This window comes from Candidatus Omnitrophota bacterium, from assembly GCA_016929445.1.
In the GTDB taxonomy this organism is placed as follows: Bacteria; Omnitrophota; Gorgyraeia; order JAFGIU01; family JAFGIU01; genus JAFGIU01.
The window spans coordinates 1-41,928 of record JAFGIU010000035.1; the positions used below are offsets into that span (position 1 = coordinate 1).

26 protein-coding genes are annotated in these 41,928 nt (G+C 54.6%); 25 read left to right on the plus strand and 1 reads right to left on the minus strand.

Annotation, left to right across the window (positions count from 1 at the left end; genetic code table 11):
• The 19 genes from JW937_02885 to JW937_02975 all read left to right on the plus strand — a co-directional run.
• Positions 1-242 (plus strand): hypothetical protein (locus JW937_02885; protein MBN1586356.1); only part of this gene is annotated, 242 nt, incomplete at its 5' end.
• Between the two features lie 103 nt (positions 243-345).
• The gene (locus JW937_02890; GenBank protein ID MBN1586357.1) at positions 346-1,548 is read left to right on the plus strand and encodes a hypothetical protein; all 1,203 of its coding nucleotides are present in this window, start codon (positions 346-348) and stop codon (positions 1,546-1,548) included.
• Positions 1,542-2,471, plus strand: coding sequence for a sel1 repeat family protein (locus tag JW937_02895; GenBank protein ID MBN1586358.1), 930 nt, complete (start codon positions 1,542-1,544; stop codon positions 2,469-2,471). Before JW937_02890 ends, JW937_02895 begins: the two co-directional genes overlap by 7 nt.
• Positions 2,425-5,484 (plus strand): TonB-dependent receptor, encoded by a 3,060-nt coding sequence (locus tag JW937_02900; GenBank protein MBN1586359.1) that lies wholly within the window; start codon positions 2,425-2,427, stop codon positions 5,482-5,484. Before JW937_02895 ends, JW937_02900 begins: the two co-directional genes overlap by 47 nt.
• A gap of 42 nt (positions 5,485-5,526) precedes the next feature.
• Positions 5,527-6,345, plus strand: coding sequence for a DUF3450 family protein (locus tag JW937_02905; protein ID MBN1586360.1), 819 nt, complete (start codon positions 5,527-5,529; stop codon positions 6,343-6,345).
• A 19-nt stretch (positions 6,346-6,364) separates the two neighbouring features.
• Positions 6,365-7,843 carry a MotA/TolQ/ExbB proton channel family protein gene (locus tag JW937_02910; GenBank protein MBN1586361.1) on the plus strand — a complete coding sequence of 493 codons (1,479 nt, stop codon included), beginning with the start codon at positions 6,365-6,367 and terminating at the stop codon, positions 7,841-7,843.
• Positions 7,844-7,905: 62 nt separating this feature from the next.
• The gene (locus JW937_02915) at positions 7,906-8,475 is read left to right on the plus strand and encodes a MotA/TolQ/ExbB proton channel family protein (GenBank protein MBN1586362.1); all 570 of its coding nucleotides are present in this window, start codon (positions 7,906-7,908) and stop codon (positions 8,473-8,475) included.
• Positions 8,468-8,881: a biopolymer transporter ExbD gene (locus tag JW937_02920; protein ID MBN1586363.1), complete on the plus strand. Its 414-nt coding sequence runs from the start codon at positions 8,468-8,470 to the stop codon at positions 8,879-8,881. Before JW937_02915 ends, JW937_02920 begins: the two co-directional genes overlap by 8 nt.
• Before the next feature lie 23 nt (positions 8,882-8,904).
• Complete coding sequence (locus tag JW937_02925) at positions 8,905-9,558, plus strand: energy transducer TonB (protein MBN1586364.1); 654 nt, start codon at positions 8,905-8,907, stop codon at positions 9,556-9,558.
• A gap of 5 nt (positions 9,559-9,563) precedes the next feature.
• Positions 9,564-10,955 carry a tetratricopeptide repeat protein gene (locus JW937_02930; GenBank protein ID MBN1586365.1) on the plus strand — a complete coding sequence of 464 codons (1,392 nt, stop codon included), beginning with the start codon at positions 9,564-9,566 and terminating at the stop codon, positions 10,953-10,955.
• A gap of 333 nt (positions 10,956-11,288) precedes the next feature.
• Positions 11,289-12,413 carry a radical SAM protein gene (locus JW937_02935; protein MBN1586366.1) on the plus strand — a complete coding sequence of 375 codons (1,125 nt, stop codon included), beginning with the start codon at positions 11,289-11,291 and terminating at the stop codon, positions 12,411-12,413.
• Positions 12,410-13,591, plus strand: a complete 1,182-nt coding sequence (locus tag JW937_02940; GenBank protein MBN1586367.1) for a glycosyltransferase family 4 protein — start codon at positions 12,410-12,412, stop codon at positions 13,589-13,591. Before JW937_02935 ends, JW937_02940 begins: the two co-directional genes overlap by 4 nt.
• Positions 13,592-13,852: 261 nt before the next feature.
• The gene (locus JW937_02945; protein MBN1586368.1) at positions 13,853-14,941 is read left to right on the plus strand and encodes an outer membrane beta-barrel protein; all 1,089 of its coding nucleotides are present in this window, start codon (positions 13,853-13,855) and stop codon (positions 14,939-14,941) included.
• Between the two features lie 3 nt (positions 14,942-14,944).
• Entirely contained in the window at positions 14,945-16,321 is a 1,377-nt protein-coding gene (locus JW937_02950; protein ID MBN1586369.1) for a sugar transferase, read from the plus strand.
• 10 nt (positions 16,322-16,331) lie between these two features.
• Positions 16,332-18,017, plus strand: coding sequence for an SLBB domain-containing protein (locus JW937_02955; protein MBN1586370.1), 1,686 nt, complete (start codon positions 16,332-16,334; stop codon positions 18,015-18,017).
• A gap of 20 nt (positions 18,018-18,037) precedes the next feature.
• Complete coding sequence (locus JW937_02960) at positions 18,038-19,591, plus strand: hypothetical protein (protein ID MBN1586371.1); 1,554 nt, start codon at positions 18,038-18,040, stop codon at positions 19,589-19,591.
• Between the two features lie 12 nt (positions 19,592-19,603).
• Positions 19,604-20,821, plus strand: a complete 1,218-nt coding sequence (locus JW937_02965; GenBank protein MBN1586372.1) for a hypothetical protein — start codon at positions 19,604-19,606, stop codon at positions 20,819-20,821.
• A gap of 120 nt (positions 20,822-20,941) precedes the next feature.
• Positions 20,942-21,472 (plus strand): hypothetical protein, encoded by a 531-nt coding sequence (locus JW937_02970; GenBank protein ID MBN1586373.1) that lies wholly within the window; start codon positions 20,942-20,944, stop codon positions 21,470-21,472.
• Positions 21,473-21,636: 164 nt separating this feature from the next.
• Positions 21,637-30,942, plus strand: a complete 9,306-nt coding sequence (locus JW937_02975) for a helix-hairpin-helix domain-containing protein (protein MBN1586374.1) — start codon at positions 21,637-21,639, stop codon at positions 30,940-30,942.
• A gap of 156 nt (positions 30,943-31,098) precedes the next feature.
• On the opposite strand, the gene JW937_02980 is transcribed toward JW937_02975, so the two are convergent.
• Complete coding sequence (locus tag JW937_02980) at positions 31,099-32,418, minus strand: glycosyltransferase family 4 protein (GenBank protein MBN1586375.1); 1,320 nt, start codon at positions 32,416-32,418, stop codon at positions 31,099-31,101.
• A gap of 231 nt (positions 32,419-32,649) precedes the next feature.
• Between JW937_02980 and nifJ the strand changes: the two genes are divergently transcribed.
• The 6 genes from nifJ to hypE all read left to right on the plus strand — a co-directional run.
• Positions 32,650-36,231 (plus strand): pyruvate:ferredoxin (flavodoxin) oxidoreductase, encoded by a 3,582-nt coding sequence (nifJ, locus tag JW937_02985; protein ID MBN1586376.1) that lies wholly within the window; start codon positions 32,650-32,652, stop codon positions 36,229-36,231.
• Positions 36,224-37,252, plus strand: a complete 1,029-nt coding sequence (locus JW937_02990) for a dihydroorotate dehydrogenase-like protein (GenBank protein ID MBN1586377.1) — start codon at positions 36,224-36,226, stop codon at positions 37,250-37,252. The genes nifJ and JW937_02990 overlap by 8 nt, the downstream gene beginning before the upstream one ends.
• Positions 37,222-39,570, plus strand: a complete 2,349-nt coding sequence (hypF, locus tag JW937_02995; protein MBN1586378.1) for a carbamoyltransferase HypF — start codon at positions 37,222-37,224, stop codon at positions 39,568-39,570. The genes JW937_02990 and hypF overlap by 31 nt, the downstream gene beginning before the upstream one ends.
• Before the next feature lie 17 nt (positions 39,571-39,587).
• Complete coding sequence (locus tag JW937_03000) at positions 39,588-39,833, plus strand: HypC/HybG/HupF family hydrogenase formation chaperone (GenBank protein MBN1586379.1); 246 nt, start codon at positions 39,588-39,590, stop codon at positions 39,831-39,833.
• Positions 39,817-40,914: a hydrogenase formation protein HypD gene (hypD, locus tag JW937_03005; GenBank protein ID MBN1586380.1), complete on the plus strand. Its 1,098-nt coding sequence runs from the start codon at positions 39,817-39,819 to the stop codon at positions 40,912-40,914. Before JW937_03000 ends, hypD begins: the two co-directional genes overlap by 17 nt.
• On the plus strand, positions 40,907-41,928 hold a 1,022-nt coding region (hypE, locus tag JW937_03010; protein ID MBN1586381.1), incomplete at its 3' end, for a hydrogenase expression/formation protein HypE. The genes hypD and hypE, both read left to right, overlap by 8 nt.

A 41,928-nucleotide genomic window follows, 5' to 3' on the forward strand; every position in this document is an offset into this window, starting at 1 on the left:
CGGATGCTTTTGGATTGACTGTGACAACGGGCAATGCCACGGATCCGGCGGGTGTGGATGTGGTTCTTTCCGCCTCGCTGTCCTTCCCGACGGTAGCAGGTGAGGTTTACTCCCTGGAGTCCTCAGAGGATGGTATTAACTGGACCCCTGTGGATACGATCGTGGGTGATGGTAGTCCGATTTCCTTGACGGATGTTGCCGGATTCGATGCCAGCAAGCTGTACAGAATTATTGCCCAGTAAGCATCTTTACGCATCAGGTATCCGGATTGTGCAAGAGACGATTTGATGGCAGCGGCGCTTCGCCGCTGCCATCAAATACGTTACCAGAAAGAATGAGCAAAAAATGAATATGAAAGTCCGGTCCGTTCAACGCGTTATCATTTCCGCCATTTTTCTGCCGCTCGTCTTCTGCGTTCAACAGGCTTGTGCGGCAAAGCAGGAGTCGGCGGAGTTCCAGGCAGAACTCCTGGAAATTGCTTTTGAAACGGCCTCAGCCATTCCCACGAAACCTCACATCAAAGACCGTTCCCGGGCCCAGGAGGCCGTGGCTGCCGCAAGTTTAGCGCTTGACCAGCCTCAGCAGGCGCTCGAGTATATCGAACAAATAGGGAATTGGCGCAAGGGTTTGGGTTACGGCGATTTGGCTCGTTACTTCGCACAACACGGGAGTGGCGATGCAGCGCGGCAGTACCTGGATCTTGCGGAAGAAGTGTCTGAGAGCGCCGAAGACTGGCGACGGGATCGTATCCGCGTCAAGGTCGCTCAGGCACATGCTCTTCTCGGCCAGAGCAGCCAGGCAGAGGAATACGAAGAGGGCGTAGAGTTCGCGGAAATGGGGAAGGTTGCAGGAACCATGGCCAGCATTGCGCAAGAGGAGGACTTTGAACCGCAAATGGATGGACTGCGGGACCTGATTTCCAAAGGGAATTTTGACATTACGCGGAATGCGCTGCATTCTTGCGCTGTTCTTTTCGACCGTTTCTATAAGAACACAGAGCAACGAGGGCAGGCAGAGAAGTTAATAAGGGAGTCTTGGGGAAAAATGCCGCTTTTTGTGCGTATCGAACTCCTAATGGTTTTGACTGATGCAGCGCTTAAGCACTCGGATTTGTCGCAAGCATTCGGGTTTGTCAACGAGGCTCAGCAGTTAGTGGAAGGGGTGGAATGGCCTCCGGAAAAGCGCATGGAGCTGATATCCAGGATTGCTGAGTTGCGCTTCCGGGCGGGCGACACTGAAAATGCCAAGAGCGATATGGATGCCCTCCTGGTTTACTACGATTCCGAAGAACATCGCATTGTGAATATTTATAAAGCCGGGGCGCTCCGGCCGCTTGCAGAGGCCTATCAGGCTATTGGTGAAACATCAGCGGCATTGACGGTTTACAAGAGAGCCCTTGAATCGGGGATTGAAAACCCGAATTCCAGACCGCAAGCAGAGGACTTGTCCGCCACTTGTGTCTCAATGGCCTTGCATGGCGTCGCTCCTGACGAGGAACTGTGGATGCGGATTCGAGAAATTAAGGGAAGCCTTGGAGAGCCGTGGTAATACGTTTTGGTTTTATCCTCTATGCCATCGTTCTGCTACTGACAATTCTTGCTTCGGCACCTGGGTGGAGTGCGGAAAGATCACCTAAAAATCTTGAAGAAGTAGAGAGTTTTGCTAAAGAAGGAGACGCCGAGGCCCAGTTCCTGCTGGGATGGTTGTATTACGGAGGCCAAGGTGTCCCCCAGGATCTGGATGAAGCAGGCGAGTGGTACAAGCGCGCTGCGGAACAAGCCTACGCCTTTGCTCAGAACAACCTGAGCTTGATGTATTACCTGGGTGATGGCCGGCAGCCTGATTTTCTGGAAGCACAGAAGTGGTGCCGGCTTGCGGCGGAACAGGGAGTGGCGGAAGCCCGGTTCCTCCTGGGCTGGATGTACTCCAGAGGGGAAGGTCTCGCTCAGGACTATGAGCAGGCCGCGAAGTGGTTGGGCCTTGCCGCGAACCAGGGGGTAGCCGTGGCGCAAAGCAAGCTGGGCCTTATGTACATCAAGGGAGAGGGAGTTCCGCAGGAGTATGGGGAGGCTTTTAGATGGCTCAAGCTTGCCGCGGACCAGGGGGAAGCAACGGCGCAGCACAACCTCGGACTGATGTACATGAAGGGGCAGGGTGTTTCTCAGGAACCTGAATTGGCGTTTAAGTGGTTGCGGCGTGCCGCTAAGCAGGGGGTGGCCGAAGCGCAGTATCGATTGGGCATGATGTATGAATACGGGCGCGGAACTTCCCAGGATCCGGTGGCTGCCGGCATCTGGTACAGCCTTGGGGCTTCCAACGGCAATGCTGCGGCTCAGGAACGGTATGACATCATTGGAAGAAATCTGACACCTTCTCAGAAAGCTGCGGTTCAAAACAGTGCCATAGAGTTGACGGAGAGCATCGGTGAGAGCGGGATTGGTAATAGAAACGTTGCTGCGGGCGGGGAATAGGGTTGCTTTCTGGGTTGCCTTTACCGGGACGTTGTTTCTTGTTTCTGCTGCTTCCGCCCAAATGATGGGTTCGATTCGCGGAACGGTACTTGATAGAGATTTCGATGTGCCTTTGGCTGCTGTGGAAATTTCCATTGCGGAAACCGGCGAGAAGATTGTCGGGACCGATGAGGGCAACTTCGTATTCAAGGAGGTGCCTCCGGGAAAATACACATTGGTTTTCTCCAAAGATGGCTACACAAGGCAAGTTCAGGCCAATGTCGTGGTATCTCCGGCCCAAATGACAGATGTGGATGCCGCACTATCCGGTGAATTTACGGATATGGAGGAATTCGTTGTTCAGGACCTCCAAATCGGCGGGGGAACTGAAGCAGGTTTGCTCCAACTGCGCATCGAGAGCCCGGCACTGATGGATTCCATTAGTGCGGACCTCATGAGCCAGGCAGGGGCCGGTGATGCGGCAAGCGCCCTGAAGCTCGTGTCGGGCGCCACTGTGCAAGACGGAAAATTTGCCGTGATACGAGGGCTGCCCGATCGGTACGTGAATTCCCAGATGAACTCCGTGCGTCTTCCTACCGCAGATCCGGACAAACGCGCCGTTCAGTTGGATCAGTTTCCCTCGGCAGTGATCGAGAGCATTCAAGTCAGCAAGACCTTTACACCCGATCAACAGGGCGATGCCTCCGGCGGAGCCGTCAATCTCGTACTCAAGTCGATTCCCGAGGAAGACCAGGTCAAGGCTAGGGTTAAAGCCGGTTACAACACTCAGACAACTGGAAATAACGATTACCTCACCTACAAGGGCGGGGGCGTGGGTTTTCTCGGAACGGATGATGGACGGCGGGAGCTGGATGGCAGTTTTCTGGGCGCGGTTGGTGTAAGCCGGGCCGATGCCCCACCAAATTTCGACATGTCTGTGACCGTAGGAGGAAAGCGAGAGATTCCATTTGACGCCAAAGTCGGAGGGTTTGCCAACGCTTATTACAAGCGGATGAATTCCTATTACTCGAACGGAATCGACAATTCTCTTTGGGTGGAGGATCCCAGCATTGGTGAAATGACGCCCCAGAAGAATCAGAATGGGGGAATTGACGATTTCAAGACAGCCCTATTTGATCAGCAGAAAGGTACCGAAGAGGTGCAGTGGGGTACCTTGATCAAGGTGGGGGCGGAGTATGAACAACAATCTGTGGATTTCCTTTACATGGTTACCCGGGTTGCCGAGGACACGGCTTTGCTTTCCGAAGATACCCGGGGCAAGGAGGTGTTCTTTCCCGGCCATGACCCTTCAGACCCTGATTCGCCGGGGCATGATTTTCCCGATGCAGCCCCCTATCTCAGAACGGAAACATTGGAATACACGGAGCGAACGACCACAACCATGCAGCTCAGCGGGGACCATGTCACTCCCTTCTTTCCGGATATCGAATTTCACAGTTACTTTACGATTCTGCCGCCTGAGTTCGATTGGACCCTGGCTCTGAGCTCCTCCGAGCTGTATCAGCCGAACAAGGTTCAGTTCGGCAGCCTGTGGTGGCCGGAAGTGCCGGACGAAATTATCGATATCGGATTTGGGCCCATGATCATACCGGGCAAGCCGGAGCAACATCGTATTCTCAAGCCGGCTGCCAATTTCACCATGGGAAATCTTCAAAGAATCTGGAAAGAAATTGCCGAGGACAGCAATCAATTTATCTTCAATCTGAAAGTGCCGTTTGAGCAGTGGACCGAGGATCCGGGCTACATAAAGCTCGGGATGTTCCAGGACAGGGTGGATCGCAGTTACGACCAGGACTCCTTTAGCAATCTTGAGGACAACGCGGCTAATTATGAGGCAGGCTACGAGGATTTGTGGAGTGCGGTCTTTCCATCCGAAGAACATGAAGTTAAAGCGGCGGATATCGATGTGGACTACAAGGGAGAGCAGGAAATCACGGCCTGGTATTGGATGGCTGATGTGCCCCTGACCTCATTCTTCAAGCTGACCGGGGGGATTCGCTACGAGAGCACCCAGCTGAGTATTGAGAATGAAGCGGAGTCGGAGGTGCGTTGGGTGCCGCCGGGTGAAACCGCGGATACGGTTCTCAATGAAGGGGATGCTGATGTGTCCTTTAAGCAGGTCGACGAACTGCCTTCGATTGGCTTCGAGTTTGCACCGGGCGCTGACTTCCTTCCCTGGATCCGCTTTAAGCCTCTCGAAAACTTCAAATTCAGGGGATCATACACAGAAACCGTAGCGCGCCAAACTTTTAAAGAACTTACCCCGATTCAGCAACAGGAGTTTCTGGGTGCCGATGTCTTTATTGGAAACCCCGAATTGGGCATGAGCTCCTTGGAGAACTACGACTTGCGTCTGGATTATACGCCCTATCCGGGGGGATTGGTTTCCCTGTCATGGTTTAAGAAGGATGTTGTGGATGCGATCGAGTATGTGCAGAAGAGAAACGCTTCCTTTGGTTTTACAACGCCTGTGAACTATCCGAAGGGGAAGTTGAGCGGTTGGGAGTTCGAAGTACGAACTCAGCTTGGGCGTTTCTGGGAATTCCTGGATGGTATATCAATTGGAGGCAATGCCACCTTTATTCAGTCTCAAGTCATTTTGCCTACAGTTGAATCCGGCGATTTGGAAAGAGATTTCGGAGTATCCATGATTAGCCGCGAGATGTCGAATGCTCCGCAACATCTTTACAACCTTTTCCTGACCTATGACTTGGAGCGCTTTGGTACGGAAATCGGCCTGTTTTACACCGTTAGAGGAGATACGTTGATTGCGGGCGCGGGGCAGTCTAGCGGCAAATTCATCCCGAATGTATACGAAAAGGAATACGGCACGCTCAACTTCAATTTGTCACAGAAGATCGGGGAGGATTTTGAGCTTGTCTTCCAGGCCAAGAACCTCTTGGATCCGCTGATTCAGACAATTTACCGTGCCGAAGTCCTGAGTGAGGATAAGGTGAAGACCTCCTATCAAAAGGGTATCGACTACACGTTGAGTCTAAGCGGGAAATGGTAATAGGGTCGAACAGTGAGAATACACAAACAGGATAACTGAAGGATGAAAAAGGTGATTCCGACAAACCAATTGCTGACTTGGGCGGTCTGTGTGCTGTGCTTCGCAAGTGTTCCGGCATTTGCCCTGACAAGCGACGGCGCGGCCAATAACAGCCAAACATCGAATGGCGAGCGCGTTGAGATTGCGCGGACGGCATTAGAAAAATGGGTGGAGACACGGCGTATCCTTTCGCAAGAAAGGAAGGACTTTGAAGTGGGGCGGGAGCTGGTGCAAGAACGGATCGAACTGGTGCAACGGGAAATTGAATCCCTGCGCGAGAAGATCGCGGAGGCTGAAGAGAGCATTACAGAGGCCGACAAGAAGCGCGGTGGTCTGCTGGAGGAGAATGAAAAGCTCAAAGAGGCCGCCGTATCCGTGAGCGCAACGCTGGTGGAGTTGGAAAGTCAAACCAAAGCGCTCCTGAAGAAATTACCGGACCCCATCCGTGAGCGCGTGAAACCTTTAAGCCAGCGTTTTCCGGAGGATCCCAAGGGGACTAAGCTCGGGTTGGGGGAGCGTTTCCAGAATGTGATCGGTGTTCTGAACGAGGTGGGCAAGTTCAACCGGGAAATCACATTGACAAGCGAAGTGAGGGCCTTGCCCGATGGGACTTCTGCCGAGGTCACGGCCTTGTACGTGGGCATAGGCCAGGGCTATTACGCCGGTAACAATGGAGAGGTCGGGGGGACCGGAAAGTCCTCTGCTGAGGGTTGGATATGGACACCTGCAAACGAATTCGCAGCGGAGATCTTCGATACGATTTCGATTCTGAAAAACGAAAAAGTGGCGGACTTTGTGAAACTGCCGGTCGAGATTAAGTAACAGGGGAAAGATAAATACCATGAACAAAAAATACATTCTTCTTCTCCTAATGATGTTTCTGCTGGCAGGGTCCGGTTCCGGCCGTGCCCAGGGATCAACGGGATCTGAGGACAGCTCCTTTACTGAAGCGGCCGTCAAAGTGGACAAGCAGCTGGAGCAGAGTCTGGACGAACTAAGTGAGTTGCGCGCTGTGATCGCGCGCGAAATGATACCCTTGAGTCGTAAGCTCAGCGACCTCGAGAGCGAACTGGTGGAGATACGGCTGGATTACAAGAAGACATCCCGGTTGCTGGATAGCCGCACTTTGGATTTGAGTAATTTGCGTAACGAAATCAAATCGCGCCAGGAAGAATCCACCTATTTGTCAAATCTCTTGAGCGAATACATCCGCAACTTTGAATCGCGGCTTCATATTGCCGAACTTCAACGCTATCAAGATTTCCTAGAGACCGCCAAGCTGGCGCCGGAGAACACCAATCTCTCCGCGGAAGAAGTCTACCAAGCTCAAACCGCTTTGGTTTCGGTTTCGCTCGAACGTTTGCACGATGCGTTGGGGGGAACCCGCTTTGAGGGGACGGCCGTGAACACCAGGGGCCTTGTGAAACAGGGAGCTTTTGTTCTGATCGGGCCTGCGGGACTTTTCCGGTCCCGGGACGGGGAAGATGTCGGAACCGCGGAACAGCGCCTTGGGTCCCTGGAGCCCGCAGTGATAGGGTTCCAAAACCTTGAAGACCGGGAGGCAGCGGCCGGAGTCGTCAAAGACTCCAGGGGTCTATTCCCCCTGGATCCGACTCTGGGGAATGCCCATAAGATTGAGGCCACGAACGAATCGTTTTGGGAGCATATCCAAAAGGGCGGCCCTGTAATGGTCCCGATCTTCTTGCTGGCAGGGGTTGCTTTGTTTGTGGCGTTGTACAAGTGGGTTGTCCTTGCCTTTCTGCGGATCCCATCCCACAAGCAGATCAGCGCTGTTCTTAACGCGGTTGGAGCGCGTGATCGACAAGCCGCGATGGAAGCGGCCGTGGCAATCAAGGGTCCGGCCGGCAAGATGTTAGCGGTGGGTGTGGAGCACCTCAAGGAACCGCACGAACTCATTGAAGAGGTCATGTACGAGACGATCCTGGCCACGCGTTTGAGGCTTCAGAGTTTTTTACCCTTTATCGCGATTAGTGCTTCCTCTGCGCCTCTGCTGGGTTTGTTGGGGACAGTTACCGGAATCATCAATACCTTTAAGCTCATTACGGTTTTCGGTTCGGGAGATGTGAAAATGCTTTCCGGAGGGATTTCAGAAGCCTTGATTACCACGAAATTCGGTCTGATTGTGGCGATTCCCTCTCTCTTGTTGCATGCCTACCTTTCCCGGAGAGCGCGCGGAGTCATCGATGAGATGGAAAAGGCTGCGGTGGCTTTCATCAATCAAGTCAGCAAGACTCCGGATCTTCCAGACCTTGTGCAGGTGAAAACAGATGCCCCGGATTCTCCAAGAGGAACGAAATGACCCAGTACGCTGTTTCCTTGTGGGAGCAAGCAGTTTCTATTTGGATTTCAGGCGGGTGGGGCATGGTGGCACTGGCTGTCAACGCCTTTGTGCTGTTTGGCCTGGGAATGCATGTGTTTCTCAAATTAAATGAAAAGGGTTTCCGGACTGTGCCGGAAAGGGTCTGGAGGCACTGGATCAATCATCCCGAAGCACGCAGAGGGCCGATCGGCGAATTACTCGATTTTGCAAGCGGTGGCAACTCCCTGAAGGAAACAGCAATCTATTTTGAAGAGTTGCGCACCACCGAGATTGTCCCATTCGAAAGAGACCTGCGCGTCATGCATATTTGTGTGACGGCAGCACCTTTGTTGGGTTTACTGGGGACTGTCACCGGCATGCTTGCCACCTTTGGTGCTTTGGCCACGGGTTCCGGCGGGGACAAAACAATGGCGCTTGTCGCCGGAGGAATTTCCGAAGCATTGGTTACTACAGAAACCGGATTGATCATTGCGTTGCCGGGTTTGTTCTTCCAGTATCAACTGGCCCGTCAACACGAAAGGTATAAAAGTTTTTTGACCCACCTGGAAACCATTTGCACTCAGAAGCTTTACAAGAAACTGCGAAAACAGGAGAAGCTCGCTCATGGGTAGATTCCGTCAATACATGGCAGAAGATGGCAACGGAGAAGGAATCGACATCTCTCCCTTGATCGACTGTGTGTTTATTCTGCTCATTTTCTTTATCGTGACGACAACCTTTGTTGAAGAGACCGGGGTCCAGGTGGATAAACCCCAGGCCGCTTCGGCTGTGCGTTTGGAAAAATCGAGCATCCTTGTTGCCTTAACCGATAAGGGGGAGGTTGTTTACGGGGGGCGTGAAATAGGCATTAGTGGTGTCCAGCCGCTTGTGAAGCGGATGCTTCAGAAGGAGGACATCCCGGTGATTATCCAGGCGGATAGTGCTGCCCAGTCCGGGTTGCTGGTGCGCATTATTGATGAAGCTAAGTTGGCCGGGGCAACCAAAGTATCTGTGGCCACGAGCCAACCCAAAGGTTAAATGTTGACGCCATGAGAAGGGGAATGCAGGCTTCGTTATTCAAGCAGGTCCGCCACCATTTATTGGTTATCTCCGGTGCGGTCTGTTTGACCTTGATTTTCTTTCTTGTGCTGCCGTTTATGCAGACCATCAGCAAGCCGCCGGCCACAAATCTGATGGTTCAAGAGGTGAACACTGCCAATGTGCCTCCGCCACCTCCGCCGCCGGAAGAGGAGCCGGAGGAGGAGCCGGAGCCGGAGGAGCAACCCCCGGAGCTGTCGGAGGAAGCCCCTCCTTTGGATCTCAATCAGCTGGAACTGGCTCTGAATCCAGGATTCGGGGACGGATGGATGGCCGGTGATTTCGCGGTAAAGCTTAAGACCGTAGGCGCTGAGGACAGCAGCCTGGATGCCCTTTTTTCGCTTGCCGACTTGGACCAGAAGCCCAGGGTGACGTATCAGCCGGGCCCGATACTGGATGAGAAGGTTCGAAAGAAGGCTCCCGGCACTGTCTATGTAGTGTTTGTGGTCAGTAAGTCCGGGCGCGTGGAGAACCCTATCATTCAGAAATCAACGGACCCTGTATTTGAGAAACCGGCATTAGTCGCTGTCAAGCAGTGGCGCTTTGAGCCGGGCAAGAGGAAGGGGGAGGCAGTGCGGTTCCGTATGCGTGTGCCCATCACCTTTCCGAAAGGATAGCAGGTATGAAACAGTTTTTGTTCCTGATCTTGGTTGCTATTGTTTTGTGTGACTCCGCACAGACTGCAAATGCCGCTTTGGAGTCTTCAGAACGGACACGCTTGAGTCCGTGGGAACTGCAGATATGGAATAGTCCTGCCTTTCAAAAGCAGTTTACCGAGAGCTACATCGCGGAGACCGATATTGAACCACTTGTCACTACCTCGGAGCGCGACCAAATGCAGGAAGTCCTGGAGCTCATTTCTTCAGACAAATTGGATGAAGCTGCCCGGGTTTTAGAGAAGAACCGGGGCGAAGCAGTGAGTGCGGTGTATGACTTTACTCTAGCGAATCTCTATTTCCGGCAAGAGAAGCTCGAGCAGTCCGCCGAAGCCTATGAAGTGGCCGTGGACAAGTATCCGAAATTCCTGCGCGCTTGGCGCAACCTGGGTTTGATCTACGTGCGCCAGAACGAATTTGAGAAGGCTTTGCCGGCACTTACGCGTGTGGTCGAACTGGGTGGCGGCGATGCGCTCACCTATGGCCTTTTGGGTTTTGCGCATTCCTCCGTAGGGAATTACCTTTCTGCCGAGACGGCTTACCGGATGGCGGTTTTGGTGGATCCGGAAACGATGGACTGGAAGATGGGGTTGGCTCGCAGCCTGTTCAAGCAGGAGAGCTATTCGCAGGCTGTTGCTCTCTGTGCTCAGTTAATAGCGGAGGACCCCGATCGCGCGGATCTCTGGCTCTTGCAGGCCAATGCTTATGTTGGACTTGGTCAAGCTCTCAAAGCAGCCGAGAACTACGAGTTCGTGGACCGCTTAGGCAGATCCACCAAAGACAGCCTCAATATGCTCGGGGATATCTACATCAACCAAGAGCTTTACGAAATGGCTGTGGATTCTTACATCCGGGCCATGCAGAAGGACCCGGGCGGCAGCGCGGAACGCGGCATCCGGGCGGCTAAGGTGCTGGCTGCTCGTGGAGCCCTGAGTGAAACCAAACAGTTGGTTGAAAAAATTGAGCAACTTCGCGGGGATCAGATGGACCCCGCTGAAAAAAAAGATGTGCTGAAACTTCGTGCCCGTCTGGCTGTCGCAGAGGGTGCCGGTGAAGAGGAAGCCCGTGTTCTCGAGCAGATTGTCGAGATCGATCCTCTTGACGGGGAAGCCTTGATCTTGCTGGGGCAGCACAGCGGCCGCGCGGGGGAGCCTGAAAAGGCTGCTTTTTATTTTGAGCGGGCCGCCAGCATCGAGGGATATGAAGCGGATGCCAAAGTGCGGCACGCTCAGCTGTTGGTCCGAAACGGCAAATACAGCGAAGCCTTACCGCTACTGCGCAGGGCTCAGTTCCTTGATCCCCGGGATGATGTGCAGGAGTACCTTGAACAGGTTGAGCGAGTGTCCAAAGCCCGGTAGGCTGTTTTGTCCTGCCTTATACCCCGCCACAATTTGCTAAGACAGGGTTTAACTGCTTTTCCTGCGCCAGAGGCCCCCCAGAAGAAGCCCGCCAGCCAGCATCTAGTCCTCCGACGGGTTCTGGCACGAGTTGATGTGAAAGGGGTAGGCGAGACCTGTCCCTAGGTTTGAAGATTCAAGAGCCGGTCCGGAGCAAGGTCGTTTATAACGTGTGAAATATCAGTTACTTACGGATCCATCTTTCCTCATAAATCCCTTACATTAGTCCCACATGGACGTTACAGTCGATTGTTAGGTTATAAGCACTGAAAAAGGGCTTCGGAGAGGGGTATCGTGGACTTAACAGTCATTTCAACCTATCGCTGCAATTCCAAGTGCCAAATGTGCTACATCTGGCAGAATCCATCTCATCCCCAGGAGGAGGTTTCCCTGGCCACGCTTTCCAAGTTGCCGGGCGGCTTTGACAATCTGAATATCTCCGGTGGGGAGCCGACCTTGCGCAAGGACCTTCCGCAGCTTGTTGATCTTCTGCACTCCAAGGCGCGGATCACTGAGATTAGCTCCAATGGACTTTATCCGGAGCGCCTGGCCCCGATCATCAGGAAGTATCCCAACACCAAGGTGCGTTTCTCCCTCGAAGGTGACGAGCTCACAAACAACTGCATTCGCGGGGAATCGGACGGATTTCAGATAAAGGTCAAGGGTCTTCAGATGCTGAAAGAGCTCGGAGGCACTGATCTGGGCTTTGCCCTCGTGATTCAGGACGAAAATGCCCCGCAGCTTACTTGGGTGCACGACCTTGCCGGAAAACTGGGCGTGGAGTTATCCACATCTTCATTGCATAACGCTTGGCAGTTTCACAAGAACGACAATCATTTCTATGACCGGTTAAAAGCCGCGAAAGAAGTTGAGAAATTGATTACAGCCATGCTCAGGACGAATAGCGTCAAGAGCTGGTTCCGCGGCTATTTAAATCTGGGATTGATAAAAAACATTTTAGGGCAGGACCGTTTGATTAAGTGTACTGCCGGCAAGGATTTTGCCTTCATTGATCCCTGGTCCGATGTGTGGGCCTGCAATGTGCGCACTGATTTGCCGATGGGGAATTTGAAGGAGCAGAGCTGGACTGAGATCATTTCGAGCCCCGCAGCCCGGCAAAGCCGCGCCTTGGTTGCTGATTGCCGGCAAAACTGTTGGATGGTGACCACTGCCCGGACTGCGATGCGTTCGAATGCCTTCCCCGCCTTTCCGAAACTCGAGCCATTGAGGTGGGTTCTTGAAAATAAAATCAAAACAGCCTTAGGAATGGATATCGCCTTTGACCGGTACATCAACTATGAAGATGTCAGGAGCGCTCCGCAGGTTCAGAGGCAATCCTTTCTGGATAAGAGCTATAGATCCCGGCTCCAGAAAGCGACGGATCCTCACTATACCCAAAAGGAGTATGTCAACCGATGAAGATAGTCGTTGTGGGAACTCGAGGATTTCCGGATGTCCAGGGCGGGGTAGAAAGACACTGCGAAGAGCTCTATACGCGGCTGGCAGCCCTTGGCTGCGACATTACTGTGATCAGCCGGTCTCCTTACACGGGCGGGACCCCGTATGTGTACCGCGGAGTCCAGGTTTTGCCGGTCGATTGTCCTAAGCATAAGTTTATGGAAGCGCCGATCCACACCCTCCTGGGGGTTTTGAAGGCGAAGCAGCTCAAGGCGAAGATCTTGCATGTACATGCCATCGGCCCGTCGCTTTTTGTTCCCTTGGCGCGACTTCTGGGTATGAAGGTCGTGATGACTCACCACGGCCCTGATTATGAGCGAAAGAAATGGAACTGGTTTGCGAAGACAATACTGAGGCTGGGAGAAAGACTTGGAGTTACCTGCTCTAACCAAGTCATTGCTGTTTCTCAGGCAATCGGCTGCTCCGTTCGCGCAAGATTCGGGCGGGACTTGGCCGTTATTCCAAACGGTGTGGTTGTTTCAGAGCCCGCCCATGAGGAAGAGGTTCTCAAGAAGTACGATCTTGAGCGGGGAGAGTATATTCTTGCGGTCGGACGCCTTGTTCCGGAAAAGGGTTTCGACGAACTCATTGAAAGTTTTGAGCGCTTTGCCACGGCCGGGCAGAGCCGGGTGCTTCGAAAGAAGCTGGTGATCGTGGGTGACGCGGACCATGAGGATGAATACAGCAGGCAGCTCAAGAAGAAAAGCAGCCGCATTTCCGGCGTTGTCATGACCGGGTTTCAGACCGGGAAGCCGCTTCAGGAGCTTTACAGCCATGCAGGCCTTTTTGTGCTGCCGTCCTACCATGAGGGCCTGCCCATCACGCTTCTGGAGGCTCTGAGCTACGGTTCTTCATGTCTGGTCTCCGACATCCCGGCCAATCGCGAGGTGGGTTTGGAAAATGACCGGTACTTCAGACCTGGGGATATTGGTGTGATGACTCGCAAATTGGAGCAGTTTGTCAATGAAGCTCCCGCTGGAGACGGGCCCCGGGCCAAGAGGATTCAGCAGGTCGTCCGCGACTACGATTGGGGCCAGATTGCCGCAAGGACTCTTGAGCTTTATGAAGGAATGCTCGGGTCAAACAATCATTGGCCTATGATCGAGATGAAGGAAAAGGCCCTGGCTTTTGCGGGCTAGCAATACGGGTCTTGGGCGTTTCCCCGAATATGTCGTATAACTAATTGCCATCAAACAAGTTATACTGACACAAAAACTTACACAGCTCTTACTTAATCTCTGACTGAGATTATTCTAAAATATAGTTTTAAAAAACAGCACGGATCATGCGCCCCTCGCAGAGGGGTGCGTGCGTCTCAGGGAACCTGCGGATGCGCTATGAAGCCCGGAGTTAACGCCATGTGGAAAAGAAGAGACTGCTTAACAATACTTTGTTTGCTCGTGACCGCTGCTTCTGCCGGCACCGGAACCCTTTATGCCGGTGAGATCGATGTCAAGGTGAGCGCCTCGGCGAGCCAAGTCTATGACGACAACATCACTTATGCTCAACGGGATGCGCAATCGGATTTTGTTACAAGACTGAGCCCGGAGGTCCGCCTGAGCTACGAGAACGGAAGGACCCAGGCCTCACTCAGTGCCGACTTGTCGCATGAGGTGTATTGGCGGTATTCGGACAACGACCATACCTCGGAGCACGCCAAGGTCGATTTGCTGCACCAGCTATCCAAAAATGATTCAATCCGGGTTACCGATCGCTTCAGCCACAGCTATGAACCCGCAGCCTTTGACGAACAACTCGCAAGAGTCGGAGGGCGCTACAGTTACTACAAGAATAGCTTTGATATTTCATATTTCAAAGAGTTCAGCCGTGATTGGCGCTTCAACTTTGGGTATGGCTATGATGTCGATACCACAAACAGGGCGGATCTGCTTGATTCCGAAGTGCACCGGGTGACCCTCGGAGCGGACTATATCCTTAGCTCGAGAGACAGGGTTTTAGGCAAGTACGACTTTTTGCACAGAACACTGGACCCGGGCGGGGATGCGAACATCCATTCCCTGAGTTTGGGAGAGAGACACAACTTTAGTGAAAAACTGAGTATCGAGGGGTTTGCCGGGGTGGATATGATCGAATCTTATAACGGAGAGTCTATTGTAAAGCCATTGTGGACCGTCATGCTCAGTAACCGTATCACGGATCGAACCTCTGCAAGTTTGTCCTTCACTCAGAGATATTCAACAAATCCCTACACCAGTGATGTCTTTAATTCCTGGAGGGTATCAGGAGAGATAGGCAGCCAGATTTTAAAGAAGTTGAGAGGTTCTGCCTCCCTGTTTTATGCCCGTGGGGAATACGATTCACTGGATCTGAAGGACGAGTTTGTGGGGGCTGGCGTGGCTTTGAACTACGAGCTCAGGAAGGACCTGACCGGTAGTGTCAGCTACAACTATTCCCAGAGCATGTCAAATGTTGAAACGAGAGAATATGAAAAGAATGTTCTCTCTTTTGGGATAAGCTCAGAATTCTAAGAAATGCTAAAAGAGCATTTTGCCTTTTTCCAAAAGCTGGAAATGTTGGGTGATCTGAGCCTTGCGCTGGTCGCCTTCCAATGGATTTATCCCTATGAAGGTTTGTCTCCGGTTCTGCCGGCCTGCCTTTTGATCTGGGCGGTGCTGCTGCATCTCTTGGGCGCTTATGAATCATTCAGGATAAAGCATGTTGGGGACATCCTGCTTGCGATATGGTCTGCGGCATTTATTGCAATTGGGATTTGCGGATTTGCGGCGTATCTTTTGAAATATCAGGATTTGAGCCGGGTCTTTGTCATTTTGGGTTATCTCTCAACCGCCGGGATGGTGTCCTTGGAGAGAATTGCCGTGATGGTGTTCCTGAGGTCTATCCGGAAGAGGGGATACAATTTCAGGCATATCCTTATTGTTGGGACCGGGTTAAGAGCTCAGCAGTTCATGGAGCTGCTTGTGGAGCATTCGGAGTGGGGTCTCAAAATCGTGGGGCTCGTTGACGAGGATAGATCTTTGATCGGAAAAAGGGTTCACGGCTTCGGCGTTATCGGTACTCTCAAGGACGTGCCGGAGATCGTCCACGACAGGGTTGTTGACGAAGTTGTCTTTGTCGCGCCGCGAAGCTGGCATCACAAGATCAAAGAGGTCGTTGCTTTTTGCGAAACCGAGGGAATAAGAGTACACCACGCCTTGGATATGTTTGACCTGAAGTTTGCCAAGGCCAGACCCACGGACCTGGACGGTTTTTTGCTCCTTACGCTGGACAGAACTCCGATGAAGGTTTGGCACCTTTTTGTCAAGGAGGTTTTCGACGTGTTGCTGGCCGGCGTGATGCTGCTTGTGCTCCTGCCGTTGTTCATCTTTGTTGCCGTAGCCGTTAAGATGACATCCAAGGGGCCAGTGTTTCACAAGCAGACACGGTGTGGCCTGAAGGGCAGGCCGTTCACTCTGTATAAGTTCAGGACAATGGTGGAGAACGCAGAAGAATTATTGCCCCGGCTGTCCGAGAATAATGAGATGAGCGGGCCCGTCTTTAAAATGAAAAACGACCCCCGCATTACGCCGCTGGGGAAGATGTTGAGGAAGACCAGTATTGATGAATTGCCGCAGCTTTGGAATGTGCTCAAGCGTGACATGAGTATTGTCGGACCGAGGCCGCCTCTTCCCCAGGAAGTGAAGCGGTATGATAGTTGGCAGAGGCGCCGGCTCAGCATGAGGCCGGGGATCACATGTCTTTGGCAGGTTCAAGGGCGTAATAAAATATGGGATTTCGACGAATGGACTCGTCTGGATCTGCACTACATTGATCATTGGTCGTTTTGGAGCGACTTTAAGATACTGGCACGCACGGTGCCCGCCGTCATCTTTGGTGTCGGCGCAAAATGAGGGAAGTCTGATGAAACAAATTAGAACGCAAGACCGGAGTGCTCGAGCAGCGGTCGGACTAATTTTGGCGGCGGCTTTGGTGGCCGTATCGCCCGGGTATGGGTATGGCCAAACCAGCCCGGATGCCCGTTATTTTGAGCCGATGTCTGCTACACCCATCCAAGATACAGTATCAAGGGCGCGGGAGTATGAGGTCGGTGTCAATGATTTGCTGGACATCAGTATTCTAAAACCGGAGGAGATCCGCAGCACACTGACGGTGGCGGTGGCACCTGACGGAGCTATCACGGTTCCCTATATAGGGAATGTTCAGGCTAACGGACGCACTCTTCCGGTTATTCAGGATGAGGTCCAAAAGCGTTTGGCGGATGGATATGTCGAGTTTCCTGTTGTGTCCGTCTCACTGAGACAAACCCGGAGCAAGAAATTCACGGTTTATGGTCAAGTCGTTCATCCAGGCGCATATCCGGCCGAGGAGCATATGCCGCTTCTCAACGCAATTACAGTTGCCGGCGGTCTCATCGTCCCGGGTTCGAAAGGACAGGTTAAGCTTCTGCGTCCTCATCCCGAAGGAGGTGAGGTTGAGATTCTGGAAACAGATATTTCGGACATTCTGATGGGAGCCCATCAGGACGTGCACGTTCTGTCCGGGGATTCAATAGTAGTGACGGTGGCCAGGTTTTTTGTCTATGGCCAAATCGCCCGGCCCGGCGCTTATCCGGTTGAAGAGAATATGTCCATATTGCATGCGATCACAGTCGCCGGGGGTTTTGTCGAGTCCGGAGCAACCGGCCGGATCAAGCTTTTGCGCCGGCAGGGAGCAAAGGAAGAGTTCGAAGTGCTGGAGTCGGATATTACCGCTATCTTGGAGGGAGCCCATCAGGATATATACGTGTTGCCTTTCGACACCATCGTTGTGAGCGTCGATAAGTTCTTTCTTTATGGCGAAGTCAACCGCCCGGGCATGTATCCGTTGGAGAAAACGACTACCCCCCTTACAGCAATTGCTATGGCGGGAGGTTTTGTTCAGTCGGGGGCGACCGGCCGGATCAAATTGTTGCGGTCGAATACCCAAGGAGAAGAGTTCCACATTCTGGAATCTAATGTTTCAGCCATGCTGGATGGCACCAGCCAAGAGATGGCAATACATCCGGGTGACACGCTGGTGGTTTCGGCCGACAGGTATTTTGTGTCCGGCGATGTGGTGCGCCCGGGCGCTTATCCGGTTGAAGAGAACATGACACTTCTGCACGCTGTCTCTGCCAGCGGCGGCTTTATCGAGTCCGACGCAACCGGTAGTGTAAAACTTTTGCGTCAAGGAGACTCGAATGAAGATTTCCAGATTATTGATTCGGATATTACTGCGATTTTAAGCGGTGCTCACCGGGATGTGAAAGTGCTCCCCGGCGATTCAATCGTTGTGTCTGTGGACAAGTTTTTTGTCTATGGTGAGGTGAACAGACCCGGGATGTATCCCCTGAGTAAGACGACGACGCCTTTGACAGCGATTGCGATGGCTGGTGGGTTTACAAAATTCGGGTCCGCCAGCCATGTCAAGCTGTTGAGGATGAACGAAAAGCTGGGAATGTATGACACGAAGAGCGTGAACATTAAAGATGTCATTTCCGGATACTCAAAAGCCGATTCTTTGCTTCACTCAGGTGATGTTGTTGTAGTTTCGGAAAGTGCGTTTTAGTGGAGAGGAAATACAGTTTCATGGAAGCACACAATGCTGCGATTGAATTGACGGTTCGGGATTATGTGAGGGTGGTGTTCCGCCAGAAGGGCGTTATCTTCGCGACGTTCGTCACTGTGATGGTTATGGCCGTGCTTGGAGCCTTATTGAAGACTCCGGTTTATGAATCCCAGGTCAAAATGCTGATTTCGGGGAGAAAACAGGCGCAGGCAGAGTATTACACGGACATCAGCATAAGCAGCTATCGAAGTGCGCAGATTACCCTGACCCAAACGGAAATCGTGACTTCGGATCCGGTGATCGAAAGAACCGTATCCGTGCTTGGCCTTGCAAAAAAGCCTTTTGATTACGAGAAGAGATTTTGTTCTGTACTGAAGAAGCCGCTTGTGAATCTCCGTAGGATGAGAGTTGAAAAGAAGCTGGACAGCTTGCCGGAAGACCAAAGAAATGCGCTTCTCTTTAGAATGGCTATGGAGGACCTCAGGAGGCGGCTTAACGTGGAGCCTGTGCGGGACACGGATCTTTTCCTTATTGAGGTAAGGGACTTTAATCCATTGGCCGCTGCGATTACAGCAAACGTGTTGAGCCGTTCCTTCGCCATATTTGATTTGGAACAGCAATTTGCGGAAATGAAGCTCAAGTACGGAGAGAAGAATCAGTCGGTCATACAGCTGAAAGAGGCCATCGACAAGATGAGCCAGGGGCTTAACGGGGCTCCACTCTCTCCGATGGACGCAATCGGTCCCGCCTCCGTCAAGGTCATAGAGCAGGGGAAGGTGCCCCTGAAGCCGTCCGGTATCTCGCGGAAATTAATCGTCCTATTAGCCTTTTTCATGGGTCTGTTCTTAAGCTTGATGATGGGGTTTGCCTTTGAATACGCGGACCAGAAGTTCAGGTCGCCCTCCGAGGCAGAAACGACTCTTGGAATGGATTATGTCGGTTCTCTGAGGAGAAAGCCCAAGAAGGATGATTACTATTCCCTCTCGGAAGAGCTATATCTTGTTCTCAGAGAGAAGGGTGCCAAGTCCGTTCTGTTCGCTTCAGCCACGGCATACGAAGGCGCCGTTCAGATTATTTCCCACTTTGGAGAATTCATTGCGGGGAATTTGCATAAGAGGATCCTGCTGATCGATGCCAATTTGCGCAAGCCGGTTTTGCCGCAGTTGCTGAAATTGGCGGAAACGAGAGATTTGTTGAATGTGCTCGAGGGCAAGACTCCGTTGGAAAAGGGAGTAAAGAATCTCAGCAAGAATCTGGATGTGCTGGCGACGGGATCCATGGTGCTAAGCCCTGTTGAACTCCTTGAGTCCAACATGAAGAATCTGATCGACCTGGCGGTCTCGCAGTATGATCTGGTTTTGGTCAACTCGACACCCTTGAAAGAAGCTAAGGACGCCGCCATCATCTCGGGGATGGTGGACGGTGTGGTTGTTGTCGTCAATGAGAGAAGAACCCGGCGCCAGGTCATCAAAAACGCCTTGGAACCTCTGAAGGCGCGGGGTGCCAGCTTCATAGGTGTTGTCTTGAGTAACCGCTGTTATCCTGTCCCGGGAATTATCTATGACCGATTGTAGTACATCCTCCCAATGTCTCTAAAGAAGAAGATCGGACTTGTCTTTGTTGTCTTCACAGCGGCCGCGGTCTGTGAGCTCTTGACGACTATTATCCTGGGTCGGACTCTGCCGGCAGACGAGTTCGGAAGATTCAAGTTTATCCACACAATTGTCATCGTTCTTGCCAGCCTGTTGGTGTTTGGGCAGAATATCGCGATTGTCCGTAATGTCGGAAAGATCAGCCCCGAAAGGTACAACTGGCGAAGGTACGTGGGCCTCTGCCTATTGATTTCGGCAGTGTGCGGGCTCTTCGGAGTCGTTTGGCTCGGGCACTACTACGGCCTTAGTGGCGCAATCCCTTTTGTCTACCTTGCCTGCGTCTCGGCCGTCGGTATTGAATATTATTCATCCGTGCTGCGAGCGCACGAAGAGTACAACACGTCTGTTATCCTTTCAAAAATCGCTCCGGTTGTCTTTTTCCTGGGTGTCCTCATCATCTTCTATGTTCTCCGGAGACCTCAGTTTTCCGTCATTCTATCGGTTTATGCAGCAGTGTTCCTGAGCGCTCTTCTGTTCGGCGTCTTTGCTTCCGGAAAGATCGAATGTGGGGCCGATCCTTTTCCTCCCGGAGGTGTAAAAGACGGTGTATGGCTCTTTCTGATCAGCCTCTGTTTTGTTGTCATGGGCAGGGTGGATCAGTTCTTTATTGCGAAGATGCTTGGATACGAGGCGCTTGCGGGGTATGCGGCCGTAATCGCGGCGGCTCGGGGATTCGAATTGGTCGCAATGGCGCTTTGGTTTGTGCTCATGCCCCATTATTCCAAAGGCCACTCAAGATCCCTGAAGTCCGATACGCTCAAGGCCGGATTGGTTGCCGCCGTGCTTGTGGGAATATACCTGATGGGAGGCAGACTTCTGCTGCATGTCTTTTTCGGCGGTAAGTTTGATCATGTGATGTATCTAATGAATCTGTTTATCATCATTGGCTTCTTTCAGGTCATGCACACGATACCTTCCGGTATTATTGACGGTAGAGCCTCGACACGGTTCTTGCGCATCTTTTTCATGTGTTGCCTGTTTGGAATTCTGATCAGTATCATCGGCAATGCGGTGTTGATTCCGCTCTGGGGCTTAAAAGGTTCTGCATACTCAACCATGGCGGCATGGGCGTTTAGAGTTGTCACGGCCTACATCGTAGTGCTCAAAGAGCGAAACGTCACAGAGCTTACAGATACCTTACCTTCCTGTTAAGTTCCTAATACAGCTCTCCCCTATTCTTTCCTCAACCGGGATAAAACACGAGGCTTAGTCGGCGCAGTATGGCTCGTGAAGTGTCCGGGTGAACTTGGCCACAAGGAAAGAACTGAGTCTGTGATTCATCGTACATTGGTGAGTTTATTTCTTGCAGCAGGGTTGTTTCCGTTCTCCGTCGCCACAACGCTGGCCTTGGGGCCGGGGCCGTCGGTTTCAGTTCATCAGTGGGAATTCGACCAAGACGGCGACACAGAAGGATGGGGAGATTTGCGTGATGCCCTGGCGACTCCCCAGGTGCGCGGCGGCACGCTCCAGACTGAGATCACGGGTTCCGATCCCTGGATGGCTCTCATTCCTCCACAGGTAATTAGCGCAAAGTCTTGTTACCGGGCAGTCATTAAGTACCGGATATCAAGCCCGGACAACACGGCCCAAATCATGTGGCAGACCCGCCAGAATCCTTCCTTTGGGCAAGCAGGACAATGGAAAGACTTTCACATTGTGGCAGACGGTACCTGGCAAGTTGCGACCGTAGATTTGTCCAGATTTCCCTCCTGGTCGGGCGAAGTGCTCGGCCTTCGTTTGGATCCCGCCAAGAACGCCATCCAAGGCAGTGTAGAAATTGATTACGTGCGGCTTGAAGGGTAGTTGAGTAGCGTCCAATATGCGAAAAAAAGACGGTCTTACAAAAAATATACACCCGTCTTATCCAGTCCTTAACCTGTTTAATAAGATATTAATAGGCGGCAGGCTAATTCTCTTAACCGGTAATAGGATGAAGTAGTTAACCGATGTTAAATGATCTCCTCAGAATGAACTGGGTCCGGGCGATCGCATTTATGCTCTCCTATGCTCTCGTGTGGACCAGTTGTCCGGCCGGCTATGAAGTGCTCGCAGCTCCCGGACAGTACGCGCGTTTGTCCGCAGGCAAGCGCCTTTTCAATGCCAGATCAGATGCGTCTTCTGCGTCTCCCCGTCCCCTGGTTTCTTCGCCGCGTGAGCATTTCCAGAAGCATTCCGGAACAAATGGACTCGCAGTTCCCCCCGGCTTGGGCCGTGTGGCCGAAGTCTGGCAGCCTGAAGGTGTGCAGGCAAAGGGCATGCTCTTCTATGTTCAGGATGTCCATGCCCACTCCGGGGCACAGACGCATATAGCGGCTCTGGTCAAGTTCCTCAGCGAGGCCTCCGGCATCAAGACAGTTGCTTTGGAAGGAGGGGAGGGGCATTGTCCGACAGAAGCTTTTTCCAATTATCCATCCCCCCAGGCAGTGGAGCGGGTGGCTCAACTCTTCCTCAACGAATCTTTGTTTACCGGACCTGAGTACTTTGCTGTGGTCAATCCCGGTGAGGCGAAACTCTACGGAGTGGAAGACAGCTCCGCCTATCGGGAACATCTCCTTGTCCATCAGAAGTGTGGGGACTCGCGTAGCCGCACTTTGGCTTCTCTGTCCATAATTCAATCCGAACTGGATGCACTGAAGGAGTCCTGGTATCCCGAAGATCTCAGGAATCTGCAGGAAAAGCGGCAGGCCCTGAATTCCGGCAACGAGGCTGCATTTGAAGACTATGTCGAGGCGCTGCTTCGCCTGGCCCAGGCCCAACGGCTCGATCTGCATGCTTATCCGCAGGTGGCCGGCTTGGGCGTGGCAGCCCGCTTCTCCAAGGAGCTGAAGGAGCAGGAAGTCAAGAAAGACATCAAAAATCTCTTGGGGGCATTGACCCCCCGGCTCAACGGCAGGGAAATCCGCGAGCTCAAGGATCTGATAAACGAAGGCCAGAAAAACGAGCTCAGTCTCAATTACTATTGCCAGGCCCTGGGGAAGCTTGCGTACTGTAAGGGATTGCGCATTTCCCCATTCGAACCTAAGACAGCCATTGAATCCAGCCCTGAAAATCTGACGATTCTTAGGGAAGCCTTGGAGAACCCTCCCGTTTCCCGTTTCCCTGTGTTTTCTCAGTACGTGGTGCTGCATCAGTTGCAGGGTGCGGTGCATTCCGAAGAGGCCTTTCAGGAAATGAGAGGTTTGGAGCGGTCTGTGGAGGAGGCCTCCCTCAATACCGAGGGCCAGAAAATTCTGCATACGATCCTCTCCCAGGCAGAGCAGATCCAAGGGCTTGCCACACTTAGCCTTTCTCCCGAGGGATGGACCGAATTCCGGAGCGAAGCGGAAAGGGGGAAGCTTTCCGCAGCAACCTGGGAGACCTTGCTGCGGCAGTTGAACCTGTGGAAGGAGTCGCACAAGGCGCTATTGACCGGAATCTTTGAGGCGTTGCCCGATCACGAGCGCTATTACGAATTGGCCAATGAACGCGACCGGATTTTTGCCGCGAACACTCTGGAACTTCTGCGGAGGCAGCCCAAGCGCGGCCTGATCCTTGTCACCGGAGGTTTCCATACGCCTGGGGTGACGCAGCGTCTCCGGGAACAAGACATTGCCTATGCGGTGATTGCCCCGCGCTTTGAGGGAAAGCCGGATGACAGAGTGTATGAGAGCCGCTTGAGAGGCGAGTACCCGAGCTTTGCGCAGCTTTCGAGCCGGCTTCATCGGCAGGCTCTGGGCCCTGCGCTCGCCACATGGCCCGGAAATCCCGGTTCTGCAGAATTGGTTACTCAGTTTCTCAGGTTGGCAGGCGCTACACCGGTGTCTGCCCCTGTTCAGGCGGCTCCGGCGGATCAGGCGATGCCGCTCTTGAATCCCACCCGCGCGGCCACGGAACCTGCGCTGGATCCGGGGCTTGTCGAAGGCGTGGAGGCCGCGGTTTTGGCCACCACGGGCAGGACGCCCTTACCCTTGCTCACTTCCAAGCAGCGTGAAGATGCCCGGACGCTGCGGCCCATTCCCCGGACGGAAGGTTTGCCCACAGAGCCGTCTCCTCTGAGTCTCATGACCGCTCGCAATTCCCGGTCGCGCAAACCCGAACCGGCGCCGACGCGGGGGCAGTGGCTGGAGCAGGCCCGGCAGATCCGGCGCGCAGAAGCCGATGCCGAAGGTGCCGGGGTTGGGAACTTGACACGGGAAGAAGATAAAATTGCGCCTCCAGCCCTGGAAGCAGAACGGCCTGAAGTACCTGAAATACCTGAAATATTGGAGGAGCCGGACTTCTTGCAAGACTCTTTGGCGGCAGATCCGCCAGCAGATTCAAACATCATTGAGGAGCCTCGCCGCCGTGTGCCACGGAGTCGTGCCCCTGCGTTGCGCATTGGAGGTCCTCGGCGGGTTATTAAGCAGGCGGCCGTGGTCGTTCTGTTGTGCGTGATGCTTTTCATGCCATTCCGCAGTCTGTTGCCTCCGGTGGGTCATTCAAATGGCTGGGCTGAGTCCGGTCCCGTTGCTTGGATGCTGGATTCAGTGGATACCGTCACCGACTTCATCGGTCTGGGGCCCCGAATAGTTGAGGCTCAAGGTGGGGGAGGGACAATTCAGGAATTCCCCGCACCCAGTGAGGCAACACCTCCTGCGGAAACAGAGGAGGCCGTATCTCTTGCTGCAGCAGAGCAGGGCCGGTATCCCGCTCCTGCCCGGGCAGCGACAGACGGCCGGGATTTGGTGGCGCGCAATGGGTCGGGGGAGGTTATAGGCCATTTCGGAAACGGGCGGGCCTTTCAGGTTCTGCGCCTGGTCTTTATTCCCCAGGATGATGATTTCTTTGTGAATTCAGGGTTGGATGGGGAGGATTACCCAATATGGGCGGTTGTCGAATTTGAGGATGGGGAAGCCTTGGTTGCCTGGGGTCTCACTGAGACTGATGATTCCATACAGATCGAGACCCAGATAAGAGAGTTGCCGCAAGCCCGAGTTGGCAATGTGAGTACGGCTGATGGGCTGGGTTTGCGAATTCGCGATTCTCAAGGGGTGATTGTTGGAGGCATCCCTTCCGGGACGCCCATCGAATGGGATCAAGAGGTGGAGCCCGGCGATGATTTCTTCTTTAACACGGGACTGGTCCGGGCAGATCATCCTCTTTGGCTTTCTGTGTCCTCCGGAGACGTTGATGGCTGGGTTAGCGCAACCTGGGTGGATGTAACGGAAGAGGCTTCCACTGCAGCGCCTGCGGATCCCTTGGATGCAGCAGCCGCATTCGATCCGCTGGATGTGCCAGCAGCAAGCGCAACACCGGATGCGTCCTTGCCACAAGCTGCAACACCGGCAGGGACGGCCCCACAAACATCATCCGCGACGCCACCACCGAACTCGACTGTTTTTGTCCAGCCCGGCGCCGGTGCGAGTCAGCCTGCAGCAAGCTCTTCTGCTGCAGCGCCTGCTGTAACGCCGACAGGGACGGCCCCACAAACATCATCCGCGACGCCACCGCCGAACTCGACTGTTTTTGTCCAGCCCGGCGCCGGTGCGAGTCAGCCTGCAGCAAGTTCTTCCGCCGTGAGTGTCCCATTGACGGCCGCTTCTCTGACGAGCGTGAACCGTCCGTCTTCTGTAATGCCTGGGATTCTGCAAATTCCGCTTTTTGGTGCGATAGGGGCTTTTCTTGCATTTCCGGTCTTCTGGATGCGGGCTAGACGCAAGCATGTAAGAAAACAGTTCCGGGAGTGGGAGAAAGCCGCGGAAAGTGTGAACTATGCGGATTCGCCTGGAAACCACCCCAACGAGATTTCTCTTAGCCTGCTGGAATCAAACATCGAAGAGCTGGAGCAGAATCTGGAAAAACTTACTCCTCTGGAAGTGATCGTGGGCTTGGAACGCCAGTTGCAATATGCTCTGAAAGTCATTACAGAAAATGAGTTGAACCTGGATTCCTTAACAGACGAAGCGATTCACACAATCGAAGAGCGGCACCATAGGCTTACGCAGTGCGCGGTTCGCGCCAAGCGTCTGCTGGATCCCCGAATCGATCAATTAGAGGCCTTGAGTCCATCAGAGCGTCGCAGACTTGTTTTGGTGGGGAAGCAATGGAGCCTGATGGCAAGGTATGGTGTGACCGTCAGTGACAGCCTTCACTTTGCTTATAACCTGAGAATGATGAGCGCTTATGACTTCTGGAGGCCTCTGAAGGTGGTCTGGGGCATTTCGGCCGATATCGTCCATTCAGAAAATATGTTGCGTAAGCGTTTGGCCGAAGCTGTAGAAATCGGAAGGACGATCGACAATGGCCTGTACCAGGATCGGAAAGAGCTTCAACGCATGCGTCTGGCGATCCCCACTCTGGCATTTAGGAATGGCAGAGAATTCCATGGTATAGACCGTTCTTGGGTCTGGCGGAAGGTGCTGACTCGCTTTGCGCCTTTGGCATTTACAGGTTGGAAGTTGATGGAGCTCAAGGAAACAATTTCCAAAGGAGCTAGTTCTTCGGAAATTGTTGTTGCAGGAGCCCAAGTGGTGATGATGGGTATCGGAGCCTCTGCCGGGCTTTCCTGGGCCGCATTGCTCATTGGTTGGAATATGCGGCACCGGGAGTATCAGAAGGTGGCTGGTGAAATTGAAACCTTTGATCGCCGCCTTGAAGGCTTTCAAGAACAGAATTCAATCACTCTTTGGAGCGGTCTACGGAATGAATTTTTGAGAATGGAACTTCAGCAGGCACAGCGAGCTTTGCCACGGGCCTTAAATGCTGAAACGGCGGCTACACACCTTGTCGTGGTTGTGGTTGGACCGGATCCAGAGAGAAAAACTATTCTCGAAGGACTCGTGAATCAAGCGCGTGACGCAAGAGGGAACTCCATACTCGTGCCGGAAGGCGTTGAAGTGGTGTTTGTGGAATCAATGCCGGGACATAGAGGGGACGGCCTTGCTGTGATGGCAGGCATTGATGCGATTGCCGAATTTGCAGATCGCGCTGGGATGGATCCCTCGCGGATAAGGTCCTCTTTGATTCTCGCAGATGAAAGCACGGCATCCTTGGAGACTCTGTTGACCGCCCTTCCTATTGAATTTGATGGATTCGCAGGTCTTCAGCGAAAGTTGGAGATTGAAGGCATTGCTCCGATAAATGGAGTCACGGCGCTGGAAATGGCCTTTATCAACGGGTACCGCTTCCACGAAAAACTCCAGGCCCAGGGTGACTCCGGCGGAATCGTGTTTTTGGATGGGGGAGAAATCTATATCGGACCGACCAAGTTGAGTCAGGAAGCGGGGATTTTTGTGGTGGGGACTCAAGCATCCGGCCATCAGGTCGAGGAGCAGGGACTCGATGTCGTGTTGGATGATCCGGAGACAGGGAGGATCCGTAAGCTCTATACCGAGTTCTCTATGGACACTATCAGGAACTGGCTGGAGGCCAAGACTGTGGGGGATGCTTTTGATCTGGGCAATAACAGCCGGCGGCAGTACACCGCAGCCACTGAAGTGACAGTAGGGCGTTTTCGGAGTGCGAAGGAATTCGAAGAATTCCAGGGTATGTTGGCCGCTATGCGCGGGAGTATGGCCCGGATGCAAGAACAGATGCACGGCAGGACAAACGGAGATTTTAAGGCGGACCTTGGCTGGAGAGCTCATGTATTAATTCCCGGCATTATGGTTGCCAACGGGGAGCATTTGGGTCCGTATGCCTCGGTCCGGTCAGGGCTAAACGGAGTGGACGATGCTGTCCCCGTTCTCGAGGTCACTGTGGAGCATACCCCGCTATGGGAGAGTTTGCATGTCCGCAGCGAAATGGCTTTGCCCTATGCGTGGCAGATTAGTTTAAGTGAGGATGAGCGACAGAAATCCCGCCAGCTATACGAACTGGAAACCTTGGGATCCAAGACGGCTTTGATCGCATCAGGGCGTCTCTCATCCTCGGGAAGACTGAGAATAAACACAGCAGTACGCGAAGGTCCAAACACGGTTGAGGAACTCTCCGAACTGCTTTCCATATTGGTGCAAGAGATCGGTGGCCCCTATCATTGGGGGCGGACGGGTATCCAGTTTGTAGAAAACCATTCTGATTCGGCGGTAAGAATCATGGGGACCCAGGCCAAGCCTTTGCTGGTGTTGCCTGCAAGACTGCTCGATCCCAGAGTGTTTAGGGAGAATCCCGAACTATGGACGGTTATAGCGGTTGAGCTGGCCCGCAGTCTCTGTGCCGTTGCTGGTTCGCACAACCGGAGAGGGCCTCCTTTTGTGGGTGGTTTGCTAACCCGGTCTTTTCCTCGCCGCTATACAGCCAAGACACTCCCCGAAGTTCTAAATCGATTCCCGGTTGTTCTTCCGCAATTTGCGGACAATCTTTCTGGATTATTGAAGCTTGCTGAGACCCCGTTTGATTTGGAAGAGCGGCTCAATAAGAGTATGCAACCGCTCAGTCTGGCGGTTTCGGATGCTGCGGTTGATGCTCTAGTCGAGGCAAGCGGTGTTGTGTTCGCGCCCGGGGAGGATCTCCCGGATACCATGGAGATTGCTTTGCAGGGGCTTGAGAATATCGCGGCTATTCCGGCTGAGTCCTTGGAGCTTGCTCATATTGACACCTTCTTGATTCGCATCAAACCGCTCCTTAATCACGAGCGGCTTCTTCCCGAACTCTTTGATGCCGCTATTTCTCCGGATAATATTTCCGCTCAGGAGCGTGTGGAGACACTTTTTGAACGTTATAAGAGGTTGGCGGATGCAACGCTCGAACTTTTGAAGGTGGCTGAGGAAAGAATCGAGAGCCGGGCAAGTGTGAACGACTATGAGAAGATCCGTCTCGAAAATCTAACCCGCGAGCTCTTTCCTATTGCGGAATATTGTCTCAAATACCGGTATTCGATCCTCAACAATGCCTACAATTTGAGGCATTTTTCCGAAGACTATCGAGTCAGAAATCAACGTGGTTTGGGAAGGAGCTTGAGCTGGATTGTCACCTCTATCTGGGGAATGAACGACGAAGTGCAACACGCCCGATTCAAATTACACGAGGCCGTAGATGAATTGGTAGCCTTGGGGAATGAAATCGATGGGGGCCTTTACACAGATCCTGATTCAGCAGGCCGCTTGCACCGGGCAGTCGTTCAGTTGAGCCAATCGGAGTCCCGGCATATGGGTACGCGCACCCTTTGGATTATGCGCAAATTGATGTCTCGTGGCATCAGTCTCGTGTTTGCCGGAATGGCGGTCGCGCCCATTGTGTGGGGTCTTATTCATGCGGTTTATACGGGCCAAGCGCCGCCTAGTGCGGCAGAGACTTTCGCGTCTGTTTCTCAAGGATTGTTGGGTGTAGGTGTTTCTGTCGGGTTATCTTGGGGGGCTATTCTTTATGGCCGTTATGATCAAGGGCGTGGATATCGTTTGGGAATGAGACGATTGAGACATTTGGAACAAAGGCTGAGTGAGTTAACGGACATTGAGTTGAGGGGTCCGGAAGTTCGCAGGCAGCTCCTTCGCTCTGAAATCGTGCGTACGGGCGAAGTGCACCAAATGATAATGAAGCAGCCGGAAAGTCCTGGGGAAAAGAAGCCTGTGGACCTGGTTTTGGTGATGTCCGGGAGTGAAGATTCACACGCGCAGAAAATCGAAAGACATATGAGTGACAACCACCAGGTGCTTGTGCCTCCCGGTGTGGCATATGCTGTGCTGCGGAGTCCTGCCGGGACCGCAGGCAGTGGTTATGCAGCGTTGGAAGCGCTCAGAAACCTTGCTCCGGAGCAATTAGGCGTCCTGATGGAGGAATATCCGGAACTGCAAGGCCGTCCCCTGGACGATCTCAATGTCATTATCATCCTTGCGGATGGGCCGGACACAGAGGCCTTGATGACGGAGCTGCCGTTTGGAGATGCTCCGGGTCTTGGGAGGCCGGCCACGGTTTTAGACTATGCGTTCATGAATGCCTATCGGGGAATTGAAGCACTGGCATCAGAGGATGAGAGGGGCCTGGTCATTGTTAATCCCGATAGCCTCCATCTGGGTGCGGTGCAGCTTGCACGGGATCAAGAAATGACCTTGGTCGGTGCTTGGGCCAGCCATCGCCAAGTTGACAGTGAAGGTTTGGGAGTCATGCTTGCAGACGGCAATGGCCTCCTGAGAAAGCTCTATGACAAGTTTGATTTTGGCCAGATCCGGAACTGGTTGGAACGCAGAAGAGTGGGCCGTATCTTTGATCTGCGCGATGAAGACTTGGAGCAGATGGTTGCCCACTCGGGGATCACCATCATGCGATTGGGGGAAGGTAGAGGAGAGAAATTGTTGCTCTGGCAGAATGCCCTCCGGGCGGCTGTAGACAATCCGGGTGCCGATTTGGGACTGCGTGCGGAGGATGCAGGAACAGTGAGTCTTGGATGGACCCGCCATGCAGTCATTCCTCGAATTATGGCGATTCAGGATGAGCGCATTGATGCGTATATCCGCCGTGTCGAGGGGCTTGCTCCCGATCCGGCCTACTTAGAGTTGGTGCGGGCGCACCAAGCGACTTACAAAAGCGGATTAGGCCCAGCGAGCGTCGGGACTGCGGTGACATGGGATGCCAAGACCGTGCGCTTTGGAAAGGGAGACCCGCAAGGGCAGGTAGAAGCTCTCCAAGAACTCGCTGGGGGAGTTTGGGGTGAGGCTGCGGCACAAACGGCAACAGAGCCGCCTGATGCTTGGGGGCTCGGAACCTGGTCTGCTGCTGCGGGTGCTTTGGAGGGCGCTCTTGGCACAAGGCTGCTGCCTGCGGCCGCAGGTCCGTCTGATGGAAGCGAGGTGCTATCATCGGCAGGAGCGCTGTTGCTTGAGCGCCTAAATGAGGCGGTTGCCGAAGATTTTCAAGCGGTGCCTGGGGTTACCGCAGGAATTGCAGAGCGCATAGTGATGGAGCGCGGGAGGACCGGCGGTTTTGAGACGATAGCGCAATTGACGGGGGTGAAAGGGATTGGTCCGGCTCGACTCATCTTGATCCTGCGGCAAGTGGCTCCTGATGAAATGGATCAGCTTCTCTCCCTCTTGAATTCGCCCTCTCTGGGAATCGGCAAGCTTCGGGAGATACCTGGTATTGGACGTCAACTTGCGCGGGAGATAGTCCTGCAGCGCAAAGAGAATGACTTTGAATCCATGTATGATTTAATGACCCGCGTTAAGGGCATCGGATTCAATCGAATGATGGCGATTCTGCTCCACCTGGCAGAGGAGCCTCCTGCCGTAACACTCACCGAATTGGACCTGCCTGAGCTAGTAGCCCCTCTTGGGGATGAAGAAGTACTCCAGCTTCAAGCACTCCTAGCAAGTCAATTGTAAAAAAAGATCAGGGACAGTTCTTACGCTCGATTCTCTGAGCAGAAAAAGAACTGTCCCCGATCCAAAAAAGTTGGAGGGAGATGCCCTTCCTGCCGCCATCCAACAGGAAAGGGCTTTGGGTGGTAGGTTGTGTCTGATCTCCCTCCAAGGGGATTGTTAGATTCGTCGGCTCCTGCGAACAATTTCATCCAAAGCCCAGAAGTGCTCAGTTTCGGTGAAGCGCACCCGAATCAACTCGCGGCCAAATAGGACGAGCTCCCTGCGCAGATTCGCATCTTCGAGAAGCTGCTTGATGGCGCGCGCGAGGGTGGAGGAACTCTTGGGTCGAACCAATACCCCGGTCTTGTCCGGGATGATCCATGTGGCTAAGTCCCCCACATTGGATGCAATGATCGCGGCCCCGTGGGCCAGGGCTTCTGCACAGACTTTGCCGTGGGGTTCACTCCAAAGAGAGGGCAGCAGCACGATATCTGCCTTGCGGTAGAGTTCCTCGCTTTGGGTCTCATCAGGATTCCCCACATAGTGCAGGATGAGCCGGGGATTGAGCTGTTTGGCTTTGTGGATCAGTTTCTTGCAATGGGCCCAGTAACGCTCATCCTGGACCGGGCCTGCAATGGTGAAAAGAAGCTCTTGGGAAAACTCCAGCCGCATCAAGGCCTCCAGAGCGATATGCAAGCCCTTTTCAAAGGCAATGCGGCCGTTAAAAAGGAGACTCGGGTAATCCCTGTTGGCTGAGGGGAGTATTTCGCGCACCGGTCTGCTGACCGGGTGCGGGAGTACATGGATCTTGGATTTAAGCTCCGAAAGATTACGGATGAGTAACCCGCGCATGAACTGCGACGGCACAATGAGGGCGTCCGCGCGTTTGGCAAAACGCAAGAGGTCCAGACGGGACAGCAAGTCTTCCCCCAAATACTCCCTTTCCTTATGTTTCTGGATACAGTAACCCAGTTTGAGATTTGAAAGGCATTTCTCTGAGAGAGGCGTCCGGCACTCGGGATTCACGGTGTCCAGACGGGCGCGGAGCTCTGACAGACAGGTGAGATGATGGTCGTGGATGAACCACAGAAGACTGTATTTTCTGCCGGGAGACAGAAGTGCCTCTAAAATACCTATATCAAATATGTTATGAACAAAAACCAGATCTGGGGCCAGGGCCCGGACCGCCCTGGAGATCTGCTTAAATGCTTCTGCGTTGTCCCGGTTTTGGGACAAGGCACCCACACATTGAGTGGAGCGAAAAGTGTGCCCCAACTTGCCGCAAAGCTGTCCGTAGATCAGGTGGGATTCAATGCCGATAGAGAGAAGTGCCTTGGACGTACTGTCTATGTACTGCTCGGTGCTGCCCAATTGCCCCCCGTGGTCGTTGATATGCAGGACGGAGCGTACCCCTCTCAGCGCAGCAGATGGCCTGCCCTGCCCGAAGCGGAGTCCCTCTATTCCTTCGAACTCGTGTTGCTTTTCAGTCCATTGCATGGGGCAATCCCTCCTTCAGCTCATTCTGGATCTGCAAGTGTGGCTCTAGAGTGGGCCAGGCAAGTACTGATGATTTTTTTAAGCTGTAATGTGTGAGTAAGATAGGAAAAATGTAGGAGATAAGTGTATTTTGTGACAAGTATCATGTAGGATATGGAGATTCCTCTATAAAGTGGATCTTTTGAACCCATGGAACCAGCTACTAAGAATCCCCCAGTCGGAGAATCCCTTATGACTCGAACCCAGGTAACCATTGATGGGAACGAGGCGGTCGCCTACGTTGCGTATCATATCAACGAAGTCGTCGCCATTTATCCCATCACCCCTTCATCTAATATGGGGGAGTGGGCGGACCTCTGGTCCTCCCAACAGAAACCGAATATTTGGGGCAGCATCCCCAGCGTTGTTGAAATGCAGAGTGAAGGCGGCGCGTCCGGCGCGCTTCACGGTTCACTGCAAGCAGGTTCCCTTACCACCACATTCACGGCCTCCCAAGGTCTTCTTCTGATGATTCCCAATATGTACAAGGTTGCCGGCGAATTAACGCCTGCCGTCATTCACGTGGCTGCGCGTTCGGTTGCGACGCAGGCCCTCTCAATTTTCGGAGATCATAGTGATGTGATGGCCACGCGCCAGACAGGCTTTGCGCTGGTGGCCTCGGGCTCCGTCCAGGAAGCCATGGATTTTGCTTTGATTGCCCAGGCAGCGACTTTGGAATCCCGGATTCCCTTTTTGCATTTCTTTGATGGATTTCGCACCTCGCATGAGGTGATGAAGGTGGAGCAGTTGAGCCCCGGGGATATGCGCGCCGTATTGGATGATGCCACAGTGCGCGCGCACCGGGCACGGGCCTTGTCCCCGGATCGCCCCTTTATTCGCGGCACTGCGCAGAATCCGGACGTGTTTTTCCAAGGCCGTGAAGCGGTCAATCCCTATTACCTGGCTTGCCCCACGATCGTGCAGGCTGCGATGGATCGTTTTGCCGAAGTGGCCGGGCGCCGGTACCGCTTGTTTGATTATGTGGGCGCGCCGGATGCCGAGGACGTGATCGTGCTCATGGGTTCGGGCGCGGAAGCCGCGCACGAGACAGTGGAACACTTGGTGCAGCAGGGCCACAAGGTCGGCGTGCTCAAAGTGCGTTTGTACCGTCCCTTTGATACCGAAGCTTTTGTGAAGGCTCTGCCCGGCAGCGTGCGCCGCATTGCCGTGCTGGACCGCACCAAGGAGCCGGGCTCCATTGGTGAGCCGCTTTACCAGGATGTGGTCACTGCTCTGAGCGAAACGGTTCCTCAGGGCATTGCTCCCTTTGCCCAGATGCCCCGGGTGACCGGCGGCCGTTATGGTCTTTCCTCCAAGGAATTTACCCCGGGAATGGTCAAGGGTGTTTTTGACGAGTTGAGAAAAGACAATCCCCGCCAGCACTTCAGCGTGGGGATTCTGGACGATGTCACGCACTTGAGCATTGACTACGATCCGGGCTTCAACATCAAGGACCCCGAAGGTGTGCGGGGTGTGTTCTACGGTCTGGGTTCGGACGGGACCGTGGGCGCCAACCGCAACTCCATCAAGATCATCGGCGGTGGAACGGACAGCAATGCCCAAGGTTATTTTGTTTTTGATTCCAAGAAGGCGGGCTCGATCACGACCTCGCATCTTCGTTTTGGTCCCCGGCCGATTCACTCGACCTATCTTATTTCCGAGGCAAATTTTGTGGCCTGCCACCAGTTCACCTTTCTTGAGCAGATTGATGTGCTCAAGAGCGCGGAACCCGGATCCACATTCCTTTTGAACAGCCCCTATGGGCCGGATGAAGTATGGGCGCATTTGCCAAAGCGCGTGCAGGAGCATCTCATTCAGAAGAAGATGCGCTTTTTTGTGATCGATGCGTACACCTTGGCCAATGAGACGGGCATGGGACGGCGCATCAACACCATCATGCAGACCTGTTTCTTCAAGATCAGCGGGGTGCTTCCCGAGGCTGAGGCCATTGAAGCGATCCGGGAGTCCATACGCAAGACCTACGGCAAGCGCGGCCAGTCGGTGGTGGACAAGAACCTGCAGGCTGTGGACCGCTCCCTGGAGCACTTGCATGAGGTGAAGGTGCCCGGTGAGGTGACAAGCACTTTCGATTTGCGCCCGCCGGTGCCTGCCGGGGCCCCGGACTTTGTCCAAAAGGTGACGGCCCAGATCATTGCGGGCAAAGGCGACGATTTGCCCGTGAGCGCCTTTCCTGTGGACGGCACCTACCCGAGCGGCACCACGCAGTGGGAGAAGCGCAACATCGCTCTGGAGGTCCCGGTGTGGGACGAGGCCCTCTGCATCCAGTGCGGCAAGTGTGTGATGGTGTGTCCTCACGCGGTGATCCGCACCAAGATTGTGGAGCCTTCGGCATTGAAAAGCGCGCCGGATAGCTTTAGGACCGCGGATGCGAAGTGGCCGGGCTTCAAAGACCAGAAGTTTACGCTGCAGATTTCGCCCGAGGACTGCACCGGGTGCAAGCTGTGCGTGGAGGTGTGTCCGGTCAAGTCCAAGAGCGAGGTGCGGCGCCGCGCCATCAATATGGAGCCCATAGAGAATGTGCGCGAAGAAGGAATCGCCCATTGGGAATTTTTCCTTGGACTGAATGAGGTGGACCGCACGAAGTTGGCTTTCAATCGCGTGAAGGACCTGCAGCTCTTGCAGCCCCTGTTCGAGTTCTCCGGGGCTTGCGGCGGCTGCGGCGAAACTCCTTATCTCAAACTCATGAGCCAGCTCTTTGGGGACCGCGCCTTGATCGCCAATGCTACGGGCTGTTCCTCTATATATGGAGGCAATCTCCCGACCACGCCCTGGTCTGTGAACCACGAGGGCCGCGGACCGGCCTGGTCGAATTCTCTGTTCGAGGACAATGCCGAGTTCGGGTTGGGCATGCGCTTGGCCGTGGATCAGCAGCGCGCCTATGCCACTCAGCTATTGCAGCAACTCGCTCCGGAGCTCGGCGATGAGCTGGTCAATGCCCTGATCGGGGCGGACCAGGGGAGCGAACAAGGTATTATCGATCAGCGCGAGCGGGTCAAAGTGCTGCGCGATAAACTTCAGGGCATGAATTCCGCCCCAGCCGAGGACCTCAAGGCCTTGGCCGATGTCTTGGTGGACAAGAGCGTGTGGATTATCGGGGGTGATGGTTGGGCCTACGATATCGGCTTTGGCGGGTTAGACCATGTGTTGGCCTCCGGACGGAATGTCAATTGCCTGGTTCTCGATACGGAAGTCTATTCCAACACGGGCGGTCAGATGTCCAAAGCCACGCCGCTGGGCGCGGTGGCCAAGTTTGCCGCGGGCGGAAAACAGACGGGCAAGAAGGACTTGGCGCTTATGGCCATGACCTACGGCAATGTGTATGTCGGCCAGGTGGCCTTTGGAGCCAACGATGCCCACACCCTCAAGACCTTTATCGAGGCTGAAAGGTACGACGGCCCTTCCCTGATCGTGGCCTACAGCCACTGTATCGCGCACGGGTATGATCTGGTGCGGGGTCTGGATCAGCAGAGCGGCGCGGTGAACTCCGGGTATTGGCCGCTCTTCCGCTATAATCCCGATTTGAAGAAGGAAGGCAAGAACCCCTTCCAGTTGGATTCCAAACCGCCCAGTATTTCTCTCAAGAGTTATGCCTACAACGAGGTGCGTTACACGATCCTGGCGCATTCTCATCCTGAGGCTGCGGAGGAGCTGTTGCATTTGGCTGAAAAGGATGTGCGCCGCCGTTTGCGCACGTATGAGTACTTGGCTGCCGCTAATAATGAAGAAAAGACAGGAGAGAAGGAAAATGCCTGACCTCTCAACAGATTATCTGGGAATGACTCTGACAAGTCCTTTGGTGGTTTCCGCCGGGCCCATGTGTGAAAGCCTGGATGCTATCCGGCAGATGGAGGACGAGGGGGCGGGCGCCGTGGTTCTGCACTCTCTCTTTGAAGAGCAGATTCTTGTGGAGAGTGATGACTTGGACCGCCAGCTTTCTGCGGGCACCAATAGTTTTGCCGAGGCCATGGACTATTTTCCGGATCAGGGGATTTACCGCATGGGGCCCGAGGCCTATCTGGAACACATTAGCCGGGCTAAGGCTGCGGTGGATATTCCGGTCATTGCGAGCCTCAACGGTGTTTCGGCAGGCGGATGGGTGAAGTATTCCAAGCTTATTCAGGAAGCCGGTGCCGACGGGCTGGAGCTCAACATCTATTTTATCCCGACAGATACGGACCAGACTGCCACACAGGTGGAAGCAAACTATCTGGCGATTGTGGATGCGATCAAAAAGGAAATCACCCTGCCCGTTGCCGTGAAACTGAACCCGTTTTTTACTTCCCTGCCGAACTTTGCCAAGCGGCTCGACGAGGCCGGGGCCGATGCCATGGTCTTGTTTAACCGCTTCTACCAGCCGGACTTTGATCTGGATACCCTGGAGGTGGTGACCAAGCTGCGCATGAGTTCTTCCTATGAACTGCTCACCCGGCTGCACTGGATCGCCATATTGTTCGGGAAGGTCAAGGCGGATTTGGCCCTGACCGGCGGGGCGCATACCGGGGAAGATGTGCTTAAGTCCATGATGGCCGGCGCCAGGGTGGCCATGATGACTTCGGCCCTTTTGGAGCGTGGGCTGAACCATTTGTCGCGAGTCAAAGCGCAGATAGAGTTGTGGATGGAAGAGCACGAGTATGAGTCGATCCGGCAGATGCAGGGCAGCATGAGTCTGCGTTCCATTGCCAATCCTTCTGCGTATCAGCGGGCAAATTATATGAAGGTGTTGAGGACCGCAGCGCTTCATAACTGGCCGGAGGAGAGTGGCGGAAGGCTTTAGTGTCCTTAGAACGTCTGCGCGTCTTTCTTCATGGGGCGGTTCAGGGTGTCGGTTTTCGTCCTTTTGTGTACGGGCTGGCACAGGAACACGGCCTCAGGGGCTGGGTAAGCAATACACCCGAAGGCCTTTGTATTGAGGCCGAGGGCCCCACACCCGGTCTCCAATCCTTTCTCTGTGACCTTTCCCTTAAAAAACCCGCACATGCCTTTGTCCTGGGTTTGGAATCCTCCTACTTGGATCCCGTAGGTTATGAAGGATTCGAGATTCGCGCTTCCGGGAAGAGCGGTCCGAAGAGCGCCCTGATCCTGCCGGATATTGCCACCTGTGCCGAATGTCTTAAAGAAATCCTGAATCCCGGGGACCGGCGGTTCCGGTATCCTTTCACGAACTGCACGCATTGCGGGCCGCGCTTCAGTATTGTGGAAGCCCTTCCGTATGACCGGTCCAATACCACGATGCGCGGCTTTGAAATGTGTGATGAATGCCGGGCTGAGTACGGGGACCCGAAGAACCGGCGCTTCCACGCGCAGCCGGTTGCCTGTCCTCAGTGTGGCCCGTCATTGGAATTATGGAATCCGCAGGGCGGGGTTCTGGCGCAGGGACACGAGGCCCTCTGTGTGGCAGCCCGGGCCCTGGAAAAGGGCTTGATCCTGGCGCTCAAGGGCTTGGGCGGTTTTCAACTGATGGTTGATGCGGCCCAGGAAGAGGCGGTCGCGCAATTGCGCGCGCGTAAAGAGCGCGAAGAAAAACCCTTTGCACTGATGTTTCCTTCGATGTCTGTTCTGCGCGAAGTGTGTGAGGTTTCGGCTTTGGAGGAGCGTTTGCTGCTTTCACCCGAAAGCCCCATCGTGTTGCTGGAGCACCGTCAGTCAGACCGTAGTGTTGCCGCTGCTGTGGCGCCGGGCAATCCCTGTCTTGGGGCTATGCTGCCTTATACTCCTCTGCACCATTTGCTTTTGGCCGAGGCTGCTATCCCTGTGGTGGCGACCAGCGGGAATCTTTCGGATGAGCCCATTTGCATTGATGAGCAGGATGCCTTGCAGCGCCTGGGTAAGATTGCGGATCTTTTCTTGGTGCACAACCGGCCTGTTGCGCGGCATGTGGATGATTCCATCGCGCGTGTGGTTCTGGGGCGGGAAATGCTTTTGCGCCGGGCGCGCGGCTATGCGCCCTTGCCCATTACGGTGAATGGTGAGGCTGGCGGGCCTGCCTTGGCCGTGGGCGCGCACCTCAAGAATGCGGTGGCCTTTTCCGTTCCGGCCGAAGGGGATAGGACCCGGGTCTTTCTGAGCCAGCACATCGGAGACTTGGATACGCCCCGTGCCGTCGAGGCCTTTGAGAGGACATCCGCTGACTTGCCTGCGGTCTATGAGGTGAAGCCGGAGCGTATTGTGTGCGACAAGCATCCGGATTACCGGTCCTCACAATGGGCTCAAGCGTGCGGTGCGGGAGTGATTGCAGTGCAACACCACGTGGCGCACGTGCTTTCCTGCATGGCCGAAAACGAACTCGAGGGTCCGGTTCTGGGCGTAGCTTGGGACGGCACAGGTCTGGGAGACGACGGCACAATTTGGGGCGGAGAGTTTTTGCGCGCAGAGAGTGGAGGCTGTTATGAGCGCGTGGCGCATTTGCGGCAGTTCCTTTTGCCCGGAGGGGAGGCGGCTGTGCGTGAACCCCGGCGCTCTGCCCTGGGTCTTCTGTATGAAATGTTCGGGGAGGAGCTTGTGCGGAAAAGGGAGCCGGCCCCGCTCCGGGAGTTTTCCGAGGCAGAGCTCAAGACCCTGGTCTCGGCCCTGAAATCGGGTGTGAATACCCCGCGCACCTCGAGTGCAGGCCGGCTTTTTGACGCGGTCTCTGCCTTGCTCGGGATCCGCCAGGTGCATGCCTTTGAAGGGCAGGCGGCCATGGAGCTGGAGTTTGCCGCAGCCGGGGCAAAGGCTGCGGGAAGCTATCCCTTTCCCTTGGGGCCCGCATCGCAGGGGGCTCCCGCAGTGCTCGATTGGGGGCCTGCCCTTGATCTGATACTGCGGGATGTGGACAATGGGAAGGCGTTTGGATCCGTGGCCCGGGCCTTTCACGAGGGCTTGGCCCAGGGGATTGTGAGTGTGGCGCAGTTCTGCGGGCTGGGAAAAGTGGTCCTCACGGGCGGTTGCTTCCAGAACCGCTTGCTCACCGAGCTCAGCGTAGAGGCCTTGAGGAAAGCCGGGTTCAAGCCCTATTGGCACCAGCGTGTGCCTCCCAATGACGGAGGCCTCGCCCTCGGCCAGATAACCTTTGTTTCACGGTGCCAGGCACCGGTGCCAGGCACCGGTGCCTGACACCAGAGTGGGGAATTATGTGTCTAGGTATCCCAGGAAAGATTGAAGCCCTTCTCGATGAAGGGGAACTCACCCGCAGCGGTAAGGTCAGCTTCGGCGGCATTACCAAAGAGGTGAATCTGGCCTATGTGCCCGAAGCCGGGGTGGGTGATTACGTGATCGTGCACGTGGGTTTTGCCATCTCCAAGGTGGACGAGGAAGAGGCGATGCAGGTCTTTGAATACCTGCGGCAAATCGAGGCGCTCGGTGAAATATCTGGATGAGTACCGCGACGCCGAAGTCGCCCAAAAACTGGCCGGCGCAATCCGCAAGATCGTGACGCGTCCCTGGGTGCTCATGGAGGTTTGCGGCGGCCAAACCCATTCGATTGTGCGCTACGGCATTGATACCTTCCTGCCCCAAGAGGTGGAACTTGTACACGGGCCCGGCTGCCCGGTGTGCGTGACGCCCCTGGAACTCATTGATCGCGCCTTGGCCATCGCCTCCAAACCCGATGTCATATTCTGCAGCTTTGGCGACATGTTGCGCGTGCCTGGCTCCAAAGAAGATCTCTTTAGTGTGAAGTCCCGCGGAGGCGATGTGCGCATTGTGTACTCGCCCCTCGACGCGCTGCATTCGGCAATCCAAAATCCGGACAAGGAAGTTGTCTTTTTTGCCGTGGGCTTTGAGACCACTGCCCCGGCCAATGCCATGGCCGTGCATCAGGCTCAGCAGCAGGGGATCGAGAATTTCTCCATTCTGGTTTCGCACGTATTGGTGCCGCCCGCGATCCGAAGCATCCTGACGGCCCCGCAGAATCGCGTGCAGGCCTTCTTGGCGGCGGGTCATGTCTGCTCGGTGATGGGCTTTACGGAATACGAACCCCTGGCCGCGGAATTCCAAGTGCCCATTGTGGTCACGGGCTTTGAGCCCGTGGACATTCTGCAAGGCGTGTACTTGTGCGTGAAGCAATTGGAGGAAGGCCGGGCTGAAGTGGAAAACCAATACGCGCGTGCGGTTCAGCGCGAAGGCAACCGGCCGGCCATTGAATTGGTGCAACGCGTGTTCCGGGTGGTGCCGCGGAAATGGCGGGGAGTGGGGGAGATTCCGTACAGCGGCCTGGCCCTGGCCGGTCCTTATGCGGGCTTTGATGCGGAAAAACGTTTTGATGTGGGCGAACTGCACGCTGAGGAATCTCCGGAGTGCATTAGCGGCCGGATCTTGCAGGGCACGGTCAAGCCCCCCGATTGCCCGGCCTTCGGCACGCGATGCACACCGGAGCGTCCTCTGGGCGCGACCATGGTTTCCTCTGAGGGCGCGTGCGCGGCCTACTACCGCTATCGCAGGACCGGGGCCCATGTCTAAACCTGTTGCCCTCAACCTGTCCTGCCCCTTTCCTATCAGCGACTACCCCACGGTCCAACTGGCGCACGGCAGCGGCGGCAAACTCATGCACCAACTCATCGAGCGCATGTTCCTCGCCGGCTTTAAAAGCCTTGAACTCGACGCGCGGCATGATGCGGCGTTGCTCGTGGCCCCGGGCACGGCGCTCTCCTTCACTACCGATTCTTATGTGGTGCAGCCCCTTTTCTTTCCGGGCGGGGATATCGGCAGCCTGGCGGTGTACGGCACGGTCAATGATTTGGCCATGAGCGGGGCGCGCCCCTTGTGGCTGAGCGCGGGTTTTATTTTGGAAGAGGGTTTTCCGATGGAGGACCTGTGGCGCGTGGTGCAGTCCATGCGCGCGGCGGCCGCGGCCTGCGGGGTGCGCATTGTCACAGGCGACACCAAGGTCGTGGATCGGGGCAAGGGGGACGGGGTCTTCATCAACACAGCAGGCATAGGTGCCCGGGAAAACGCGCTTGCGATCGGGCCGGCTCAAGTGCGGCCCGGGGATTCGGTGATTGTCAGCGGAGACCTGGGACGCCACGGCATGGCGATCATGGCCATGCGCGAGGGCCTGAGTTTTGAGAGCGCCTTGGAGAGCGACTGCGCTCCCTTGGTGGAGCCGGTGGCTGCGCTGCTGAATGCGGGCGTGCCCGTGCACTGCATGCGGGACCTGACGCGCGGCGGATTGGCCAGCGCTTTGGTGGAAATCGCCGAAGCGTCCAAAATGCAAATTTCGATCCGGGAATCGGAGCTTCCCGTGTGTGCCGAGGTGCAGGGCGCTTGCGAGCTTCTGGGTCTGGACCCGATGTATGTGGCCAACGAGGGCCGCTTCGCGGCCTTTGTGCCGGCTGCCGAGGCCGGGCGCGCTTTGGAGATCCTCAGGTCCCATCCGGTGAGTGCGGGGGCCGTGCCTATCGGGGAGGTTGTCAAAGGCCGCCCCGCCGGGCTCGTCACCCTTGTGTCTCACATCGGCGCCGGGCGGATCGTGGA

Coding starts and splice junctions, on each gene's coding strand:
- JW937_02975 (MBN1586374.1), top strand. CDS start 21,637: ATGAACTGGGTCCGGGCGATCGCATTTATGCTCTCCTATGCTCTCGTG.
- JW937_02980 (MBN1586375.1), bottom strand. CDS start 32,418: ATGCAATGGACTGAAAAGCAACACGAGTTCGAAGGAATAGAGGGACTC.
- JW937_02930 (MBN1586365.1), top strand. CDS start 9,564: ATGAAACAGTTTTTGTTCCTGATCTTGGTTGCTATTGTTTTGTGTGAC.
- JW937_02940 (MBN1586367.1), top strand. CDS start 12,410: ATGAAGATAGTCGTTGTGGGAACTCGAGGATTTCCGGATGTCCAGGGC.
- JW937_03000 (MBN1586379.1), top strand. CDS start 39,588: ATGTGTCTAGGTATCCCAGGAAAGATTGAAGCCCTTCTCGATGAAGGG.
- nifJ (MBN1586376.1), top strand. CDS start 32,650: ATGACTCGAACCCAGGTAACCATTGATGGGAACGAGGCGGTCGCCTAC.
- JW937_02910 (MBN1586361.1), top strand. CDS start 6,365: ATGAACAAAAAATACATTCTTCTTCTCCTAATGATGTTTCTGCTGGCA.
- JW937_02955 (MBN1586370.1), top strand. CDS start 16,332: ATGAAACAAATTAGAACGCAAGACCGGAGTGCTCGAGCAGCGGTCGGA.
- JW937_02990 (MBN1586377.1), top strand. CDS start 36,224: ATGCCTGACCTCTCAACAGATTATCTGGGAATGACTCTGACAAGTCCT.
- JW937_02890 (MBN1586357.1), top strand. CDS start 346: ATGAATATGAAAGTCCGGTCCGTTCAACGCGTTATCATTTCCGCCATT.
- JW937_02960 (MBN1586371.1), top strand. CDS start 18,038: ATGGAAGCACACAATGCTGCGATTGAATTGACGGTTCGGGATTATGTG.
- JW937_02965 (MBN1586372.1), top strand. CDS start 19,604: ATGTCTCTAAAGAAGAAGATCGGACTTGTCTTTGTTGTCTTCACAGCG.
- JW937_02905 (MBN1586360.1), top strand. CDS start 5,527: ATGAAAAAGGTGATTCCGACAAACCAATTGCTGACTTGGGCGGTCTGT.
- JW937_02915 (MBN1586362.1), top strand. CDS start 7,906: ATGGTGGCACTGGCTGTCAACGCCTTTGTGCTGTTTGGCCTGGGAATG.
- JW937_02920 (MBN1586363.1), top strand. CDS start 8,468: ATGGGTAGATTCCGTCAATACATGGCAGAAGATGGCAACGGAGAAGGA.
- JW937_02925 (MBN1586364.1), top strand. CDS start 8,905: ATGCAGGCTTCGTTATTCAAGCAGGTCCGCCACCATTTATTGGTTATC.
- JW937_02950 (MBN1586369.1), top strand. CDS start 14,945: ATGCTAAAAGAGCATTTTGCCTTTTTCCAAAAGCTGGAAATGTTGGGT.